The sequence below is a fragment of the Pseudomonas sp. GW821-FHT07G10 genome (assembly GCF_059418545.1).
Genome location: NZ_JBWKQB010000002.1, coordinates 1 through 56,716 on the forward strand (window position 1 = coordinate 1; position 56,716 = coordinate 56,716).

Sequence of the window (56,716 nt, forward strand, 5' to 3'; positions counted from 1 at the left end):
GGTTTTTGGCGACGCCAAGAAGGTCATCGAAGATATGGTCAAGGCAGTCGATTAAACCCTGCTTTCGCGCAACACCGCAAACCCCGGCCTGAAGCAGGCAGGGGTTTTTTATTGCCTGCTAAAAACCGACCAAAGGCTCTAAATCAAGGCCCGGCATTCGACCATGGTCGCGGGACGATTTTTTTTGAAATCACTAGACTGCGCATCTTGCTTCCGTTGCCCGAGATAACAATCCATGTACCGTGATCGTATCCGCTTGCCTTCGTTGTTGGATAAGGTAATGAGCGCTGCTGACGCTGCCGCTCTGATTCAGGACGGCATGACCGTCGGCATGAGCGGCTTCACCCGCGCCGGCGAAGCCAAGGCCGTACCCCACGCACTGGCCGAACGCGCCAGGTTCACGCCACTGAAAATCAGCCTGATGACCGGCGCCAGCCTGGGCAACGACCTCGACAAGCAGCTCACTGAAGCCGGTGTTCTGGCCCGCCGTATGCCGTTCCAAGTCGACAGCACACTGCGCAAGGCCATCAACGCAGGCGAGGTGATGTTCATCGACCAGCACCTGTCGGAAACCGTGGAGCAACTGCGCAACCAGCAACTCAAGCTGCCGGACATTGCAGTGATTGAAGCCGTGGCGATCACTGAGCAAGGCCACATCGTGCCGACCACCTCGGTAGGCAACTCGGCCAGCTTCGCGATCTTCGCCAAACACGTGATCGTCGAGATCAACCTGGCACACAATCCCAATCTGGAAGGTCTGCACGACATCTATATCCCGACCTACCGTCCGACCCGCACACCGATTCCGCTGGTCAAGGTTGATGACCGCATCGGCAGCACCGCCATCCCGATCGACCCGGCCAAGATTGTCGCCGTGGTGATTACCAATCAGTCCGACTCGCCCTCCACTGTACTGCCGCCGGATAGCGAAACCCAGGCCATTGCCGACCACCTGATCGACTTCTTCAAACAGGAGGTCGACGCCGGGCGCATGACTAACAAGCTCGGACCTCTGCAAGCCGGTATCGGCAGCATCGCCAACGCAGTGATGTGCGGGCTGATCGACTCGCCATTCGAGGACCTGACCATGTACTCCGAAGTCCTGCAGGACTCGACCTTCGACCTGATCGATGCCGGAAAACTGAGCTTCGCCTCGGGCAGCTCGATCACCCTGTCGAGCCGTCGCAATACTGATGTGTTCGGCAACCTTGAGCGCTACAAGGACAAACTGGTACTGCGTCCACAGGAAATCTCCAACCACCCCGAAGTAGTTCGTCGCCTGGGCATCATCGGCATCAACACCGCGCTGGAGTTCGACCTGTACGGCAACGTCAACTCCACGCACGTCTGTGGTACACGGATGATGAATGGCATCGGCGGCTCGGGCGACTTTGCGCGCAATGCGCACCTGGCGATCTTCGTCACCAAGTCGATTGCCAAAGGCGGCGCGATCTCCAGCGTGGTGCCAATGGTCAGCCACGTGGACCATACCGAGCATGACGTCGACATCCTCGTTACAGAGCAAGGCCTGGCCGACCTGCGAGGCCTGGCGCCGCGGGAGCGGGCGAGGGCGGTCATCGACAACTGCGTGCATCCGGCTTATCGCGAAGCATTGAACGACTACTTCAATGCGGCCTGCGCAGTGGGCGGGCACACTCCGCACATCCTGCGTGATGCACTGAGCTGGCACATCAACCTGGAGGAAACCGGGAAAATGCTCGCGGTGTAATTGATACAGTTGGCAGCTGACGCAAATGCAATTTCGTCAGCTGCTCATAGCTGCAGGAACACCCGCCTAAAACTGTACTGCTGTACCGGTCTTTTCCTACCGAAATCTCCTACCTTTCAGAGCTCAACACCCTAAAACGAACCAAAATAGTGCAGACAGGTACAGTTGCCTCAATTATGAGCAGTACAGCACCTATAAACAGTTAACTGGCCCATCACAATACAGGTGAACTGTATCTAGAGAGACTTGCGCAAGAGGAGGATCATTGGCATCAGTTAAACCACTACCTAATCCCGCCATAAGCGGAAGGATGTCAACCATGGAACGTACACTCAGTTCCGACCTGTTCTTCGAAGACAATGCTGTAAACACCCAGGCTTCCATGCCTCTTCGCGTTATCGCCAACCTGATGCTGTGGCAGCGCCGCATCTCCAGCCGCCATCAACTGGCTCGCCTGGATTCGCGTCTGCTGGCTGACGCAGGGATTAGCGAAGCTCAACGCTACGAAGAGCTGAGCAAGCCGTTCTGGCGCTAAGCTAGCGTCGCTGGCTCTGGCCCTCCCGGCCCACCGCCAGCAACCCGAATTGCACAAACAAAACCCGTCGCAGGCAACTGCGACGGGTTTTGTCGTTTCAGAACCTGTAATCGAGCCTGTACAGAAGATCTGTTTCCTGACAGATACAGTTAATAAACAAGTTAAATTGAACAAGTACAATTTAACGCTGGTGTATCTGTATCCACCAACGCCCAGAGAACAAGATGGTGCCCCAGGGCCGGTACCTCGGCCTGCTCGCAAGGACTGCACCATGAATCGCCTACTGGATACATCGACACCCAACTCTCAACAGCGTTCGTTCGCCAGTGGCCTGGGTCGGCTGTTTGCAGCACTGGCTCGGAGCATGGAAAGAACCCGCACCCGACACTTGCTGGCCCAGCTTAATGCTCAGCAACTGTCCGACCTGGGCATCAGTCACTCCGATCGGCTGGCTGAACTGGATAAACCATTCTGGCGCTAGCCGTACACAGCAGACGAAACGGGACTATTCGAACAGACACGGTGCGGCCTAATATCCGGCAAGAACGTGGCGAACACTGCAGAGCGTGCGTCTGATGCCCAAGGCACTACGCAACTCGCAGTGGCTGCCCGGTGTTTTGACTCGCCCCACTTTTATCTGTTTATTCACAGGAGTTACCCCCCCAATGTCCCGTTTTCGCCTGCTCAGCGCTGCAGCCCTGCTGGCCGTAGCCGCCAATGCGCATGCCTCCAGCCTGATCGTCACCACTGATGCCGTTGTCGGCGCGCTCAAGGGCACATCCGACGCCTCGTCCGATGCCACTTCGTCATTGCGTGACCACAAGATCGTCCTCGCGGCCCGTGACGACGCTGCCAGCTTCGTCGCCAGCGAAGGCGCCATTCGCGGTGTGAAACTGGAAAGCGCTTTTGATTACATTCGCCATCAGGCGCCGCAGTTGAATGCGACCGACGCACAGCTGGCCCAGGCCATCCTGGCGATCTGACCGCAGGTCGGGAAGCGGGGCGCAAACGCTGCGTCCCAATCCTTCGGCGCTGGCTCTGACCCAGGCATTACGCTAGCCTTGGCGCTCGTTTTCAGCTATCGAGCCTCATGCGCTTTCCCTCAGATCTGCTCATCGCCCTGGCATTTATCGCTGTCTGCTGGACAGGTTCGGTCCATGCCTTCGACCTCAGCACGCAAGGCCTTGTAGTCAGCGGCTACGCCACAAGCAAAGTGACGTCCGCGCCCTTCGACAATAAACTGATACTCGCCGCACAGGATGACGCCGCAGCCTTCATTGCCAGTGATGGCCAACTGCGAGGCGCGCAACTGGAATCCGCCCTGGTTTACCTCCATAAGACCCAACCAAAACTTCGTGCCAGTGACCTTGAACTGGCACAGGCAATTCTCGTCCAATAATTACCCATGCTTTTCGGAGTCGTTCCATGCGCAACCCGCTGATTGCTGCCACCCTTGGCCTGCTGCTGTTGGCCGACGCGGTCCAGGCGCACACCCTGGTAGCCACCAGTAACATGATTGTTCGCGCCTCCCGGCGCACAATCGATTTCACTTCCGATACCACCACGTCCATCCGTGACTCAAAAATCGTGCGTGAAGCCCACGACGATGCGGCCAGTTTCGTCGCCAGCAATGGTGATATCCGTGGCGCGCATCTGGAAGCCGCTTTCAACACCTTACGCACCCGCGTACCTGAAGCCCGCGATGCCAGCGATCAGGTACTCGCCGAAGCCATCCTCGCACTGTGAAGCCGCTCGCCGCCTGGATACTGGCCGGGGTTGTTTCGCTGCTGGCCAACACGGCCCAGGCCGACCTGCAATTACGGCTCAAGACCGATGGTCTGAGCCCTGCTGAGCAACACGCCAGCCAGGCACTGCTCGATGAAGCCGTACAGGCTCTGCCACCGCGTTTTACCGAACAACTGGACCGCCGCATCGATGTTGACTGGACCAACGACATGCCAGGCAACGCCTACGGCGAGGCGTCGCTGGTGGCCGAACTTGAGCTCAATCGCAACCTGCTGGCCGGTCTCACCGACGGCTCCGCCGCGACGAAAAAAACCAATCGCCCCCACGGCACCGTGCGCCAGGAAATGCTCGCCACGGTGTTGCACGAACTGACCCACATCTACGATCGCGCGCGTTTATGGCCGGACGCCGAACGCACGCTGATCCAGCGTTGCACACGGCAGAACAACAGCTCAGGACTGATCGGCATCCCGGACCAATGCCGTGGCCAGACGGCGCGGCGCTTTACCCTCAGTGATGACCCGCGCCTGCTGGATCTGGCCGGCTGGCCACAATACGTCGGGCGCCGTGGCGAACGCGAGCAGCACAACCGACAGATCGCCCGCAGCCCGGATATCTACGAGACAAGCAATCCGAAAGAGTTCGTTGCGGTCAACATGGAGTACTTCCTCCTTGACCCGAGCTACGCCTGTCGTCGTCCCGCGCTGTATCGCTACTACAAAGAACATTTCGGCTGGGCGCCCGCCGCCAGGGACACCTGCGCCAAGTCTTTCGCGTTCCTCAACGCCGGCAATGACTTCGCCAAACAACCGCTAGGGCAGGTCGATCCGGAGCGGGTGTATGCCGTCGACTATCTACTGGCCGAAGCCAACCAGAACTGGGTCAGCCGCTGGGGTCATAGCATGTTGCGGCTGGTGATCTGCGCGCCTGGCCGTCCTCGTGGGCCAGACTGCCGACTGGATCTGGACCAGCATCTGGTGCTGTCCTATCGCGCCTTTGTTGGCGACGTGCAATTGTCGAGTTGGGATGGTCTGGTCGGAAAGTATCCGTCTCGACTATTCGTGTTGCCGCTGGCGCAAGTCATCGACGAATACACCAAGACGGAACTCCGTAGCCTGGCCTCGGTGCCTCTCAACCTGTCGCGTAGCGAGATCGAAGACGTGGTCGAGCATGCGGCCGAGATGCACTGGAGCTACGACGGCAACTATTTCTTCCTGTCCAACAACTGCGCGGTCGAAAGCCTCAAGTTGCTTCGCAGCGGCAGCAACAACCCACAGCTGACCGGCCTGGACAGCATCATGCCCAACGGTTTGCTGGAAGTGCTCAAGGGCCGTGGGCTGGCGGACACCAGTGTGCTGGACAACCCGCGCGAGGCCTTGCGTCTGGGCTATCGCTTCGACTCGTTCCGTGACCGTTATCAGGCAATGTTCGAGGTGTTGAAGAAGCATCTGCCGATCAAGCAGAACAGCGTCGAAGACTGGTTATCGCTGAGCGCAACAGAACGCCGCCAATGGTTCGATCAGGCCGACCTGCGCACCAGTGCTGCCTTGCTGCTGCTGGAGCAGGCGAGTTTCCGTCAGCAATTACTGCTGGCTCAGAATGAAGTCAAACAGCGTTACCTCGGTGCGCGCGAGCTGAAAAATGGCGGCATGGATAAAGCCAGCGGCACTTTGCAGCAGATCCTGGCTAACAGCGGCTTCCTCAGCCGACCGGCCGAACTGCTAGGCAGTAGCGGTTATGGCTTGCCTCAGGTCAGTGAGTGGAAGCGGCTGGAATCGGAGAGCAGCCTGCGTCAGAAGCAGCTGCAAGCCTTGACCGGCGATCTTGATAAAGAAGTCCGAGCCTTGCTCGAGCCCGGCCGCGCGGCGGAGATTGCGGCGAATGAGACCAATCTCAAGCAGGTAGGCGAGCATTTGCGGGCGTTGCACAAGGCAGCTGGCGGGCTGGAGCTGCCTTAACCCTGTAACAACTGGCGAAGCCTGCGTTCGGCCGCGAAGCGGTCGTAAATCCTGCCTCCACGGTTAACCTGAAAAACCGCGGTGCCTGATTTTACGACCGCTTCGCGGCCGAACGCAGCCTGGTGGCAGCTGCTACAAGTCCTGGATACGTCCGACATACAACTCGTCAGTCATTTCATCAGCGAAAGCTGGCTGAAAGCTTCCACGATTAGGATCGCCCTCACTGCCGGCACCAGACCGGTTGGCCAAAGCGAGCGTTTCGACCTCATGCGGCCCAATTAACAACAACAATGGTGATTCTGATGTTTGCTGCGACCCGCCTGCTTGCCCCAACTCCCCCCGTACGCCTCGTGCTTTCCGTTCTGCGCTGACCCCAATCGGTTCGCCATTCCCTAGCCGCGCTACGCCTGGAGTATTCCTATGCTGACTTTCCTTGGCTTTGCCATGGTCATCACGTTCATGTTCCTGATCATGACCAAGCGCCTGTCGGCGCTGATCGCGTTGATCATCGTCCCGATCCTGTTCGCCTTATTCGGTGGTTTTGCACCGAAAATCGGCCCGATGATGCTCGAAGGCATCACCAAACTAGCCCCGACCGGGGTGATGCTGATGTTCGCCATTCTCTACTTTGCCTTGATGATCGACTCCGGACTGTTCGACCCGGCGGTGCGCAAGATCCTCAAGCTGGTCAAGGGCGATCCGCTGAAAGTCTCGGTCGGTACCGCGGTACTGGCACTGATCGTGTCCATGGACGGTGATGGCGCCACAACCTATATGATTTGCGTGGCCGCCATGCTGCCGCTCTACAGCCGCATCGGCATGAGCCCGCGGATCATGGCCGGTTTGATCATCCTCGCCGGCGGCGTGATGAATATGACGCCGTGGGGCGGCCCGACTGCTCGCGCAGCCAGCGCCCTGCATGTCGACCCGTCGGACATCTTCGTTCCAATGATCCCGGCGATGCTCGCCGGTGTCGTGGCGATCCTGGTCATTGCCTACATGTACGGCAAACGCGAACGTGCGCGTCTGGGTGAGTTGCACCTGCATGGTGACGAAATCGACCACAGCGAAATCAGCGTTTCGCAGTTCCCGGATGCCCGTCGTCCGAAACTGATCTGGTTCAACGGCGCACTGACTCTGGCGCTGATGTGCACACTGGTCGCCGGTCTGCTGCCATTGCCGGTGTTGTTCATGGTCGCCTTCAGTATCGCCATGATCGTCAACTACCCATGCCTGCAGCAACAGAAGGACCGCGTCGCGGCCCACGCCGGTAGCGTACTGGCAGTGGTCGGGCTGATTTTTGCCGCGGGTATCTTCACGGGCATACTGTCCGGCACCGGCATGGTCGACGCGATGTCGAAAAGCTTGCTGTCGGTGATCCCGGACGCACTCGGCCCGTACCTCGCCATGATCACTGCGCTGGTGAGCATGCCGTTCACCTTCTTCATGTCCAACGATGCTTTTTATTACGGCGTATTACCGGTTCTCGCCGAAGCCGCCAGCCACTACGGCATCACGGCTGTGGAGATGGCTCGTGCTTCGATCGTCGGTCAACCCGTCCACTTGCTGAGCCCGCTGGTGCCGTCGACCTATCTGCTGGTGGCGCTGGCCGGAATCGAATTCGGTGATCACCAGCGCTTCACCCTCAAGTGGGCAGTGCTGGTATGCCTATGCATAATGTTCGCTGCTTTGCTGATGGGGATTTTTCCGCTGTTCAGCACTCTATAGGCCCAAGACTCACCGCGCCGGGCCTGAACTTCGATTCTCGAAGCATGGCCCGGCGCGGTTTAACACTCGCTCAAAGGAATACACATGGAATGGCTGACCAACCCGGAAATCTGGGTTGCCTTCTTTACGCTGACCGCCCTGGAAATCGTCCTGGGCATCGACAACATCATCATGATCTCGATCCTGGTCAGCCGCATGCCCAAGCACATGCAGGCGCGCACGCGGATTTTCGGATTGGCGCTGGCCATGGTCACGCGGATTCTGTTGTTACTGTCGATCACTTGGGTCATGCGTCTCACGGCTGATCTGTTCGTGGTCTTCGGTCAGGGTATTTCCGGTCGCGACCTGATCCTGTTCTTCGGTGGCCTGTTCCTGCTCTGGAAAAGCTCCCAGGAGATGTACCACGCGCTGGAGGGCGAAGATGAAACCGACGGCGAGCCGACAGGCAAGGGCGGTAATTTCTTTTACACCATCATTCAGATCGCGATCATCGACATCGTCTTCTCCCTGGACTCAGTGATCACCGCAGTCGGCATGGTTTCCCATGTGCCGGTCATGATCGCTGCAATTATCGTCGCGGTACTGGTGATGATGATGGCTTCCGGCACCATCAGCGAATTCATCGACAAGCACCCGTCGCTGAAAATGCTCGCGCTGTCGTTCCTTCTGGTGGTCGGCACGGTCCTGATTGCCGAGGCCTTCGATGTGCATGTACCAAAAGGCTACGTCTACTTCTCCATGGCGTTCTCGCTGGCGGTGGAAGCGATCAACATCAAGATGCGTACTGCCATCGCGAAAAAGCGCAAACAACAAGATCCCGTGAAACTACGCAAGGACATTCCGGGTCAATAACCTGAGAGCGCGCAGTTAAGGAAGGGGCTTTCGAGCCCCTTTTTTGCGCCTGCACGCTGTCACAAAAGAAGCTGAATTAATGACAGTTTTGTTTCAATCGACTCTTTAGCTATGCGATGCTGGCGTCCAACACCTTAGCCAGCTACAGCTTAAGTACAGAACGTAAGACGTCGCGCGGCACCGTCGACTTGCCCCTTTGGGGCGCTATTCACCACAGGGGCCCCAGCATGCTGACCCTGCTCAATTTACTATCCGCCGTGACCTTATTGATTTGGGGCACGCACATCGTCCGAACCGGCATCCTGCGGGTCTACGGCTCGAATCTGCGCCACGTGATCAGCCAGAATATGTCCAGGCGCCCGCTGGCTTTTGTCGCCGGAATTCTGGTAACCGCCATGGTCCAGAGCAGCAACGCCACGGCCATGCTGGTCACCTCGTTCGTTAGCCAAGGCTTGATGGCGCTGACACCTGCGCTGGCGACCATGCTGGGCGCCGACGTTGGTACAGCGTTAATGGCGCGGGTACTGACCCTCGACCTGTCCTGGCTGTCGCCGCTGTTGATTTTTCTTGGGGTGATTTTCTTTCTGTCGCGTAAACAGACCCGCGTCGGACAATTGGGGCGGGTTGGCATCGGTCTGGGGTTGATCATCCTCGCCCTGCAACTGATCGTCGAAGCCGCTGTGCCCATCACCCATGCGCAAGGCGTGAAGGTAGTATTTGCCTCCCTGACCGGCGATATCCTGCTCGACGCCTTGGTCGGCGCGCTATTTGCGATGATCTCCTACTCCAGCCTTGCGGCGGTCCTGCTGACGGCGACCTTGGCCAGCGCGGGCGTGATCAGCTTGCCAGTGGCCATCGGCCTGGTGATCGGAGCGAACATTGGCAGTGGTGTGCTGGCCTTCCTCAGTACCAGCATGCAGAACGCCGCTGGCCGGCAAGTGGCACTGGGTAGTCTGCTGTACAAGCTGATCGGCCTGCTGTTGATCATCCCTGTACTCACTCCGCTGGTGAAGTGGATGGACGCTCTGCACTTCCGACCTCAAGGGCTGGTGATCGGTTTTCATCTGCTCTACAACTCCGTGCGCTGCCTGCTGTTGTTGCCCAGCGTCGGGCCGATGGCACGGATCTGTAGCTGGCTACTACCCCAGCGCTCGGAAGCAAACGGGCTGGCTCGACCCCGCCACCTGGACACGACTGCCCTGGTCACACCGAGCCTGGCGCTGGCCAACGCGGCGCGGGAAACCTTGCGTATCGGTGACCTGATCGACAACATGCTTGAAGCGATGCTCGATGTGCTGCGCGGTAAACAAACCGCTGTCACCCTGGAAGTACGCCGTTTGAGCGACGACGTTGAGGTGCTTTACAGCGCGATCAAGCTGTATCTGGCGCAGATGCCCCGCGAGGACCTCGGCGAGCAGGACAGTCGCCGCTGGGCCGAGATCATCGAGCTGGCGATCAACCTGAAGCTCGCCGGGGATTTGATCGAGCGCATGCTGCGCAAGGTTCAACAGCAGAAGACCTCGCAACGCCGCTCCTTCTCCGATGTGGGCCTGGAAGAACTGGCGGACTTGCACAGCCAACTGATCGCCAACTTGCGCCTGGGCCTGTCGGTGTTCCTCAGCGCCGACAAGGAAAGCGCACGGCAACTGCTGCGTGAAAAACGCCGCTTCCGCGCGCTGGAGCGGCGTCTGGCCCATGCTCACGTCAGCCGTCTGCAACGCAAGATCGTGCAAAGCATCGAGACCAGTTCGCTGCATCTGGAGTTGATTGCAGACATGAAGCGTCTGAATTCGCTGTTCTGCAGCAGCGCCTATGCGGTGCTGGAGACCACCGACACCGGAGCGCTGGCGGTGGACGATGTTGCTGACATCACACATTCGCCTTGAACGTCTGGCTTTGGTAGAAGTCAGTTAAAACTGAAAGCGCGACCGTTTCGTGGATCGTTCGCAGCCTTCGGCAGCTCCTACCCCGCCAGGAAGCCCGTCATGCGTTGCCTGTTGTTCGTTTTTCTGTTGCTCGGCTCAACCCATTCTATTGCCCTGGATCGTTTCCAGGTCGAGGGCTATCTGCTGCCCAACGGCCTGCAATTGCTGCTCAAACCCGGCAGCGAACGCGGCCATGTGGCGATTCGTCTGGTAGTCGGCGTTGGCCTGGATGATTTCAGCTGTGCCAACAAGGAGCTCCCGCACCTGTTCGAACACTTGCTGTTCAGCGGCATCGATGCCAGCGGTGAGGGCGGGCTGGAAGAACGCATGCAGGCACTGGGCGGCGAATGGAACGCCTACACCAGCAACGCCGACACCACTTTCGTCATCGAAGCCCCAGCGAAGAACCAACGCAAAGTCCTCGACCTGTTACTGGCACTGCTGACCCGCACCGAGATTGACGACACTGCCATCACTGCCGCCAAACAAGTCGTCGAACGTGAAGATGGCGGTCATTATTCGCACCTGCAGCGCTGGCTGGACCGCCAGGACCTGGGTCATAAGGCCAGCAATCAGTTGGCGGTGGAACTCGGTCTCAAATGCACCGAGCGGGCCGAGGTCGACCACCTGACCCGCGAACAACTGGAGCAACTGCGCAAAGCCTGGTACGCCCCCAACAACATGACCCTGATTGTCGTCGGCGAACTTGACCGCCTGCTGCCGGCGTATCTGGAACGCACCTATGGTCAACTGGATCCGGTCGACCCCAGCGAGCACTTGCCACTGCCCGAAATTCAGACCAAAGCTGCCCCGCAGCGCAGCTTGATCCAGGGCTGGGTCGGTGGTGGCGCCAAACTGCACTGGCTATTCCCCGAGCCAGTACTGGACAACCAACCCGACGAAACCTTCGACCTGCTCAAGGACTACCTGGATTGGGAGCTGTATCGCCAACTGCGCCTGGACCATGGGCTGTCCTACGGCCCCTGGAGCGAACGCGAAGTGTTCGGTGGCGTCGGTTTTTTCAGCCTGAACGCCGACCTGGAGCGCGATGATCTGCCGCAGGCTGAGCAAGTGCTCAATGACATGAAGGCCCGCCTGCTCAAGGACGGACTCGACCCCACCACCTTCGCTCGCCTGCAGCAGGCCGCCGTTGCCCGTCAGGCATGGGCAGTGCAAGGCAATAGCGCTCTGGCCGATTACTACTGGAGCGCGCTGGGCAATTACGAGGATGGGCGTTTTGCCGACCCGGCCAGACGTCTGCAAGCAGTCAGCCTGGGGCAAGCCAACCAGGCCATGCGCCAGTTGCTCAACCAGCCCGGCTACTTGCGCATCGAGAAGCCCTTGCTCAGTTATGACGCGTTGAGCGGGCTGGTTGCAGGCATATTCGCTCTGTTGATGACGTTACTGCTCGGCGGGCGGTTCTATCGCAAACAGATCCGCTCTAGACGCAGCTAAGACGTTATTCTGTCGGGGATTTTTCCCTTGAGACTGCGAACCGCCGAATGCCTGACTGGACTCTTTACATACAGCGCATGCTGGAGCTGATGAAGCGCTATCCAGGAGTGATAGCACTCGGCGGTTTTATCTCTGGGATCGGCAGCTTCATTCTGGTGGATCGCCAGCAAAGCCTGGCGACCTGGATCGCAACCATCATGCTGGTGAGCTGGGTCTGGCTGATGCTGGAAAACAGTCTCACCCAGCTGTTCACCAAGGTTTTCAAGCGCGAGATCCCGCAACCCTTGCTGCGTTATGCGACGCAGATGATCCATCAGGAAAGTCTGTTCTTCGTCCTGCCGTTCTTCTTTATCACCACCACCTGGAACAGCGGGCAACTGGTATTCACCAGTCTGCTCGGCGCAGCGGCACTGATTTCGATTACCGATCCGCTGTATTACAAATGGCTGGCACCACGCCGCTGGCTGTTTCTGGCACTGCACACCCTGACGTTGTTTGCCGCGTTGCTGACGGCGTTGCCGATCATTGTGCACCTGACCACCACTCAAAGCTTCATGCTGGCGCTGGGCATCGCCATGCTGTTGTCTTTCCCGAGCCTGGCGTCGAGTTTTCCAATCCGCAACTGGCGCGGAGGGCTGATGTTACTGGGGATAACATTGGCTATCGGCGGCGCCGGTTGGCTGCTGCGCTCCTGGGTGCCACCGGCGACCCTGTGGATGACCGAGGTGGCGATCAGCACTGAACTCCAGGGCAGAACCCCAGGCGACGACCTGGACGAAGTCAGCGCCAGCCAGGTGCGCAGCAGCGGTCTGTATGCCTACACGGCGATCAACGCGCCACGGGGGCTGGACGAGCGGATTTACCACGTCTGGCAGTTTGAGGGTAAAGAGGTCGACCGCATCGCCCTGGATATTCACGGTGGGCGAAAGGAAGGCTACCGGGCCTGGACCCACAAACAGAACTTTCCGGACAATCCGGTTGGCCGCTGGCAGGTTCGCGTGCTGACCGAAGACGGTCAGATGATCGGCGTATTGCGCTTTGACGTGACCGACAAAGGCCAAGGCGTCGAGACGCCTGGCGAGGCAAAGTAACCGTGATCGTGCTATTACGTAGCACTGTGTAATAGCCGAACAAGCACAGAGCTTATGAGCAGTAGCACGATGGCCGGCAACGCCCAACTGGATACGTCGAACACCCCTGCGAGGCTGCGGGTCACGGGCGACTGGACGCTTGCCCATTACACCGATCTCAAGCGACTGACCGATGATCTTCACGGCCAGTACGACGACACTACCCACATCGACCTTAATAACCTCGGCGCGCTCGACACCGCCGGAGCGTCGCTGCTGGTAGAACTGCTGGGCGCCGAACGGCTTGGCAAATCCACCGAACATCCCGATTGCAGCCTGTCCTCCGCCCACCGCGCGCTGCTGCAAACCGTCTACTGCTCGCTGACTGACTTCTGTGTACCGGTCAAAGAACCTGAGGTGAGTGTCGGCATCCAACTGCTGACTCGAATTGGCCGCGCCGTCGACGCGGTCTGGCAGGACACCTTGCAACTGCTGGGCTTTATTGGTCTGATCCTCCAAACGCTGGTGCGCAACCTGTTGCGGCCCAAGCACTGGCGCATCACTCCGACGGTCGCGCACATCGAGCAGACCGGCCTCGACGCGGCGCCTATCGTTGCCTTGCTGACCTTTCTGGTGGGTGCGGTAGTGGCCTTTCTCGGTGCCACAGTGCTGGCCAGTTTTGGTGCAAGCGTCTTTACCGTGGACCTGGTCGCGTTCTCCTTCCTGCGGGAGTTCGGCGTATTGCTCACCGCGATATTGATGGCCGGGCGAACAGCCAGTGCGTTCACCGCGCAAATCGGCTCAATGAAGGCCAACGAAGAGATCGACGCGATTCGTACACTCGGCCTCGATCCCGTCGAGCTGCTGGTACTGCCCCGCGTTCTGGCGCTGCTCGTGGCGCTGCCGATGCTGACCTTTCTGGCGATGCTCTCGGGCATTGTCGGCGGCGGAGTGGTCTGTGCGCTCTCGCTGGGTATTTCGCCGGCGATGTTTCTCTCACTGCTGCAATCGGATATCGGGATTCAGCACTTTCTGGTCGGGATGGTGAAAGCACCGATCTTCGCTTTCCTGATCGCAGCGATCGGCTGTCTGGAAGGTTTCAAGGTCAGTGGCAGTGCCGAATCAGTAGGCGCTCACACCACCTCCAGTGTGGTGCAGTCGATCTTTGTGGTGATTGTTCTCGACGCCGTGGCCGCGTTGTTCTTTATGGAGATGGGCTGGTGAGTCGTTTACCCCGTACGCCCGCCGAGGCGGTGATCGAGGTCCGTGGGCTGTGCAATCGCTTCGGCAGCCAGAGCGTGCATGAAAATCTCGACCTGGATTTGTACAAGGGCGAGATTCTCGCCGTGGTCGGCGGCTCCGGCAGTGGCAAGTCCGTGCTGTTGCGCAGCATCATTGGTCTACGTCGGCCCAGCGAAGGATCGGTGCGGGTGTTTGGCCAGGATTTGCCGAACCTCCCAGAACACGAGCGTTCGCGGGTGGAACGGCGCTTGGGTGTACTGTTTCAGAAGGGCGCGTTATTTTCCTCGCTGACGGTCACCGAAAACGTTGCGCTGCCGCTGATCGAGCACGCGGGTTTGAGCCGTCCCGACGCCGAACACCTGGCAGCGGTGAAACTCGCGCTGGCCGGTCTGCCGCTGTCGGCCGCGGAAAAATACCCGTCCTCGCTGTCCGGCGGCATGATCAAGCGCGCGGCGCTGGCCCGGGCCTTGGCGCTGGACCCGGACATCCTGTTTCTCGATGAGCCGACTGCCGGTCTCGACCCGATTGGCGCCGCCGCCTTCGATCAGTTGATCCTGACCCTGCGCGATGCGTTGGGCCTGAGCGTGTTTCTGGTCACCCACGACCTCGACACGCTGTACACCATCACCGACCGGGTCGCGGTGCTGGCGCAAAAAAAAGTGCTGGTGGCGGACGCCATCGACAAAGTCGCCGAGACCGACGACGCCTGGATTCACGAATACTTCCATGGCCCTCGCGGCCGCGCGGCATTCCAAGCAGCTTCACAGCTCAACGAGGTATGACATGGAAACCCGAGCCCATCATGTATTAATCGGCCTGTTCACCGTGATTGTGGTGGTAGGCGCCTTGCTGTTCGGTCTGTGGCTGGCCAAATCCAGTGTCGACACCGAATTCAAGGATTACGAGATCGTCTTCAATGAGGCGGTCAGCGGCTTGTCCAAGGGCAGCCCGGTGCAGTACAGCGGAATCAAGGTTGGTGACGTGATCTCGCTGCGACTGGACCCGAAAGACCCGCGTCGGGTGCTGGCGCGAATCCGTCTGAGCGGCGAAACCCCGATCAAGGAAGACACTCAGGCCAAACTGGCCCTGACCGGGATCACCGGCACCTCAATCATCCAGCTCAGCGGTGGTACGCCGCAAAGCCCCGAACTCAGAGGGCACGACGGTAATCTGCCGGAGATCGTCGCCTCGCCGTCGCCGATTGCCCGGCTGCTGACCAATAGCGATGACCTGATTAGCAGCGTCAACTTGCTACTTAACAACGCCAACCAAATGATGTCGCCAGATAACGTTGAGCGCATCAGCAGCACTCTCGAGCATCTGGAGCAAACTACCGGAGCCATCGCCGATCAGCGTGGAGACATTCGCCAGACCATGCAGCAGCTTGTTTCTGTAGGAAAACAGGCCAGTGCCACCCTGGAACAAACCACCACACTGATGCGCAATGCCAACGGTTTGCTCAACGATCAAGGCAAGCAGATGTTCGGCAGTGCCAAACAGGCCATGCAGTCTCTGGAGCAGAGCAGCGCGACCATCAACAAACTGCTGACAGACAATCAGGACTCGCTCAACAACGGTATGCAGGGATTGAACGGGTTGGCCCCGGCCGTGCGTGAACTGCGCGAGACCCTGAATTCGCTACGAGCTATCTCCAACCGTCTGGAAGCCAACCCCAGTGGTTACCTGCTGGGCAGCGACAAGAACAAGGAGTTCACGCCATGAAGCTCGCCTGCCGTGTAGTCGGCCACCTCACACTGATCACCAGCTTCGCGCTGACCGGCGCCTGCTCGATCCTGCCCAAGTCGGAACCGGCCGATGTCTATCGGCTACCCACGGCGCAGAGCAGCACACCGACGCCTCGCGGCAGTGCGCTGCCATGGTCATTGCGCCTGGCCAAACCGCAAGCCAGCGAAACCTTGAACAGTCCGAAAATTGCCGTCGTGCCACAGGGCGATCTGATCAGCAGCTACAAGGCTTCACGCTGGAGCGACCCGGCGCCAATCCTGTTACGCAACCGTCTGCTCGACGCCTTTCAACATGACGGACGGGTGCAGTTGCTCAGTACCGACGACAGTAATCTGCAGGCTGATTTTGAGTTAGGCGGGGAATTGCAGGCGTTTCAGACCGAGTATCAGGGTGGCGCCGTGGAAGTGGTGGTTCGCCTGGATGCACGACTGGTGCGCGGCAATGATCAACGGATCATCGCCAGCCGCCGCTTTGAAGTGCGTCAACCGCTGAGCGATCCGAAAGTCCCGGCGGTGGTCGCAGGTTTCGGTCAGGCCAGCGACAAGCTGACTGGCCAGGTAATTAGCTGGGCAGTAGAGCAGGGGCAGAGACATGCTCTGGTTATCAAGAGCGGCACAAGCCCCTTGTAGCAGCCTTCGGCAGCTGCTGCGGGGGCATGTGTGCTTTCGCTTTCCGGTTCAGCCAAAGAACCAGTAACACACCCCGATTGCCGCCACTACACCGGCAAATTCAGCCAGCAGCGCGCAGCCCACGGCGTGGCGAGCCCGCTGAATGTTGACGGCACCGAAGTACACCGCCAGCACATAGAAGGTGGTTTCCGTGCTGCCCTGAATGACGGCCGCCGCCCGTGCCGGGAAGCTGTCCACACCCTGAGTTTTCATGGTTTCGATCAGCATTGCCCGAGCGGCGCTGCCAGAGAAGGGTTTGACCATCGCCGTCGGCAACGCGTCGACGAATCGCGTGTCCCAGCCGGCCCATGCCACCAGGTGACGAATCCCGTCCAGACCAAAGTCCAGCGCCCCCGACGCCCGCAATACGCCTACCGCACAGAGCATCGCCACCAGATATGGCAGCAGGTTCTTGGCGACATCAAAGCCTTCCTTGGCGCCTTCGACGAACGCTTCGTAAACCTTGACCTTGCGCAGCGCGCCAATCACCAGGAACAGCATGATCAGCCCGAACATCGTCAGATTACCGAGAATCGACGAGAGGCTTGCCAGAGCTGTGGAGGAAAGCGTCGCCAGCAACGCCATGAAGCTGCCCAACACCAGCGCACCCGGAATCAGATAAGCCAGCACCACCGGGTCCCACAGCCGCAAGCGCTGCACGATTGCCACCGACAGCAAACCCGTCAGGGTCGAGGCGCTGGTGGCCAGCAAGATCGGCAGGAATACCAGTGTTGGATCGGCAGCACCTTGCTGCGCGCGGTACATGAAGATCGTTACGGGCAGCAGGGTCAGCGATGACGCGTTCAGCACCAGAAACAGAATCTGTGCGTTGCTCGCCGTGGTCGTGCTGGGGTTGAGCTCCTGCAAGGCGCGCATGGCCTTCAAGCCGATCGGCGTGGCCGCATTGTCCAGGCCCAGGCCATTGGCGGCGAAGTTCAGGGTGATCAAACCAATGGCCGGGTGGCCAGCGGGCACTTCCGGCATCAGGCGCAGAAACAGTGGACCCAGCACCTTGGCCAGCCAGTCGACGATCCCGGCCTTTTCGGCGATCCGCAGAAAGCCCAGCCAGAGGGTCAGGGTGCCAAACAGCAGAACCATCACATCCACCGACAACTTGGCCATGGCGAAGATACTTTCCACCATCGCCGCGAAGATCCCGGCATTACCGCCAATCAACCACTGCGCCAGTGCCGAAACGGCAGCCACGATGAAGAAGCCAAGCCATAGGCCATTGAGCATCAGTTAAATCCCCCAGAAGATGCGGCGAATAATAGCGGTCAGATACCAGAAACAACAAACCCCGGTTTCCCGGGGTTTGTTGTAGGTGCGTGGCTCGAAGGAGCTTAGCTGTTGGAGACTTCACCCTTGGGCAACGGCTCCTTGCTGCGCCAGTGCGGCAGGGAGTTCCAGTAGCGCTCGCCCTTGGCGTCGTCGTACATGCCTTCCCAACGGGAGATGACCAATACAGCGAGGGCGTTGCCGATCACGTTCAGCGCAGTACGGGCCATATCCATGATGCGGTCGACACCCGCGATGAACGCCAGACCTTCCAATGGAATGCCGACACTGCCCAGAGTCGCCAGCAGCACCACGAAGGACACACCCGGCACACCGGCGATACCTTTGGAGGTAACCATCAGGGTCAGCACCAGCAGTAATTGCTGGCTGATGGACAGATCGATGCCGTACAGCTGCGCGATGAAGATCGCCGCGATGCTTTGATACAGGGTCGAACCGTCAAGGTTGAAGGAGTAGCCGGTCGGCACTACGAAGCTGCAAATGGCTTTCGGCGCGCCGTAGGCTTCCATCTTCTCGATCACTCGCGGCAGCACGGTTTCCGAGCTGGCAGTGGAGTAGGCGAGTACCAGCTCATCTTTGAAGATGCGCATCAGCTTGATCACCGAGAAGCCGAACAGACGAGCAACCAGGCCCAGTACCACGAAGGCGAAAAAGGCGATTGCCACGTAGACCAGGATCACCAGCTTGGCCAGCGGCAGCAGGGAAGCGAAACCGAAGTTGGCAACAGTCACCGCGATCAGTGCGAAAACGCCAATCGGGGCGTAGCTCATGATCATGTGGGTGACTTTGAACATGCTTTCCGACACGCCCTGGAACATCTTCACCAGCGGTTCGCGCAGATCCGATTGCAGGCTCGACAGACCGAGACCAAACAGTACGGAGAAGAAGATGATCGGCAGCATCTCGCCACGCGCCATGGCGGCAAAAATGTTCGATGGAATCAGGTTGAGGATGGTTTCGATGAACGCGTGTTGATGCTGAACCTCGGCTGCGGTCGCCTGGTACTTGGAGATATCCACAGTACCCAGGGTGCTCATGTCGATGCCCGAGCCTGGGTGAAACAGGTTGGCCAGCACCAACCCCACCAGAATGGCGATGGTGGTGACAATTTCAAAGTAAAGGATGGTCTTGAGACCGATGCGCCCGAGCTTCTTCGCATCACCCACGCCGGCAATACCGACGACCAGCGAGGAGATCACGATCGGAATCACGATCATTTTGATCAGCCGGATAAAGATATCGCCCGCCGGTTGCAGGACGTTGCTGATCCACCAGGCTTTTTCGGCACTGAAATGGTTGAGCAGCGCCCCAATTGCAATCCCCAAAACCAGACCGATGAGGATCTGCCAGGCGAGGCTAAGCTTTGCCTTCTTCATATCATTACCCTTTCTTATAAGTGGACTCGGGAAGATGCGCGAACTGGAACGCTCAAGTGCGGAAAAGTCTGTGCATCTACCCCCGTAAAAAATCACCGCGAGCGAGCATTTACGGCTCTCTGGCTGGCGGAAAAAGGCGCAACTATTCCGATGCAAGAGAGGCGCGTCTAATGCTGTAAACGCCTACCCTATGCCGAATCGGCATGAGCTTTTTTGAACAAACCCATCGTCCCAACCGGTTCGAATACGACACTAAAGAAGTCATAAGCGCCATGAGACGGCCATTACAGGCGATATGCGGGATTTATTGGCGGCATGAATAACGACGAAATCCGGGAAATTTCCTACGCCTAGGAGCGAAAACAGAGCCCGAATAAAAGACGAGTTTCTCGATATACGGTCGCGATAAAGCACCGTAAAACGGTTGAGAAAAACGCAGAGAGGACATTTCAGGGGATAAGCGCATGAGGATCCAGCGGATCGCTCTAGAACAAGCCTTTGCGTGTTCAAGCGCGCCGCAGGTCCGCGAAATCCTCAACGACTCGTGAACTTGCGGCGCAGCTTTTTCTGACCCGGCCCTTACGGAGGCACCCCTTGTACCCCTAGGTCACTCCGATTCCACATCAATCAGAACGTCCCGACCCCTTGGTCATACGCCTGCCTTCATCGGGTGGCGCAAATAGAAAGAAGCCAGGGCCTCTTTCCAGAGCAGAACTCGGTGTCTTTAACAAAACGCTCGTATTCAACCTCGGTCTTCAACCTCGGTCGCGACGGCCAAAGAAGAAAGACGCAATAAACATCACCAGGAACACGACAAAGAGAATTTTGGCGATACCCGTGGCGGTGCCCGCGATGCCACCGAAGCCCAACACCGCAGCCACAATGGCAATGATCAAGAATGTGATTGCCCAGCTCAACATAACAATTCTCCTTACGCGTCTAATGGAGTGTTGCTTGTATCGCGATTCCTGGTGCAGCTTCCCCCACGCCGGTCTTATGCCTAAAACACCCAACGCTTCTGAGGGATGGATTCAACTACTGCCTGTGCCTGGTCAACACCCATCAGGTGCACTGGGGCAGAGTCAGCAAACTGGCTGCTGAGCGCGCTGAAATGCATTTGGTTTGTGTAATGAGGTGGCAAACGCAGCGCCATTTCCTGCTGGCTCTGACCCCAACGCTGAAACTGCTGACCACCAATGAGCATGACAAGCAGTGCCAAACTTGCAAACAACCCTTGCTGTATATGCAGTAGCGAAATATGCATTTGGGCGAGACGTTGGCGATTCATCCTCAAGCTCCTCCCATACGGGTGGTCATTCGGAAGAAGGCGCCCTTCAATAGCGCCTTTGGCTATTCAAACTGTTGCAGCCTGCATGCCAGCTTTAATTTCACAATAAGTTAAACAAAATCAGTAGGTTATAAACGTTACAAAAGTGCTTTCAAACGCATCTTGCACGATGACTCCCTATGGGTCGTGCGTAATGCACGATCCATAGGGAGGGAATTGAAAAGCCCTGGAGCCGGAAGATAGCGGTGGATGTCAGAAGGGAGGGTCAAGGAGCAATCAGGCCTCTACATAAAACCATTATTAATCAGCATGTTATAAACAAATCAATAGGTCGCTAACCTGCATCTAGTGGAATCAATCAGAATCGACCATGCAACTTGCCCGATTTTTCCGGGACTAAATAAGATGACTCACTAATGGAGCGTGGGAAATGGAATCAGCCACGGAACATCAAGGCCGTATTCTTCTGGTAGATGATGAGTCCGCCATCCTGCGCACCTTCCGTTTCTGCCTGGAAGACGAAGGCTATACCGTAGCCACTGCCAACAGCGCAGCCCAAGCCGACGCCTTATTACAACGTCAGGTGTTTGACCTGTGTTTCCTCGACCTGCGGTTGGGTGAAGACAATGGCCTCGATGTGCTCGCGCAGATGCGCATTCAAGCACCGTGGATGCGTGTGGTGATCGTCACCGCCCACTCGGCGGTGGATACCGCAGTCGATGCGATCCAGGCCGGTGCCGCGGATTACCTGGTCAAGCCCTGCAGCCCGGACCAATTGCGCCTTGCCACTGCCAAGCAACTGGAAATGCGCCAGCTCTCGGCGCGCCTGGAAGCGCTCGAAGGGGAAATACGCAAATCCAGGGACGGCCTGGACTCTCACAGCCCGGCGATGAAAGTGGTACTGGAAACCGCACGCCAGGTCGCCGGTACCGATGCCAACATTCTGATTCTTGGCGAATCCGGCACCGGTAAAGGCGAGCTGGCCCAAGCCATTCATGGCTGGAGCAAACGCGCGAAGAAATCCTGCGTCACCATCAACTGTCCGTCGCTGAGCGCCGAGCTGATAGAAAGCGAGATGTTCGGCCACAGCCGCGGGGCTTTTACCGGGGCCAGCGAAAGCACCCTCGGACGGGTCAACCAGGCCGATGGCGGGACACTGTTCCTCGACGAAATTGGCGACTTCCCGCTGACCTTGCAACCCAAACTGTTGCGATTTATTCAGGACAAGGAATACGAACGCGTCGGCGACCCGGTGACCCGTCGCGCGGACGTGCGCATCCTCGCCGCGACCAACCTCAATCTCGAAGACATGGTCCGTGACGGACGTTTTCGTGAGGACCTTCTATACCGGCTCAATGTCATCACCTTGCACCTGCCGCCGCTGCGTGAGCGCAGTGAAGACATTCTGACCCTGGCGGATCGCTTTCTGGCCCGCTTCGTCAAGGAATACGCGCGCCCGGCGCGCGGCTTCAGCGATGAAGCGCGCGAAGCACTGCTCAACTATCGCTGGCCGGGCAACATCCGCGAACTACGCAATGTGGTCGAGCGCGCGAGCATAATTTGCCCTCAGGAACGGGTAGAAATCAGCCATCTGGGCATGGCCGAACAAGCGACCAGCAACGCTCCGCGGATCGGTGCGGCGTTAAGCCTGGACGAGTTGGAGAAAGCCCATATCGGCGCAGTGCTGGCCACTAGCGACACCCTTGATCAAGCCGCCAAAACCCTCGGCATCGATGCTTCGACGCTGTACCGAAAACGCAAACAGTACAATCTATGAGCGGCGCCCCATGAAGCTCGCGATGAAACTGCATACTCGGCTGTTTCTGAGTATCTCGGCGCTGATCACCGTTGCCCTGCTTGGGCTTCTGCTCGGGCTCATGGGCATCATACAGATGGCCAGTACCCAGGATTCGCTGATCCACAACGACTTCATCACCCTTGATCTGGGACTCAAACTGCGACAGACCCTGGACGACCAGTTGATCATCATGCTCAACGAAAAACCTGACCTGGCGGCATTGGAGGCATCCAGGCAACATTACTTCGAGCTGCTCGATCAAGGCATCCAGCACGAGCAAAGCACCGGTGGCCAGCACACCGGCTTCAGCCAGGCCCGAGCTGACTACCTGAAATTTCTCGAAGCATTCGGCCACTCTCGGGATCTCTCGGGCAGCCTGACCGGCAACCATAACCTGACCGAAAAATTCAATGTGCTGCGCAACGGCCTGATCACCGAACACAAACTGACACTGGATAGCATCAATGAAGCCCAGTACCAGACTCGCGAGCGCGCACTATTGATCTCAGGATTGCTCGGGCTGGTGGGATTGGCGATCTTGATCATCGGATTCATTACTGCCCACGGCATTGCCCGACGCTTCGGTGCCCCTATCGAGGCGTTAGCCAAGGCTGCGGACAATATCGGTCAAGGGAATTTCGAGGTGACGCTGCCCATATCGGCGGTGGCGGAAATGAACCTGTTGACCCGCCGTTTCGGGATCATGGCCGAAGCCCTGCGTCAGCATCAGGCCACCAACGTCGATGAGTTACTCGCCGGCCAGCAACGCTTGCAAGCGGTACTCGACAGCATCGATGACGGCTTGCTGATGATCGACCGCCAGGGCCGTCTGGAACATCTCAACCCAGTAGCGCAACGGCAATTGGGCTGGGACAAAGATCGTCTGGGTCAGGGATTGGGCACCGCCCTTGAACGCGCGGAGCTCGATGAGCAACTGCAGCTGATCCTGCGTGGCGGCAGTCTGGAACGGGCGCCTGAGGACTTGAGTATCGAGGTTGATGGCGAATCGCGGCTGCTGACCTACAGCCTGACACCGGTCAGCCACAACACCCACGGGCACATTCTTGGCGCGGTCATGGTGCTGCATGACGTCACCGAACAGCGGGCCTTCGAACGGGTCCGAAGTGAATTCGTGTTACGTGCCTCACATGAGCTGCGCACACCGGTCACCGGTATGCACATGGCCTTTGGCTTACTTCAGGAACGCGTGCATTTTGCTGATGACTCTCGCGAAGCCGACCTGCTAAACACCGTCAACGAAGAAATGCAGCGTTTGATGCAACTGATCAACGACCTGCTGAACTTCTCACGTTATCAGAACGGCCTGCAAAAGCTCACCCTTGTGCCCTGCGCCATCGATGAACTGCTCGAACACGCTCAAGCTCGCTTCGCAGAGCAAGCCCACGAGCAAGACATCGAGTTGTTGGTGGAGGTTCAAACACAGCTACCCAGGCTACAAGTCGACCACCCACAGCTGGAACGGGTGCTGGATAACCTGATTGCCAATGCGCTACGCCATACCGCGCGGCACGGCCAGGTCCGCTTACAAGCACGCCGACATGGTGAGCGAGTGATTATCAGCGTCGAGGACAACGGCGAAGGCATCGCTTACGGCCAACAGGGGCGGATTTTCGAACCCTTCGTTCAGGTCGGTCGCAAGAAGGGTGGCGCAGGCCTGGGCCTGGCGTTGTGCAAGGAAATCGTGCAATTGCACGGCGGAAGGATGGGCGTCTACTCACGGCCGGGGCAGGGCTCGCAGTTCTACATGGCGCTTCCTTTGTAGGCGCGCGGCGCACAATCAGGCTTCATCATCCAGTCGCCGCGCAGTCATCCGGCGACCGCGGGTGATCAACTCAATGAACTGCACAGCGCTCAGGGCATGGGCAAACAGCCAACCCTGCCCGTAATTCACACCCTCACTACTCAACAGCGAGGCCTGTGCTTCATATTCGATCCCTTCGGCAATCACCTTGAGTTGCAAGGCATGCGCCATGCGAATGATATGCGGCGCCACTCCGCTGCTGGCAGCATCGTGCCCCAAGGCATCGATAAAAGCTTTATCGATTTTCAAACAGTCCACAGGCAGGGTTTGCAGATACGCAAGGCTGCAATAGCCCGTGCCGAAATCATCGATCAGCACTTGATGCCCGGCATCGCGCAAGGCCTGCAGGTTGTCCCGCGCGACGACCACGTCGATCAGGCCACGCTCGGTAACCTCAAAGGCAATCTGTCGCGCTGCGACCCGATGCATGGCCAATAAACGGGCCATAACCTGCCCGATGCGCGGAACCATCACATCGCAGGCCGCCAGATTGACCGAGATGTAGAGATGCGGATTGGCGCGTAACAGCTGGCCTAACTGCTCAAGCAAACGCTGCAGCACGAAATCGGTGATCTGTCGGATTTGCCCGGTATTTTCCGCCATGGGGATAAACAGATCCGGGCTGGTCAATGTGCCGTCTGGCCGACGCCAACGCAGCAGTGCTTCGGCGCCGACACATTGACGACTGCTGAGCTCGAAAATCGGCTGGTACAAGACCTGCAACTCGTTACGACGCAGAGCGCCCTGTAACTCGCCACCCAATGACTGACGCTGGCGAGCCAACTGTAAGACCAGCCACCCGATAAAAATCGCTAATAGAAGACTTATCGGTAACAACCAGCGCCATGCCGTAGTCATTTCCACTTGCAAACTTGTACGCGGGGTCATGAGTACAAGCTGGTACTCCGGGTTGTTGGTCGGCATTCGGTAAATCAGTTGGTCTTGCGTGACCTGAAGGGCGTCACGACTCACTGGAGGCCAGGGCTGGATCGGTGGCCAGGGTTGAGCCGCGCCCAGTACCGGGATCGCTCTGGTGCCATGGTCGAGCACCACCAGCAAGCTGCTGCCCGGGTGCAGGTCGACCATATCGGTCAAATGACCTCGGGAGGTCGCCACACGAAAGTTGCCCCGTCCGAGCATCAATGCTGCACGGTTTTCATTAGGTTCTGTCGAGGTATTCAACCAGTAACTGTAGGTCGGCCCCTTGATGTCTGGAGGCCCTGGGGAAGAAAGGGTGTCCTGGCGCGGCCGGTTTGAGCAGGACTGAGTGGCATCGATATAAGCCGCTTCATAAACGAATCGGTAACTGAAGCTGACCTTTTGCAATGTCGCGACCATTTCAGCATTGCATCCACGCAATGGTTGGGCTTCCAGCTCATCGAGACCTTCACGCAATTGGCCGAACAGTTGCTCAAGACGCTCAAGAAAACGCTCGCCCTGAGCATTCATCTGCTCGCTTTCGCGTTGTTGCACCTGATGCAGCGCCACGCCCAGACTGCCCAGCAGTAACAACGCCGCGCTGAGCACAGCCGCCAGCATCGCCAGAAACCACGGGCGATGAAACCAACTATGTAGCGTCTCGCCAGCGGCCGGCATCATTGAATATCCAAAGGATTACCAATGAGTTATAGCAACTGATTGAGAACTCGCCCGGACCGTCGGGCGGCGTCATTATTTTGTCTGGTTCAAGACCTGCAGAATTGCTGCACTTTCCGCGTCTGGCATACCGTCGAAGCGTGACGGTCGATAATGCATCTGGAACGCCGCCAGTACATGACGGGTCGCGACATCCAGTTGGCCGGTTTGCGGTGTGGTATAGCCCAGGCGAGCCAGCTCTTCCTGAAACCAGGTGATGCTCGGTAGTTCAGCCGCAAACAACGCTTGCTGGCGTGCCACGGCCTGAGCGTTCGGCCAGATCACCAGCCCCTCGTCAGCCAGACGCTTCCAGGGGAACAACGGGCCAGGGTCGAGTTTACGCAATGGAGCGATATCGCTATGCCCGATGATATGGCGCGGGTCGATGTTGTTGCGCTTGCTGATGTCCTTGAGCAGAACGATCAACGCCTGGACCTGACCCTCGGTATACGGATACCAGACGCGGCCAGTCGGTGTCTCGCGGTAGCCCGGATTGACGATTTCGATGCCGATGGAGCTGGAGTTCAACCAGGTCCGGCCTTGCCATTCACTTTCCCCGGCATGCCAGGCCCGCAGGTTTTCATCAACCAACTTATAGATAGTCGGCGGATTGTTGTCGCCAATCAGGTAATGACTGCTGACGTCGCCATGGGTCAACAGTGCCAGCGAGCGTTCCAGAGAAGCGTTGGTGTAATGCACCACCACGAACTGAACACGGTTATCGTAATTGACCGAAGGATGACGGGTGTCGAGTCGAGGCCCGCTGGCGCAGCCGGCCAACACAAGAAGCGACAGGACGAGAGAGTAAAATTTCATGGCAGTGTGCAGTACGCTGAAGACAGTAATGCAACAGTGTAACGTATTGCCCTCTGGATGGACCGGCAAAAGCCCGAGATTAAACAAAATGGAACAATCGGGATCAGCCCAGTTCCACCCTGTTACGCCCGGCATCTTTGGCGCGGTAAAGCGCCTGATCGGCCCTTTTAAGCACCATTTCGCTGCGCTCACCCGGTTTGAATGCCGTCATGCCCATGGAGACGGTTATCGTTACCCGCTCACCTTTGAAGTGAAACGGGCAAGCCTCAATGGCTGCCCGCAGCGTTTCGGCAAGTTTTGAACCCACCGGCAATGAGGTATTGGGAGCCAACAGGACAAATTCTTCACCACCAAATCGGGCGATGAAGTCCGAGCCGCGCAGACGCTTGCGCAGGACGCCGGCAATGATTTTCAAAACCTTGTCACCAGCCAGATGGCCATAGTTATCGTTGATTCGCTTGAAGTGGTCCAGATCGAGCATTGCCAACAGAAGTGTGTTGCCATTCTGCTGCCATTGAGCAACTTCGTGATCCAGTCGCTCACCCCAAGCAGCTCGGTTGGGCAGGCCGGTCAACGGATCAATCAGCGCCTTCTGCCGTTGCTCCTCAAGGTGCTCGCGATAGCCCTGAGCCTCTTGCTCCATGCTTGCCACGCGTTCGGCCAGTCCTTGCAGACGCCCGGCGACCTCTTGCTCACGCTGATCGCGTTGCTTGCGGTGCTGATCCATGGTGCCGAGCAAACCCTCAAGGTGGTTCTCCAACACATGCTTGAGGCTGTCCAGGTCTGCCGCATCTTGAACGCGGCTCTGCAAGCCATCGACCTGTTCGCGGATCTGGGTATCCATTTCTCGCGCAGCTGAACGGCTGTCCGCATGACCGTCGCTGGCCGCCTGCAGATTGCTTTGAAATGACTCGAGCCGCTCGTTGAGCTGCTTGAGGTAAACCTCAAACTCATGTTGTCCACTGTTGGTGATCGCCAGCATCAAGACGGCCAAATCGTCGAGGATTGGTAGCAATTCGTACCAGTTCAGACCGTTTTGCAGTCGATCACGCATGGCCTCGGCTTGCGGTCGGTGGCGCTCGGGCAGGGACAAGTCGTCGAGCAGACCCAGCAGCGTGTCTTCTATGTGCCTGGCCACCGAGCTGTAAGAAGGTTCTGGTGAATCAGGCAAGGCGTAGTGGACATCCTGCTCAGGCTGCTCTGGATCAAAGGCCACCGACGCCTGCGCCATAGCTGACGGCAAAGGCAGGCTGTCGAGGAGGGAAGGTGTTTCGTGTCTGGTTTCCGAGGGCGCAGGGGATATCAGTTCGTCAGGATTGATATCAACCTGAGCGAGTGAGTCTTCGGGGCTGGCAGTCAGAGTCGGTTGCGGTGCAGCGACGAGTTCTTCGACTCCTGACAGTTGAGGAGCCCTCAGCCCTTCTGACTCCAGCACTGGAGGGATAAAAGCCTGCACTTCGATGTGTGGTTTTTTATCAGCCAGCTCTGGATTCGAAACCGACTCGACCACTGAAACCACGGATTCCGGCATTTCTACGGCCGGCAACGGCACTTCCTGCGTGATCGCCACAACGCTTGGAGTGACAGGAACAGGCTGGAAATAGTCACGAACAGGCTCAAGCGTCGTCTCGACGGCCTGCATCTGAATCTGTTCAGCGGGATTCGAACCTGGTAACGCCACCAAGCAAGCATTAGCCTGCGGCACAACGTCCGCGGTTTCCCGCCCACCAAACAGACGTTGCAACAAGCCGGGGCGATTCGGCTCTTCAGGGTTCTCCAGCAAGCTCAGCGCCCGGCCTTGCAAGCCGCTCAGCTCACCAAGCAGCAAGGGGATTTCACGGGCCTGGCTGACACGCCCATCCAGTTGCCGGGCAAAGTTCTTGAGCGGCCGACTCACTTCTCGCGGCAGCGGCAAGGCTTGTAATTGAGTGACCAGAGCAGTCAGCGCTGCTCCCATTTGATCAACGCGCGTTTCCCGGCGCTGCTCGGAATCGAGCACGGCTTTTTCCAGGCGTGGCAGCAACGCTGCCAAAGCCGCGTCCATATCGTCCGTGCGAATAGCCTCACGCATTTCCTTCATACACTGGTCAACGGCCCGGTCAGTGCCCTCCGCCGCCAGCGTGCTGCGAACCAACCCTCGGCGAAGCAAATCAAGGCGGGCATCCCATCGGCGCTCGAGCTTCTCTTGCTGCTCGATGCTCTTGAGGTACTTTTCTTTCCAGCGCTGCGCTTCGTCGCTCATTCAAGGGATCCGCGAGGGACAAGACTCAATGCGGGCAATGCGCCAGCCGTAAGCGAACCCGGCAGCCGAATCTCTACCGCGACCGGCAAGTGATCGGAAATGGGTTGAGCCAGCACCTCGACCCGTTCAAGGGTCAGGCTCGGGCTGAGCAGAATGTGATCGAGGCATCGTTGCGGGCGCCAACTGGGAAACGTCGCCTCAAGCTGTGGCGCGAGCAGACCCAGATCGCGCAATGGGGAACTTTGCAGCAAGTCGCCGGCATGGGTATTCATATCACCCATCAGCACCTGGTGTTTGTACCCAGCAATCAATTCGCGAATATAGGCCAGCTGTCGGGTTCGGGTACGGGCACCCAGCGCCAGATGCATCATCACCACCACCAACGCTTCCGGTCCCTCGCCGAAGCGCACCAGAATCGCACCACGGCCCTTCGGACCCGGCAATGGATGATCTTCGATAACCCACGGACGCAAGCGGCTGAGCACACCATTGCTGTGCTGCCCCAAGCGACCGAGATTGCGATTGAGCTGTTGATACCAGTAAGGAAAGGCGCCGAGTTGGGCCAGGTGCTCGACCTGGTTGACGTAGCCCGACCGCAGGCTGCCGCCATCGGCTTCCTGCAAGGCGACCAGATCGAAATCGCCCAGCAGATTGCCGATCTTTTGCAGATTGTCTGCTCGCCCGGTGTGCGGCAACAGATGCTGCCAGCCACGGGTCAGATAATGCCGATAACGCTCGGTGCTGATACCAACCTGAATATTGAAACTGAGCAAACGCAGACGACTGTCTGCGGGCAAGCCCGTCGACTCCAGATGATGCGCGTTGACCTGCGGGTCATGCAGGCCAACGACACGCTCAGTACCCCAGCGGCGCATGGTGGGCGCCGCTTACTTAGCGGCGCGCTCCTTGGAGATCAACTGGTCAGCCACGCTCAAGGCGCCTTCAGGGCCACCGGCAGTGCCGAGGTCGAAGCGGTACTTGCCGTTGACGACCATGGTCGGTACACCGGAGATCTGATAGGCCTGAGCCTTCTTCTTGGCATCTTCAACCTTGCCTTTAACGGCGAAGGAATTGTAGGTGCTCAGGAATTTATCCTTGTCGACGCCTTCGGTCGCCAGGAACTCGGCCATTTCTTCTGGAGTCGCGAGTTTCTTGCCACCGTGGATCGCTTCGAAGACCGCTTTGTGAACCTTGTGCTCCACGCCCATGGCTTCCAGGGTAATGAACAACTGGCCGTGAACGTTCCAGATACCGCCGAACATGGCCGGGATACGTACGAAGTTCACATCGGCAGGGAGCTTTTCAACCCAGGGATTGATGGCTGGCTCGAACGCGTAGCAATGCGGGCAGCCGTACCAGAACAGCTCCACTACTTCGATCTTGCCAGGTACAGCAACCGGAACGGCGCTGCTCAATTCGACATATTGTTTACCAGCTTCAAGCGGCTCGGCAGCTTGGGCGGTTATGCCAAACAGACTGGCTGTGACGAATGCGGCGCTGAGAATCAGATTACGCATGCTTTACTCCTGACAAATAAGGTCGCCTCATGCGACCTGCACTCAGACAGGCCCAGTCGGGCTTGATTTCTAGTGTAACGGCAGCAGCCACAAAAAAGGGCGGCCAAAGCCACCCTTTTTATGCTTGCATCAATGGATTAATAGAGCGTTAACGTCGCAAAAGATGCAAGTCATGCACAACGTCAATTGATCCACCCTTAGTGCAGGCCTTGAATATAGCTGGACACTGCTTCGATGTCCTTGTTGCTCAATTTGGACGCGATGCTTTGCATGATCTTCGTATCACCGTCGTTGGTACGGTTACCTTCACGGAAATCGGTCAGTTGCTTGGCGATGTATTGAGCGTGCTGGCCACCCAGGTGCGGGAAAGCAGCAGCGACGTTGCCTGCACCGTTAGGCGAGTGGCAACCGGTGCACGAAGGCATGCCCTGGTCCAGCTTGCCGCCACGGAACAACTCTTCACCGTGAGCCACGACTTTCGGGTCTGCTGCGCCGACGCTGCCCTTCTGGCTGGCGAAGTAGGCCGAGAGATCAGCCAGATCCTGATCGCTCAGGTTGGTCAGCAGGCCGGTCATCTCCAGAACGGTGCGCTTGCCGGACTTGATGTCGTGCAATTGCTTGTTCAGGTAGCGTTCGCCCTGACCCGCCAGTTTTGGAAAGTTGGGCGCCATGCTATTGCCATCCGGGCCATGACAGGCGCCACATACTGCGGCTTTCGCCTGACCAGCAGTCGCATCGCCTGCAGCATGGGCAATGCCGGAGATCCCCAGGGTCAACAGCAGACTCACGATCAATTTGTTCATCAGCTAATCCAACTACGGCTAAGGGTTAAAGAGTTATGGACCGGGATCACTCGCTCATCCAGTGGATGATTGCCTGGTAATCCTCGGCACTGCAGTCCATGCACAAACCACGCGGCGGCATCGCCTTGAAACCCTGGGTCACGTGTTGCACCAGCGTCTCCATACCTTGCGCCAATCTTGGCTTCCAGGCTTCCAGATCACCCTTTACAGGCGCCGTTGGCAGTTGGCCGGAATGACAGGCTCCACAAACACGGTTGTACACAGCTTCCGGATCCTGTGTAGCCTGCGCACTGTAAAGCGGCATCAAGGCACCGGCAGCTAGCAGCCATTTCGTCATAAAACGACCTTTCAGGGTTGAGAGCGAGCTGCGTTCTAGTGCGCAATGTCGGTCAATCGCTCCCGTGAACTTCATCCTACGCCGGGACAAAGCGCACACAAAATCTGCGGCATTATATACTGGCGTTACTGAAACGGAAACGACACTGCTCGCCGCGTCCATTCTCGGCACCGCCCACATCGGAAATCCCATGCAACTCAAGAACCCCATTCTCGGTCTGTGCCAACAGTCCACCTTCATGCTCAGCGCGGCCAAAGTTGACCAATGTCCCGACGACGAAGGCTTTGAAGTGGCCTTCGCGGGGCGTTCCAACGCCGGCAAGTCCAGCGCTCTGAACACCCTGACTCACGCCAGCCTGGCCCGAACCTCGAAGACTCCGGGTCGCACACAGCTGCTGAACTTCTTCAAGCTAGACGATGATCGCCGTTTGGTCGACCTGCCAGGTTACGGCTACGCCAAAGTGCCAATCCCGCTGAAACTTCACTGGCAGCGCCACCTGGAAGCGTATCTGGGCGGTCGCCAGAGTTTGAAAGGTTTGATTTTGATGATGGACATCCGTCATCCAATGACTGACTTCGACCTGCTGATGCTCGATTGGGCCGTAGCCAGCGGCATGCCGATGCACATCCTGCTGACCAAGGCCGACAAACTGACCTACGGGGCAGCGAAAAACACCTTGCTCAAAGTGCAGGCGGACATCCGCAAAGGCTGGGGCGATACCATCACCATCCAGCTGTTCTCCGCACCGAAACGCCTTGGTCTGGAAGATGCCTACACTGTACTGGCGGGCTGGATGGAACTGGCCGATAAAGGCGCAGAGGCTACGTAATAAGGAATTTCAGGCAAAAAAAACCCCGGACTTCGTATGGGGAGGAGAAGTTCGGGGTTCAAATTCCGGACCGCTAGGGCGGGGTCCAGATATCTGCCAACACTTAACACAACATAGGAGCATCGAAGGGCTTCACCAGCCATTCAGTAAATCTGAGTGGCGGTTCGCGGATTTAGTTCCGGACAGGTTCAAAAACTATTGGTAATAACCGGCCCGGTTTTCCGAACCAATAGCCCTTAGCCAGCCTTTGCCGCGGCACGATGCCGCAGCAAAAGGCATCCTCAAGACAGGTTAATGAGCCTCGTCCCAGTTATTTCCGACACCTACTTCGACCAAAAGCGGCACATCGAGCGACGCAGCACCACTCATATGGACGCGAATTTCATCGCGAACCCGGTCCACCAGGTCCTCGCGAACTTCAAGCACCAGTTCGTCGTGTACCTGCAGGATGACTTTGGCGTCCAGACCTGAAGACGTCAGCCAGTTATCCACCGCGACCATGGCTTTCTTGATGATGTCAGCCGCCGTGCCCTGCATAGGCGCGTTGATTGCCGTACGCTCGGCGCCTTTGCGCAAGGCCGGGTTTTTTGCGTTGATGTCAGGCAGGTAGAGGCGACGACCGAAGATGGTTTCAACGAAACCTTGCTCTGCAGCCTGGGCGCGAGTGCGCTCCATGTACTCAAGCACGCCCGGGTAACGAGCAAAATAGCGGTCGATATAGGCTTGTGATTGCTTGCGGTCGACACCGATCTGCTTGGCCAGGCCGAACGCGCTCATGCCATAAATCAGACCGAAGTTGATGGCCTTGGCACTGCGGCGCTGATCGGTGGTGACCTCTGCCAGCTCAACGCCGAACACCTCGGCAGCGGTCGCCTTGTGCACGTCCAGATTGTGACGGAAGGCGTACAACAAACCTTCATCCTTGGCCAGGTGCGCCATGATCCGCAGTTCGATTTGCGAATAGTCGGCCGCTAGCAGTTTGTAGCCCTTAGGCGCGACAAATGCCTGACGAATCCGCCGACCTTCAGCAGTACGGATCGGAATGTTCTGCAGGTTCGGATCGCTGGAAGACAAACGCCCGGTCGCCGCCACCGCTTGATGGTAGGAGGTGTGAATCCGCCCGGTACGCGGGTTGATCTGCTCAGGCAAGCGGTCTGTGTAGGTGCTTTTCAACTTGCTCATGGAGCGGTACTGCATCAGCACCTTGGGCAGCGGGAAGTCCTGCTCGGCCAGTTCCGCCAGCACAGCTTCGGCCGTCGAGGCCTGGCCTTTGGCAGTTTTGCTGAGAATCGGTAAGCCGAGTTTCTCATACAGAATCACGCCCAATTGCTTGGGCGAACCGAGGTTGAATTCTTCACCGGCAATGGCAAAGGCTTCGCGTTCAAGAGCGACCAGCTTGTCGCCCAGTTCGACACTCTGAATACCTAGCAGATTGGCATCGACCAACGCCCCCTGACGTTCGATCCGCGCCAGGACTGGTACCAGCGGCATCTCGATTTCGCTCAGCACGTTACAAAGACTCGGGATGGCCGTGAGTTTCTCCTGCAGGGCCTGATGCAAACGCAAGGTCACGTCCGCGTCTTCGGCCGCATAGGGTCCGGCCAGCTCCAGAGAAATCTGGTCGAAGGTCAGTTGCTTGGCGCCTTTGCCAGCGATGTCCTGGAAGCTGGTGGTGGTGTAGTCCAGGTACTTGAGCGCCAGGCTGTCCATGTCGTGGCGCGTCGCCGTCGAATCCAGTACATAGGATTCAAGCATGGTATCGAAGGCAATGCCTTGCACCGAAATGCCACAGGCTTGATCACCACCGATGGCGCAGTTGGCCAGAATGTTCATGTCGAACTTGGCGTGCTGGCCGACCTTGAGTTTGCTCGGGTCTTCCAGTAACGGTTTCAAGGCTCGCAGGACGGTGTCGCGATCCAGTTGCTCGGGCACCCCCATATAAGAGTGAGTGAGCGGGATGTAGGCCGCTTCATTGGCTTGTACGGCGAAAGACAGGCCCACCAGTTGCGCTTGCTGCGCGTCGACGCCGGTGGTTTCGGTATCAAAGGCAATCAAGCTGGCGTTGTTAAGCTTTTTCAGCCAGACATCGAATCGCGCCTGGTCGAGGATGGTTTCGTACTTTACCTCAGCGTCGACTGCGACCTCCTCCACAGCTTCGACGATTTCCTGCCCCGTGCGCTTGGCCTCGCGCTGCAATTCTTCGAACCAGCTTTTGAATTCGAGCAAGGTGTAGAGCTCGGCGAGCTTTTCGCGATCAGGCTCACCGAGATGCAGGTCGTCGAGCCCGATATCCAGCGGCACGTCGACCTTGATGGTCGCCAGTTGATAGGAGAGGAAGGCCATCTCCTTGTGCTCTTCAAGCTTGGCCGGCAGGGTCTTGGCACCGCGAATCGGCAGGGTCGGCACGATATCGAGTTGCGCGTACAACTCGACCAGACCGCCATTTACGCCCACCAGCAAACCGGAAGCGGTCTTTGGCCCAATGCCCGGAACACCGGGGATGTTGTCGGACGAATCGCCCATCAGCGCCAGATAATCGATGATCTGTTCGGGAGCGACGCCAAACTTCTCTTTCACGCCAGCCACATCCATCGCGCTACCGGTCATTGTATTGACCAAGGTAATGTGCCCGTCGACCAGTTGTGCCATGTCCTTGTCGCCCGTGGAGATCACCACCGGGCGGTCGGCTGCTGCGCTGCTACGGGCCAGCGTGCCGATCACATCGTCGGCCTCTACGCCTTCTACGCACAGCAACGGAAAGCCCAATGCGATCACACTCGCATGCAACGGCTCGATCTGTACCCGCATGTCATCGGGCATGCTCGGACGGTTGGCCTTGTACTCGGCGTACATGTCATCGCGAAATGTCCCGCCCTTGGCGTCGAAAACCACCGCGAACGGGCTGTCAGGGTACTGCTTGCGCAGACTCTTGAGCATGTTCAGTACACCCTTGACCGCGCCGGTCGGCAGGCCTTTGGATGTGGTCAGCGGTGGCAGCGCATGAAAGGCGCGGTACAGGTAAGAAGAACCGTCCACCAGGACGAGGGGGGCTTGGCTCATGAGCAGGATCAACCTTTTCGGCGGGTCCGGCGCTAGAATAGCGGGACCGTTGACGACAAAGGGACAAGGTTATCATGCGCACACTAAATCGCTTGTTGCTGGCTGGCTTCTTTGCCATGACTCCCCTGGCCGTCATGGCAGCTGATGATGCACCGACTCCAGAACCGCAAGTCACCATCCACACCGAAGGTGACAAAACCATTCAGGAATACCGTCAGAACGGCTTCCTGTATGCGATCAAAGTCACACCGAAGGGCGGCAAACCGTACTTTCTGGTGCGCGCGGACGGAACAGAAGCAAACTTCATCCGATCGGATCAGCCGGATATGCTGATTCCGTCGTGGGAAATTTTTACGTGGAAGTAGTTTCTTAACTTTAATCGGCGCTGGCTCAATCGCGGCGCCCGAACTGAGCAGTTTTTAACCATGTCTGTGTTTACCCCCCTGGCTCGGCCCGAGCTGGAAACCTTTCTCGCCCCTTATGGGCTCGGCCGCCTGCTTGATTTTCAGGGGATTGCCGCAGGTAGCGAAAACACCAATTTCTTCATCAGTCTGGAGCAGGGCGAGTTTGTCCTGACCCTGGTGGAGCGCGGTCCGGTCCAGGAAATGCCGTTCTTCATCGAACTGCTGGACGTGCTGCATGACGCTGATCTGCCGGTGCCTTACGCCCTGCGTACTACCGACGGCATCGCATTGCGCGAACTCGCCGGTAAACCGGCGTTGCTGCAACCGCGACTGGCTGGCAAACACATCAAAGAGGCTAACGCGCAGCACTGCGCACAGGTCGGAGACCTGCTCGCTCATCTGCACCTGGCCACCCAAGGCAAAGTACTGGAGCGCAAGACCGATCGTGGCCTGGACTGGATGCTGGCCGAAGGTGCGCAGTTGATGCCGAACCTGAACCCCGAGCAAAGCAGCCTGCTGCAGGGTGCTCTGGACGAGATCGCTCAGCAAAAGGCGAAAATCCTGGCGCTGCCACGGGCCAACATCCACGCCGATTTGTTCCGCGATAACGCGATGTTCGAAGGCACGCACCTGACCGGGCTGATCGACTTCTACAACGCCTGTTCAGGACCGATGCTCTACGACGTGGCAATCGCCTTGAATGACTGGTGTTCGGATGAAGCCGGGGTGATCGACGGACCACGTGCGCGGGCCTTGCTGGGTGCTTATGCGACGTTGCGTCCGTTCACCGCGGCTGAAGCCGAGCTGTGGCCAACGATGTTGCGGGTGGCCTGCGTGCGCTTCTGGTTGTCACGGCTGATCGCCGCCGAGTCGTTTGCCGGACAGGACGTGTTGATTCACGATCCGATGGAGTTTCAGCAGCGCTTGGCGCAACGTCAGAAGGTCAGTACGCCATTGCCGTTCGCCATTTGAACGCATCGCGGGCAAGAGCCAGGCACCTGGCTCCTGCCTGCGAAAAGGGTTACCACAACATCCCTGCTTACAACTGCTCCAGACAGCCTGCCAAGTCATTCCCCAGCTTTTCCAGCACCTGCTCATAACCCTGGGCAGTGGCCGGTGTATAACCGCCCAATGCATCCAGTTCCGCCAGTTTCACCGGTAAACCGGCTACCAGGGTTTCCGCCAGCCGTGGACGCAGCGGAGGCTCACTGAATACGCAGGTCTTGCCAACTTCCTGCAAGCGCTTGCGCATCGCTGCCACGTGCTGTGCACCCGGTTGCACTTCGGCCGCGACGCTAAACACCCCGGTATGCTTGAGACCGTAGGCATCTTCGAAGTAATCGAACGCTTCGTGGAAGACAAAGTAAGGCTTGCCTTCAATGCCGGCCAATCGGGCTTTCAGACGTGTGTCCAAGACATCGAGGCGCTCATTGAAAGCCTTGAGGTTGCTCTGATAGCGAGTGGTATTGTCCGGGTCGGCCGCACTCAGATCCGCAGCCATTTTCGCCGCAATCACCCGGGCATTGACCGGCGACAGCCAGAGGTGCGCGTCAAGACTACCGGGTCGATGATCGTGATCATGCTCATTGGCCTCTTCCGCATGGGAGTGGCTATCCTCGGCAAAGCGGCGCAACTTCAGGCCCGGCAAGTCCTGAACGGCGATAGACGGCAGGCTGCGGCCCTTGAGTACGCGCGGAAGGAAGCCTTCCATGTCCGGGCCGATCCAGTAGAGCAAATCCACCGACTGTACCCGCCGTACGTCGGAAGGGCGCAGGGCAAAGTTATGCGGGGAGGCGCCCGGCGGCAGCAATACCTCGGGCACACCGACGCCGTCCTGCACTGCCGCGGCGATCAGCTGCAAGGGTTTGATGCTGGTCAGTACTTTCACTTCGGCGTGAGCAGGGCTGATCACGAACAAACTGGCAGCAAAAGCGACATAAATGGCAAAAAGTCGGGACACGATGACCACTCGGAGAGGCGAGAACGGGTAACATAATAACGTCTCTCACAATTATCGTCGCCGCTCATGCCTAAAACACCGCTGGCCAGCCGTCCCCATGACCATTCTCATTGCGTGCACAGCGCGCTGTCGGAAGCCGATGCCCTGTGTGCCCGTCAAGGTTTGCGCCTGACCGCACTGCGTCGGCGCGTCCTGGAACTGGTCTGGCAGAGCCACAAACCCCTTGGCGCCTACGACATCCTCGCCGTGCTCAGCGAACAGGATGGTCGCCGCGCCGCGCCGCCGACCGTTTACCGGGCGCTGGATTTCTTGCTGGAAAACGGTCTGGTGCATCGCATTTCGTCCCTCAACGCCTTCGTTGGCTGCAATCACCCGGAACACACTCACCAGGGCCAGTTCCTGATTTGCCGTGAATGCCACGCTGCCATCGAACTCGAACAAAAAACCATCAGCGACGCGATCATCACCAGCGCTCGCGATGTCGGTTTTATGGTCGAAGCGCAAACCGTTGAAGTGGTCGGCCTCTGCTCCGGTTGCCAGGGGGCTTGATGAGCACTGCATTGATCCGCCTCGAGCAGGTAGCAGTGACTTTTGCCGGGCAAACCGTGCTGGACAACATCCAGCTCAGCGTCGAGCCAGGGCAGATCGTCACCCTGATCGGCCCCAACGGCGCCGGCAAGACTACCCTGGTGCGTGCCGTACTGGGTCTGCTCAAGCCGGACAGCGGCAGTGTCTGGCGCAAGCCGAAACTGCGAATCGGTTATATGCCGCAGAAGCTGCACGTCGACCCAACTTTACCGCTGTCCGTGCTGCGTTTTTTGCGTCTGGTGCCAGGCGTGGATCGCTCGCGAGCCTTGGCCGCGCTCAAAGAAGTCGGTGCCGAACAAGTAATCGACAGCCCGGTGCAGAGCGTCTCCGGCGGAGAGATGCAGCGCGTGCTGCTGGCCCGTGCATTGTTGCGCGAACCGCAACTGCTGGTGCTTGATGAGCCAGTGCAAGGCGTCGATGTCGCCGGCCAGGCCGAGCTGTACAGTCTGATCACACGCCTGCGCGACCGCCACGGTTGCGGGGTGCTGATGGTTTCCCATGATTTGCATTTGGTCATGAGCACCACCGACCAGGTGGTCTGCCTGAATCGCCATGTCTGCTGCTCCGGGCATCCCGAGCATGTCAGTGGCGATCCAGCGTTCGTCGAGCTATTTGGCAAGAACGCGCAAAGCCTGGCGATCTATCACCACCATCACGATCACGCCCATGACCTGCATGGTGCTGTGGTCAGCGAGGCCCCCACGGCCCACGCCCATGTTCACGGAGATAGCTGCAAGCATGGCTGATTTTCTGTTTTACGCTCTGCTGGCAGGCCTGGCCCTGGCGTTGGTAGCAGGTCCGTTGGGCTCGTTCGTGGTCTGGCGGCGCATGGCCTATTTCGGCGATACCCTTTCCCATGCGGCCTTGCTCGGCGTTGCCCTCGGCTTTCTGCTGGATGTCAGCCCGACGGTGGCAGTCACCGTGGGCTGCCTGTCGCTGGCGGTGTTGCTGGTGACCTTGCAGCAGCGTCAGCCTCTGGCTTCCGACACATTGTTAGGGATTCTCGCACCGAGCACCCTGTCTCTGGGCCTGGTGGTACTAAGCTTCATGCATGAAGTGCGGATCGACCTGATGGCCTATCTGTTCGGCGACCTGCTGGCGATCAGCCCGACTGACCTGGCCTGGATTCTCGGCGGCAGCGCGGCGGTGTTGGTGTTGCTGGTGACGTTGTGGCGACCACTGCTGGCGATCACTGTGCATGAGGAGCTGGCCACGGTCGAAGGCCTGCCGGTGGCGGCGTTGCGTCTGACCTTGATGCTGTTGATTGCCGTGGTGATCGCGGTCGCGATGAAAATCGTCGGTGTATTGCTGATTACTTCGTTGCTGATCATTCCCGCTGCCGCGGCTCAACGTCATGCTCGATCACCGGAGCAGATGGCCCTTGGCGCGAGCCTGCTGGGAATGCTTGCGGTGTGTGGCGGCCTGGCCTTGTCCTGGCTCAAGGATACCCCGGCCGGCCCGTCGATTGTGGTCACAGCTGCCGCGCTGTTTCTGCTGAGTTTTGTCCTGCCCCGCAGAGGGGTGTAGACTTGCTCGTTTTTTGCGCATTTAGAGAGTCGCAGGAATGAAGCCGTTCGCATCCCGTTATCTGCTCGTTGTCGCATTTTCCCTGCTGCTGGGTGCCTGCCAAAGCACGCCGCCCGCGGCCACAGCGGCCCCGGATGCCCGGGCCGTGGCCATCGCGCAGCTGGAGCAAAACCTCGCCAGCAGCGAGTTGGCCACCGCCGAGGATCAGTTGAGCGCGTTACAGGCCGAGTCGCCCAACGACCCTCAGCTTGAGCAGTATCAACGCCAGTTGGCCGAAGCCTATTTGCAACGCAGCCAGATCGTCTTGCAAAAAGGTGATGTCAACGCCGCCGCCACCGCACTGAGTCGGGCCCGCGCACTGATGCCTAAAGCGCCGGCACTGACGGGTGGCGTCAACAGCGCTATCACCCACGCCCGCAAGGCCGAGCTTGATAAAGCCGAAGCCGCGTTGAAAGCCGCCGAAGCCAAACCTGTCGCCAAGGTGATCGACCCTACGGCCGCAAGCACCACCGTCGCCTTGAACTTCACCAACATCAAGCAACTGCGCAAGCAACTGGATGCGATCGCCATAGACGTAGTGAATTTTCAGTGTGATGTGAGCATTCAAGCGCCGCGCACCGACGACTATCCATGGTTGGCCACGCTGTTGACCAAACGGGTGAAGAAACTCGATTCAGAGTTCGATCTCAAGCTGGAACGGCAGATCATTCGCAACATCCCGGCGCAAATGGTTCTGAGCCCGCGCAAGCCTTAAAAGCATCGCGGGCAAGCCTCGCTCCAACGGAATTTTATGATCTATGGAGCAGGGAGGACGCCCAGTTCTTGCCCGCGATGGCATCCCCTCTATCAATAAAGAACTTCAAACCGGAATCGCCTTGGCCTTGGGCCCGGGCTCCCACATGCGATGCTGAGCAATCGCCGCAAAAAACGCCTTCAACGCCTTTAACCACCCGACTCAAATATCACTTCGCACACTACTGAAGGCAGCTGCGCTATCGGCGCATTTGAGCCGTTGGTTTTTTATGACCTTTGATCGCGTTATTGCCAAATGACTGGTTGAATGCGAAATAAATGCTAAGAACCTCTATATAGACAGGCTAAAATGCGCGCCCGGCTAACCGCTGATCCTTTTCTAACGCGCCCCACAAGGTTCGCTACGTGATCGAGTTTCAAAACGTCCATAAAACCTACCGGGTCGCCGGTAAGGATATTCCCGCTCTGCATCCGACCAGTCTGCGTGTCGAGGATGGTCAGGTATTCGGCCTGATCGGCCATTCCGGTGCGGGGAAAAGTACCCTGCTGCGCCTGATCAACCGCCTGGAAGCCCCAAGCGGCGGCAAGATAATCGTCGATGACGAGGAAGTCACCGCGCTCGATGCCAATGGTCTGCGGCGTTTTCGTCAGCAGGTCGGGATGATTTTCCAGCACTTCAATTTGCTGGCATCCAAGACCGTTGCCGACAACGTTGCGCTGCCACTGACCCTCGCCGGCGAATTGTCGCGCAGCGAAATCGACCTGCGTGTGGCCGAGTTGCTGGCACGGGTTGGCTTGGCCGACCACGCCAGGAAGTACCCGGCGCAACTGTCCGGCGGCCAGAAACAGCGTGTCGGCATCGCCCGTGCGCTGGCAACCAAGCCAAAAATCCTGCTCTGCGACGAAGCCACCAGCGCCCTTGACCCGCAAACTACTGCATCGGTCCTGCAATTACTGGCACAGATCAACCGCGAGCTGAACCTGACCATCGTGCTGATCACCCATGAGATGGACGTGATTCGTCGCGTCTGCGACCGGGTGGCCGTGATGGATGCCGGCGTGATCGTCGAGCAGGGTCCGGTGGCCGAGGTGTTCCTGCATCCCAAGCACCCGACCACCAAGCGCTTCGTGCAGGAAGACGAGCAGATCGACGAAAACGAACAGCGCGACGACTTCGCCCATGTCCCGGGCCGTATCGTGCGTCTGACCTTTCAGGGTGAAGCGACCTACGCGCCGCTGCTGGGCACCGTCGCCCGCGAGACCGGTGTGGACTACAGCATCCTGGCCGGGCGTATCGACCGCATCAAAGACGTCCCTTATGGGCAACTGACCCTGGCCGTCACTGGCGGTGACATGGAAGCGGCCTTTGCCCACTTCACCGCAGCTGACGTCCACATGGAGGTGCTGCGCTAATGGAAGCCCTGATGAGTTACTTCGCCAACATCGACTGGTTCGAGATCTGGCTGGCCACCGGCGATACCCTGATGATGCTCGGCGGTTCGCTGCTGTTCACCGTGTTGCTCGGCCTGCCGCTGGGTGTGCTGCTGTTTCTCTGCAGCCCGCGCCAATTGCTTGAGCAAAAGAGCATCTACGCGCTGCTGTCGCTGGTGGTGAACATCCTGCGGTCGTTGCCGTTCATCATCCTGTTGATCGTGATGATCCCGTTCACCGTACTGATCACCGGCACCTCGCTGGGTGTGGCCGGTGCTATTCCGCCGCTGGTAGTGGGCGCTACGCCATTTTTTGCGCGATTGGTGGAAACCGCATTGCGTGAAGTGGATCGCGGCATCATCGAGGCGACCCAAGCCATGGGCGCCACCACGCGGCAAATCATCACCAATGCCTTGCTGCCGGAAGCGCGGCCGGGTATTTACGCTGCGATCACCGTGACGGCGATCACGCTGGTGTCCTACACCGCAATGGCCGGTGTGGTCGGCGCAGGCGGTCTTGGTGATTTGGCGATCCGTTTCGGCTATCAGCGTTTCCAGACCGACGTCATGGTGGTCACGGTGATTTTGCTGCTGGTGCTGGTACAAGTTCTGCAAACCGTCGGCGACAAGCTGGTGGTGCACTTTTCCCGAAAATAAATGCAACTGCCGGCCACGGCTGGCAGGCGCCTGAAAAGGCGCCTAACAAGGAGTTTGCTGGATGAAAAAACTACTCGTCGCTTTCGCTGCCGTTGCCGCGTTTTCCGCTCAGGCAGCACAAACCCTGACCGTGGCCGCGACCCCGGTTCCCCACGCGGAAATTCTCGAATTCGTTAAACCGGCACTGGCTAAAGAAGGCGTCGACCTCAAGGTCAAAGTCTTCACCGACTACATCCAGCCGAACGTACAGGTCGCAGAGAAGCGTCTGGACGCCAACTTCTTCCAGCACCAGCCGTACCTGGATGAGTTCAACAAGGCCAAGGGCACCCACTTGGTGAGCGTTGCCGGCGTACACCTGGAGCCGCTGGGTGCTTACTCCAGCAAATACAAAGCGCTGGCGGATCTGCCAGGCGGCGCCAACGTGGTAATTCCTAACGACGCCACCAACGGCGGTCGCGCCTTGCTGCTGCTGAACAAGGCCGGGCTGATCAAGCTGAAAGATTCGAACAACATTCTTTCGACGATCAAAGACATCACCGAGAACACCAAAGACCTGAAGTTCCGTGAACTGGAAGCCGCCACCATCCCGCGCGTGCTGACCCAGGTCGACCTGGCCCTGATCAACACCAACTACGCTCTGGAAGCCAAGCTCGATCCGTCCAGGGATGCGCTGATCATCGAAGGCAAAGACTCGCCTTACGTGAACATCCTGGTTGCCCGTCCGGACGACAAGGACAGCGATGCGATGAAGAAACTGGTTGCTGCCCTGCACAGTCCGGAAGTGAAGCAATTCATTCTGGAAAAATACAAAGGCGCCGTACTGCCAGCGTTCTGATTGGCTGCAGATCATTCCCACGCTCCCGCGTGGGAATGCAGCCCGTGACGCTGCGCATCACAAAGCGGACGCAGAGCGTCCAATGAGGAATTCCCACGCAGAGCGTGGGAACGATCAATAAAACGGGGGCGCATTGATTGCGCCCCCGTTTTTTTTGCCTGCCCGTCGGGCCCCTATGACCCCTTCCACTATAGGAGCACAGCTTGCTGGCGATGGCGTCCGTAAGATTGCCATCGCCGGCAAGCCGTGCTCCTACAGGTTTCTGTCATTACTGACGCTTGAGCATCACCGGTAACTGAGCCACCAGTTTCGTGTTGTTCAGCGGTGCACGAATGAAGCCACGCTGCGTACCGTCCGGCCCGATCACGGCCAGGTTGCCGCTGTGGTCGACGGTGTAGTTGGGTTTGCTGATATCGGCCGGGATGAATGGGATGCTGACCGCATTGGCGAGCTTCTGCACGTCTTCCACCGAAGCGCCGGTCAGGCCTTTGAAGTCCGGGTCGAAGTAGCCCAGATACTGTTTGAGCTGCTTGGGGTTGTCACGGGCCGGGTCGACGCTGACCAGAATGATCTGCAGCTTGCCGACCACCTCCTTGGGCAACTCACTCTTGATCTGCCGCAACTGGGCGAGGGTGGTCGGGCAGATGTCCGGGCAGAAGGTGTAGCCGAAGAACAGCAGGCTCCATTTGTCTTTCAGCTCGTTGACCGTCACTGGCTGACCGTCCTGGTCGATCATCTTCACCTCTGGAAGATTACGGCTTTGCGGCAGCAGAATGATCCCGGCATCGATCAGTGCAGTCGGGTCACCCTGGCCCTTGCCGGTCAGTACTTTGTTGATGGTAAGTCCAAGGACCAAAGCCACCAGGGCGACGAGAATAAAGACAGTTTTCTGAGTTCGAGTCATAGGATCAACAATAAGTAGTGGTCTACGAGCAGCGCGATAAACAGCAGGAACAAGTAATAAATAGAGTACTTGAAGGTGTTGATCGCGGCGTGCGGCCGAGTGCCACGGTACAGCACGAAGGCCCATTGCAGAAACCTCGCGCCAAGGCCCAGGGCACAAATCAGGTAGAGCATGCCGCTCATGTGGATCACAAACGGCAGCAGGCTGACCGCGAGCAGGACGAAGGCGTAGAGCACAATGTGGACTTTGGTGTAGTGCTCGCCATGGGTCACCGGCAGCATCGGGATATCAGCCTTGGCGTATTCCTCTTTGCGGTGAATCGCCAGTGCCCAGAAGTGTGGCGGCGTCCAGGCGAAGATGATCAGCACCAGCAACAGCGGTTCGGCGCTCACATGCCCGGTGGTGGCGACCCAGCCGAGCAACGGTGGTGCTGCGCCAGCCAACCCACCGATGACAATATTCTGCGGTGTCGCACGTTTGAGAAAACCGGTGTAGATCACCGCATAACCCAGCAGCGAGGCCAGCGTCAGCCAGGCGGTCAACGGGTTGGTGAAGGTCAGCAGCAACGCCTGGCCGGCCAGCGCCAACGCAAAAGCGAAGGTCAGCGCCGCGGTCGGTGAAACCCGTCCTTCGGCCAAGGGCCTTTTATGGGTCCGGGCCATGACCGCATCGATCCGCCGGTCCACCACATGATTGACCGCCGCCGCGCCCCCCGCGCACATCGCGATCCCCAGGTTGCCGAATACCAACACCGTCCACGGCACCCCGGCGCGCGTGGCGAGGAACATCCCGACCAGTGAGGTGATGAGCATCAGCACCACCACCTTGGGTTTGGTCAGCTCCAGATAATCACGCCAGATCGCCTGACTGTGACGCTCGCCAATCAAAATCGCCATGGCTGCTCTCCTTTTATTGTTATGGGGCCGGCTGCGTGTTTACGCGGGCTGAACCGCCAACGCACAGGGACATGCTGCTTGACCCGAACCAGGCTGGTTCGCGCGTGATAATTGACCAGTACCATTGTCAGTAACAGCACCGCTGCGCCAGCGTTATGGGCGACGGCAACCGGCAGCGGTAGATGAAACAGTACATTGCTTACACCCAGAGTGATCTGTGCGGCCAACGCCACCAGCACCAGCCCGGCAATTCGGGTCATGCCGACCAACCGCAGCTGCCAGGCAAGCCCCAGCAGCACCAATGTGACCAGCAGCGCACCGATGCGGTGTGCGAGATGAATCGCGGTGCGGGCATCACTGTCCAACTGGCCACCGAGATAATTCGGACCAATGTGTTGCGTCAGGTGAAAACCATTGGCGAAGTCGGCGGCCGGTAACCACTGCCCATGACAGGTGGGAAAGTCGATACAGGCCACGGCTGCATAGTTAGAACTAACCCAGCCGCCGAGGGCAATTTGCCCGATCACCAGTAATAACCCGGCAGTCGCCCAGTACTGCAAACGTCGCGGCACCGTCAGCGCCGGCAACACGCCAGACAAGCGCAGCGTCAGCAGAAACAACAGGCTCAAGGTCGCGAGGCCGCCGAGCAAATGCACCGTGACCACTTGCGGCCAGAGCTTGAGGGTGACCGTCCACATGCCGAACGCCGCTTGGGCAAACACCACGGCCAGCAAAAACAGCGGCAGCTTCAACGGATGCCCGGGATGACGGCGATGGGTCCAGGCACGGGCGGCCAGCAATACAATCAGCAAGCCCAGCGTCCCGGCGAAGTACCGATGGACCATTTCGTTCCAGCCCTTATGGGCCACAACCGGCGCCTCGGGAAAATGCAATTCGGCATGGGCCAGTTGGGCTTCGCTTTGCGGCACGCTGATAAAGCCGTAGCAGCCGGGCCAGTCCGGGCAGCCAAGCCCTGCGTGAGTCAGCCGGGTATAAGCGCCGAGCAACACCACAATCAGTGCCAGCAAGGTGGCAAACAGCGCGAGGCGAAATCCAGGTTTGGCCATGACGATGCCCTCATCCGATATTCGACAGTTTCAGCAGTTGGCGCAGGTCGTTGAGCAGGTCCTTACCCTTTATCCGAGCGTCGTAACGCAGCACCAGGTTGCCGTGGGGATCAATGATCCACAGTTGCGCCGCGCCAATGCTTTGTGCGGCTTTTTCCCCAGGTCCTCGATTAAATGTAGACAGGTCCAGCAGGTAGCGCTGCAACTGCGGGTATTCACGTTGCAGCCTGGCGTCATAGTCGGCGTCCAGCGGTTGGGCAGTGGCCAGCGCATGACTGGCGCGAGAGGCATCACGACCCAAGCCGACCTGAATCTGCCGGGCCAGATACACAAGCTGCTGGCAGTCCACGGAACAGTCCTTCGGTGCGGTGACCAACATCTGCCAACGGGATTCATCCGCGACGACGCCAAGGTCGGCACGGCTCTGCCCGTTGCCGATTAATTCGCCGTGATAACTACGACTCTCCGGAACCCAGAACTGCAATTTGTACATCCCTGTGGCGAGGATCATCGGACCGATCACCCCGAGAAGGATAAGGATCAGCTGCCAACGTCCGTGTCGGCGACTGTGTGACGTCGACTTCTCAGAAATGTTGGGTGGATTCATGGCCGCTCCCATGGTGCGTCTCCCTTGCGTTGTGCCATCCGAGATAGAGATAAAGACCGAACAATGCCACCGCCATGGCGAACCACTGCACGGCATATCCAAGGTGTTTTTCCGGCCCCATGGCCACTACGGGCCAATCGGTCTGGTAGGACGCCGGGCCCGCTTCTTCGCGTAACTGATCGGCAAAACCACTACGCCCCAACTCCGACCAAAGCTTCGATGGGTCGACAGCGGTGACCAGCCGTGGCCAGTTCGCCCCCGCAGGGTCGGCATGCAGCTGAAAGGTCGCGCCGGGCGCCACGTAGACCCAGGCTTCCAGGCTCAGCGGTTGCGCGGGCGTAGTAAACACCGGCGGCGTACGCCGATCCGGCCACGGCAGCCAGCCGCGATTGAGCAACACCCAGAGGCCGCTGGCCTGATCGAGAAACGGCTGCAGCAACTCGACCCCGACCTTGCCATTGCGCATGCGGTTATCCAGCAAAAAGCTGTGCCCGGCATCGAACTGCCCGCGCAGACGGACCCGACGGAACGCCGGATCCTCGTAGCGTTGCAATTGATCGAAGAGTATTGGCTCCGCCACCCGGCGCTCGGCGTAGTTGGCAAGCAATACGCGCTTTTGCTCGCCGCGGCCCAGTTGCCAGAAGCCGAGAGCGACCAGCACAGGCAGCAACACAAGCACCACCAAGGTCGGTGCAATGCCGGGGTGAAAACGCTTCATGGCATCGCCGCAAAGTTAAGAGATCGACTGGCTATACTGATTCGCATCGCGTTCCCCCCGGAGTCCCACCATGCTTAAAGCGGCAATCGTCCTGATGCTGATAGCCACAATAATCAGCCTGTTCAGCGGTCTGTTCTTTCTGGTCAAGGACGAAAGCAGCTCGAACCGGCTGGTCATTGCCCTGACTGTTCGTGTCAGCCTGGCCGCCATCACCGTCGGCTTGATTGCCTGGGGTTTCTTCAGCGGCCAATTGGACTCCAGGGTTCCCTGGTAGCTATTGCCTAACGGCCCTCAGAGCACGTACACGAAGATAAACAAACCAATCCACACCACATCGACGAAGTGCCAGTACCAACAGGCGGCTTCAAAGCCGAATTGATGTTCAGCATTGAAATGCCCGCGCATCACCCGCATCAGCATCACAAACAGGATGATCGTGCCGATGGTCACGTGAGCGCCGTGGAAACCGGTGAGCATGAAGAAGGTCGCGCCGTAGACACCCGATCCCAGCGTCAGCCCCAGCTCGTGGTAGGCGTGGATGTACTCCTTGGCTTGAAAACTGAGGAAGGCCCAACCCAGCAGCAAAGTCAGCGCCAGCCAGATTTTCAACGCGCCGCGATGTCCTTTCCTCAAGGCATGGTGGGCGATGGTCACGGTGACGCTGGAACTGACCAGCAAGACGGTGTTGAGCAACGGCAAGCCCCAAGGGCTGATAGTCTCTTTGGGTGGAGGGAAAAGTTTCGGATCGGGGGTATGCAGTAATGGCCAGCTGAACTGGAAGCTCGGCCAAAGCATGTGTGCCACGCCTTTGCTGCCTTCACCACCCAGCCATGGGCCGGACAGGTTACGCACGTAAAAAAGAGCGCCGAAGAAGGCAATGAAGAACATCACTTCAGAAAAGATGAACCAGCTCATGCCCCAGCGAAATGTGCGATCCATCTGCGGGCTGTACAGCCCCGCGCGACTTTCCTTGATCACCGTGCCGAACCAGCCAAATAGCATGTAGGCCAGCAGCAGTCCGCCGACGAAGAAGATCAGCGGGCCGTGGGATTCCGGGCGGGCGGCCTTGAGGTCGTTGAACCAGGTGCCCAGACCGAACATGGTGATCAACATGCCAAACGTGGCAATGATCGGCCATTTGCTCTGGGCGGGAACGTAATAATGCTCATGATTTGCCATTTATTGTTCTCCTTATCGGGCGCGTTCGTTAGTGAGCGTCAACACGCCCTGATTCTTATCCGCCGGTATTGGTAGCCACCGGCGGATGACGAGCCGTGATATCAAACAGCGTGTAAGCCAGCGTCAGGTGCTTCACATCCCTGGGCATGTCACGGTCAACGATAAAACGCACCGGCATCTCGATCCGCTGACCGGGCTGCAGCACTTGCTGGGTAAAGCAGAAGCATTCGGTCTTGTGGAAATACACCGCCACATCGCCTGGAGAAATACTCGGAATCGCCTGGGCACTCATCGGGTGATCGGTCGGGTTATAAGCGACAAACAGCATTTCGTTCACCGCGCCGGGATGGATCACCATGTCATCGGCCTTGGGATAGAAGCCCCAGACCATGTCCACGGCATTGGTCGACAGAAACTGCACACGGATCTGCCGCGAAGTGTCGACCACCTGCTCACCCTCGTATTGCCCGGCGGTTTTGCCGTTGATACCGAAAGCCTTGCACATCACGTCGTAGATCGGCACCAGGGCAAATCCGAAAGCAAACATCGCTACCACCACCATCAGCAGTCGAGTGACCAGTCGTTTGAGCGAAATTGAGTCAGCCATGAGCGCAGACCTCACAGGTAAACGCGTTCATTTCACTTCCGGCGGAGTAACAAACGTGTGATACGGCGCCGGTGACGGGATGCTCCACTCCAGACCCTGCGCACCTTCCCAAGGCTTGGCCGGTGCCGGCTCACCGCCGCGAATGGTCTTGATCACTATGAACAGGAAGAAGATCTGGGTTGCACCGAACGTAAAAGCTCCGATCGAGGACACCATGTTGAAATCGGCGAATTGCAGGTTGTAATCCGGAATCCGCCGCGGCATCCCTGCAAGTCCCACGAAGTGCATCGGGAAGAACGCCATGTTCATGCCGATGAAGGACAGCCAGAAATGCAGCTTGCCCAGGGTTTCGTCGTACATGTGCCCGGTCCATTTCGGCAGCCAGTAATAGGCCGAGGCGAAGATCCCGAAGATAGCCCCCGGCACCAGCACGTAGTGGAAGTGCGCGACCACGAAGTAGGTGTCCTGGTACTGGAAGTCCGCCGGAGCGATGGCCAGCATCAGCCCGGAAAAACCGCCGATGGTGAACAGGATCACGAACGCCACCGCGAACAGCATTGGCGTCTCGAAGGTCAGCGACCCCTGCCACATGGTGCTGACCCAGTTGAACACCTTGACCCCGGTCGGCACCGCGATCAGCAGCGTGGCGTACATGAAGAACAGCTCGCCCACCAACGGAATGCCCACCACGAACATATGGTGTGCCCAGACGATGAACGACAGAAAAGCGATACTCGCCGTGGCGTAGACCATCGAGGTGTAGCCAAACAGCGGCTTGCGCGAAAAGGCCGGAATGATCGAGCTGACGGCACCGAAGGCCGGCAGAATCATGATGTACACCTCGGGGTGACCGAAGAACCAGAATACGTGCTGGAACAGCACCGGATCACCACCACCGGCGGCACTGAAGAAACTGGTGCCAAAGTGGATGTCCATCAACATCATGGTCACGCAACCGGCCAGCACCGGCATCACCGCGATCAACAAGAACGCGGTGATCAGCCAGGTCCAGACGAACAGCGGCATTTTCATCAACGTCATGCCCGGAGCACGCAGGTTGAGGATGGTAGCGATCACGTTGATCGCGCCCATGATCGAGCTGATGCCCATCAGGTGAATGGCGAAGATGAAGAAAGTCACGCTTTCCGGCGCGTAGGTCGTGGACAAAGGTGCGTAGAAGGTCCAGCCGAAGTTCGGCCCGCCACCGGGCATGAACAGGGTCGACACCAACAACAGGAAAGCAGCCGGCAACAGCCAGAAACTGAAGTTGTTCATCCGTGGCAGGGCCATGTCCGGCGCGCCGATCATCAATGGGATCATCCAGTTGGCGAGGCCGACGAACGCTGGCATCACCGCACCGAAGACCATGACCAGACCGTGCATGGTGGTCATCTGGTTGAAGAACTCTGGCTGGACGATTTGCAGCCCCGGCTGGAACAACTCGGCACGGATCACCATGGCGAACGAGCCGCCGAGCAGGAACATGCTGAAGCTGAACCACAGGTACAGCGTCCCGATGTCTTTGTGGTTGGTGGTCAGCACCCAGCGCATCAGGCCCTTGGCGGGACCGTGGGCGTGGGCATCAACGATTGCATGACCGTGGTCATCGCTCACAGCATTCATGTCCTGTCTCCTGCAAACGGGTGGGCTGGACGATCCGGGGCGACAAGCCCCAAGCGGTTCCTGAAGCACGCAATAGGCTGGGTCATTGGCTTTGCGCCTGTTTCAGAGCCAGAACATCCTTAGGCGTCACCATGTCGCCTTTCTTGTTGCCCCAGGCGTTGCGCTCGTAGGTCACGACAGCAGCGATATCGACTTCCGAAAGCTGTTTGCCGAACGCCGCCATAGCGGTGCCGGGCTTACCGAAGTAGACGCGGTGCAGGTGATCTTCTTTGGGGCCGGTGGCAATTGGTGAGTCCTTGAGCGCCGGAAACATTGGCGGCAGGCCCTGGCCTTCAGCCTGGTGACAGGCGACGCAAGTGGTGTGATAGACCTTGTCGCCGCGAGCCACCAGTTCGTCGAGCGTCCACTCTTTGCTGGTCAGCTCTTTAAGCCTGGAGCTCTCGGCTTTGCGGTCAGCCAGCCAGGTGTCGTAATCAGCCTTGCTCTTGACCTCGACCACAACCGGCATGAAACCGTGGTCCTTGCCGCACAACTCCGAACACTGGCCACGGTAGATACCGGGCTTGTCGACCCGGGTCCAGGCTTCGTTGACGAACCCCGGAATCGCATCGCGCTTGACCGCGAACGCCGGCACCCACCAGGAGTGGATGACGTCGGCAGCGGTCACCAGAAACCGCACCTTGGCGCCAACCGGCAACACCAGCGGCTGATCGACTTCCAGCAGATAGTGTTCGCCTTTGGTGGCCAGGTTATGAATCTGTTCGGCGGGGGTGGCCAGGTTGCTGAAGAACTCAACGTCCTGCCCGAGGTATTTGTAATGCCATTTCCACTGATAGCCGGTGACCTGGATGTCCACATCCGGCTCACTGGTGTCGTACATTTTGATCATGGTTATGGTCGCGGGAACGGCCATTGCCACCAGAATCACGAACGGAACCACAGTCCAGAGGATCTCGACCGTCGTACTTTCATGAAATTTGGCAGCTACCTGGCCGGTGGAGCGACGGTGGACGATCATCGACCAGAACATGGCACCGAAGACGATGATGCCAATCACCACACAGATCCAGAAAATGGTCATGTGCAGGTCGAATACCGCGTGACTCACCTCAGTAGCCCCTGGCGCCATATTCACGGTCCAGGCGGCTTGCGCCTGGCTGAATATCGACCACAACACAAGGCCCATCCAGACTTGTGGATGTCGCATCATCGCGGGTTCCCCTTATCGTTCTTTTTATCCCGCCGGCTTTCACCTGCGGCCAAGGGAGTGGCTGCCTAGACTACGAACTTAAACCGCCACGCCTTGGCTGCACCTGCAGCCGGGCGTTATCAGCTAACTTCATACAGACCCGAGTATAGACAGCGACTTCGACCTCGCAACGCGATGGCGTAAATCAACTGAGACACGCCGGCCTTGTGCCAGAGACCACGGATGGAGAGGGATACCTGACGAATGGTGGCAAATCGATATAGCGCTAGCGCATAACCATGAAATAATTATGACAAATGCGTCTTAGCAGTTTTTGCACGCAAGCTAACTTATGTCTTCCCTATTTCATTGCTTTGTTCCCTGGAGTTTTCATGAACACCGCCGCATTGCGCGAGCAGATCCAACGTGCCCATCAACATGAGGCCCAGACCGGCCATTTGACGCGTCAGCTGGAAACTCAATTGCCGCACCTTCATCCGGCCATCCAACTGTCCGATGCCGACGCCAAGGGCGTTTTGACCCGTTTTGTCACAGCTTATATAGAACAAGTCCCGGACCTGCTCGACGCGGCCAACGAAGTGGCGCGTGAAGCGGGTATCGAAGACCAGATCAAACCGGTTCTGAAAATCGCCGAGCAGTTCTTCATCCAGCCACCGGCAATCATGGCCGGCCATGAAGGCCTTGATAGCCTGCTGGACGAAGCCTATCTGGCTCATCGACTGGTCGAAGAGGTCAACGATCTCTACATCAAGCATTTCGGTCAGCCATTGATCCCACTGGATATGACCGTCGCCAACCTGATTGCCCACCAACTGATCGGCGAAACATTCGCCAACCAACTGGATGAGGCCGTGCACCACGCCGTAGACGAAATGCTCAATGAAGAGAGCTTCGCGCTGGAATCCGTCGAGGCTTACCGCGAAAAACTCAACAGCCCGGATACCGGAGCTGCGTGGAAACGCTGGCCGTGCCTGTCGCGCCAACTGGGCGTAGAGCTGGAGCTGGATACGCCGGCTGTTTGAGCAGGAGCTGGTCAATTAAGCAATTTCAGGCACATCCTGCTCTCGTAGCAGTTGCCGTCAGGCTACGTGCGGCTGCGAAGCAGCCGTAAATCCAGCGCTTTCATTCTTTCTGTAAGTAGGCGGTTGCTGTATTGCGACCGCTTCGCAGCCGAACGTAGCCTTCGGCAACTGCTACGGGTTTTGTGCCCGCCTCGCGGTCGGTGAGTTGCCTCGGCTGCGATCTTGCCCTGGGCAACGGTCTTGGGTTCAAACTCCGGCTGAACCCATTCCAACTGTCGTCCGCAGCCAAACCACACAGGGGTAGCAGATTAGAAGCGCGCTTTGGGCGTCGCAACGGGAATCGGATGGCTGCCATCCAGAGGCAGAAAACAGCCCTGGTCCGCGTCGTAGGCTTTGATTTCACTGGTTTCGATGCTGTAAACCCAACCATGGATAAATAGGTGACCGCTAGCCATGCGCGACGCCACCGAAGGGTGAGTGCGCAAATGCTGCAATTGGGCGATGACGTTTTCCTGGGTCAGCACCTGCATGCTTTCGTTTTCGTCTGCACAATCGCAGTTGTCCTGAACCATTGTCTTGGCCACCTCCGCATGGAGCAGCCAGGCTTTGACGGTGGGCATTTTTTCCAGGCTTTGCGGGTTGAGCACCGCGCGCATCGCGCCGCAATCCGAGTGTCCGCAAATGATGATGTGCTGCACGCCGAGCGCCAGTACCGCATATTCGATGGCCGTGGAGACACCCCCATTCATTTGGCCATAAGGCGGCACCACGTTGCCCACGTTGCGGGTCACGAACAGGTCGCCCGGAGCGCTTTGGGTAATCAATTCCGGGACGATGCGCGAATCGGCACACGCGATGAACATCGCCCTTGGCCGTTGGGCCGTGGCGAGTTTTTTGAAGAGTTCTTCCTGTTGCGGGAAGATCTCGTGATGGAAGTGCAGAAAGCCGTCAACGATATGCTGCAGCGCTGCATCGGCGCTTTCAGCCTCCGCAAGGGCTGAAGCCGACGCAGCCAACGGCTGTTTATCCTTGTCACGCATGATTCATCCTCTTTGACGGATTAAGGGAATTTTTCAGCAGCACAGGGTCAGTGCCTGGCTAAAAACCACTCAGCTACTGACCGTGACCAATCAGTCACTATATGAATACCGTAACCGCCAAAACTTGACTCGAACTGAATCAAACGCTCTAGTCCGCCACTTTCGCTCATGGAAAAACGTGACCAGAGTACCAGCTGCCTCACTATTATCGGCACTATTCAACGATAGGCCAATTCCTCTCAAAGCAATGACATCTGGCCGCCCGGCGGACAAAAAGCCTCGCAATCGAGATTGAATCCCTCCCCTCGATTGAGCCCCAGACGCTTGATGGCTTTGGCAAACCGTTGCGCCAGAAGATCGGCAAACGGTCCTTCGCCGCGCATTCGCGCTCCATAACGGCTGTCGTACAGCTCACCGCCTCGGCTCTGGCGAATCAGGCTCAGCACATGGGCTGCACGCTGCGGGTAGTGGGCGGCCAGCCACTCCTCGAACAGCGGCGCGACCTCCAGCGGCAGGCGCAGCATCATGTAGGCCGCGCTTTGTGCGCCAGCGGCGTGGGCTTCGCCAAGCAGACTTTCCAGTTCGCTGTCGTTGATCATCGGAATCATCGGTGAGCACAGCACGCCTACCGCAATTCCCGCTTCACGCATGACCTTGATTGCCCGCAACCTGGCCTTTGGCGCAGCGGCTCGCGGTTCGAGGATGCGTTTGAGCTCATCATCGAGCGTGGTCAGGCTGATCATCACCGCCACCAACCGTTGTTGCGCCAACTCGACGAGCAGGTCCAGATCACGAAGAATCAATGAGCCTTTGGTGATGATGGTCACCGGATGGCGGTATCGCAGCAGCACTTCCAAGGTTCGCCGAGTGATTTTGTGCTCGCGCTCGATCGGCTGATAAGGATCAGTATTGGACCCAAGATTGATGGGCGCGCACTTATAACCGCGCTTGGAAAGCTGCTGCTCCAGCACAGCGGCGGCGTTGGTCTTGGCAATCAGCTTGGTCTCGAAATCCAGCCCCGGCGACAAATCCCAATAGGCATGACTGGGCCGGGCATAGCAGTAAATACAACCGTGCTCACAGCCACGATAGGGATTGATCGAGCGATCGAAGGGCAAGTCTGGCGAGTTGTTGCGAGTGATGATGGTTTTCGCCGTCTCGATGCGCACCTCGGTGCCTTGCGTCATCGGCGCTTCCTGATACCAGCCGTCGTCCTCGGCGACCGAGCGGTTCGGCGCGAAGCGGTTGTGCGGATTGGTCGCGGTGCCGCGTCCGCGAGGAGGCAGGGGAGTGAACATCGAACGAGCCTCTAAGCTGTATACACATACAGTATTAGAGCGTCAGAGTTCTGGCCAGTACCATTCGGCACTTCAGCGGTGTTTCAGAGTAAACCTGTGCGGCGCGTCGCCGCACAGGTTCAAGTGACAGCCATCAAACAAACATTAATTATTTTTTGTTATTTGCCCTACATTATCCCCCAACATGGTTTTCATCTCATCTTTGCGCAAGTCGGCTACTTCACCGGGCTTAACTTCGGCCCCCTTGTTGCCCCAACTACTGCGAATAAAGTTGACCACATCGGCCACCTCCTGATCGGACAACCGCCAGGCAAACGCGGGCATGGTGAAGGTCGAAGGCGCCGTGTGGGTAGCGGGCAGGGTGCCGCCCTTCAGAACAATATGAATCAACGAGGTTGGGTCATCTGACTGCAACACCGGATTGCCCGCCAACGCCGGGAATACTCGCGTGTAACCGTGACCGTCAGTACGGTGGCAGGCAGCGCAGTTATCGATGTAGACCGACGCCCCGGGTTTGCTGTCGTCACCTTTCCACAATGCCTGGGCGACCTGCTTGTCGTAGGGGTGCGGCTGGTCGTTGGGGTCATTGGATGGCAGTGACTTGAGGTAACGAGCGATCGCGGTGAGGTCATCATTCGTCATGTACTGCATGCTGTGGAGCACCACATCGCTCATGCCACCGAACACTGCACTGCGATCACTGCGGCCGGTCTTGAGAAACTGCACCAGCTGCTCTTCGCTCCAACTGCCGAGACCGTCCTTGTGGTCACCCCTCAGGCTCTTCGCAATCCAGCCTTCAAGTGGCGCGCTGCCCGAGAGAAACTCACGGCCTTCATCGGCGCTCAAGGCTTTTTCCTGCATGGTCAGGGCTCGCGGCGTGTGGCAGGCACCGCAATGGCCGAGACCGTCCACCAG

At 58.3% G+C, this 56,716-nt stretch carries 56 protein-coding genes (1 of these 56 cut by a window edge); 31 read left to right on the forward strand and 25 right to left on the reverse strand.

Annotated elements, in window-relative coordinates; translation table 11 throughout:
- From AC07O1_RS03180 to AC07O1_RS03260, 17 genes are all read left to right on the forward strand, one after another.
- Positions 1-246: hypothetical protein (locus AC07O1_RS03180; RefSeq protein WP_495087891.1), on the forward strand; the 246-nt coding region annotated here is incomplete at its 5' end.
- On the forward strand, positions 236-1,729 hold the full coding sequence (scpC, locus tag AC07O1_RS03185; RefSeq protein WP_495010561.1) for a succinyl-CoA:acetate CoA-transferase ScpC: 1,494 nt from the start codon (positions 236-238) through the stop codon (positions 1,727-1,729). The genes AC07O1_RS03180 and scpC, both read left to right, overlap by 11 nt.
- Positions 1,730-2,048: 319 nt before the next feature.
- Positions 2,049-2,264 carry a DUF1127 domain-containing protein gene (locus AC07O1_RS03190; protein ID WP_495087892.1) on the forward strand — a complete coding sequence of 72 codons (216 nt, stop codon included), beginning with the start codon at positions 2,049-2,051 and terminating at the stop codon, positions 2,262-2,264.
- Between the two features lie 271 nt (positions 2,265-2,535).
- Positions 2,536-2,745, forward strand: a complete 210-nt coding sequence (locus AC07O1_RS03195) for a DUF1127 domain-containing protein (protein WP_495087893.1) — start codon at positions 2,536-2,538, stop codon at positions 2,743-2,745.
- 184 nt (positions 2,746-2,929) lie between these two features.
- Positions 2,930-3,247: a DUF2388 domain-containing protein gene (locus AC07O1_RS03200; protein ID WP_495087894.1), complete on the forward strand. Its 318-nt coding sequence runs from the start codon at positions 2,930-2,932 to the stop codon at positions 3,245-3,247.
- Positions 3,248-3,354: 107 nt separating this feature from the next.
- The gene (locus AC07O1_RS03205; protein WP_495087895.1) at positions 3,355-3,663 is read left to right on the forward strand and encodes a DUF2388 domain-containing protein; all 309 of its coding nucleotides are present in this window, start codon (positions 3,355-3,357) and stop codon (positions 3,661-3,663) included.
- Between the two features lie 26 nt (positions 3,664-3,689).
- Positions 3,690-4,010: a DUF2388 domain-containing protein gene (locus AC07O1_RS03210; protein ID WP_494991159.1), complete on the forward strand. Its 321-nt coding sequence runs from the start codon at positions 3,690-3,692 to the stop codon at positions 4,008-4,010.
- Positions 4,007-5,968: a DUF7844 domain-containing protein gene (locus AC07O1_RS03215; protein WP_495087896.1), complete on the forward strand. Its 1,962-nt coding sequence runs from the start codon at positions 4,007-4,009 to the stop codon at positions 5,966-5,968. The genes AC07O1_RS03210 and AC07O1_RS03215 overlap by 4 nt, the downstream gene beginning before the upstream one ends.
- Before the next feature lie 420 nt (positions 5,969-6,388).
- The gene (locus AC07O1_RS03220) at positions 6,389-7,696 is read left to right on the forward strand and encodes a CitMHS family transporter (RefSeq protein ID WP_494991157.1); all 1,308 of its coding nucleotides are present in this window, start codon (positions 6,389-6,391) and stop codon (positions 7,694-7,696) included.
- Positions 7,697-7,780: 84 nt separating this feature from the next.
- Entirely contained in the window at positions 7,781-8,548 is a 768-nt protein-coding gene (locus AC07O1_RS03225) for a TerC family protein (protein ID WP_494991156.1), read from the forward strand.
- Between the two features lie 227 nt (positions 8,549-8,775).
- Positions 8,776-10,434 carry a Na/Pi cotransporter family protein gene (locus AC07O1_RS03230; protein WP_495087897.1) on the forward strand — a complete coding sequence of 553 codons (1,659 nt, stop codon included), beginning with the start codon at positions 8,776-8,778 and terminating at the stop codon, positions 10,432-10,434.
- A 99-nt stretch (positions 10,435-10,533) separates the two neighbouring features.
- Positions 10,534-11,928 (forward strand): M16 family metallopeptidase, encoded by a 1,395-nt coding sequence (locus AC07O1_RS03235; RefSeq protein WP_495087898.1) that lies wholly within the window; start codon positions 10,534-10,536, stop codon positions 11,926-11,928.
- A 47-nt stretch (positions 11,929-11,975) separates the two neighbouring features.
- Positions 11,976-13,019 (forward strand): DUF5924 family protein, encoded by a 1,044-nt coding sequence (locus tag AC07O1_RS03240; RefSeq protein ID WP_495087899.1) that lies wholly within the window; start codon positions 11,976-11,978, stop codon positions 13,017-13,019.
- Between the two features lie 54 nt (positions 13,020-13,073).
- A complete protein-coding gene (locus AC07O1_RS03245) occupies positions 13,074-14,222 on the forward strand; it encodes an ABC transporter permease (protein WP_495087900.1) in 1,149 nt (382 codons plus the stop codon).
- Positions 14,219-15,022 (forward strand): ABC transporter ATP-binding protein, encoded by an 804-nt coding sequence (locus AC07O1_RS03250; RefSeq protein WP_495010557.1) that lies wholly within the window; start codon positions 14,219-14,221, stop codon positions 15,020-15,022. Before AC07O1_RS03245 ends, AC07O1_RS03250 begins: the two co-directional genes overlap by 4 nt.
- A 1-nt stretch (position 15,023) precedes the next feature.
- Positions 15,024-15,962, forward strand: coding sequence for an MlaD family protein (locus AC07O1_RS03255; RefSeq protein WP_494991150.1), 939 nt, complete (start codon positions 15,024-15,026; stop codon positions 15,960-15,962).
- Entirely contained in the window at positions 15,959-16,615 is a 657-nt protein-coding gene (locus AC07O1_RS03260) for an ABC-type transport auxiliary lipoprotein family protein (protein WP_495010556.1), read from the forward strand. Before AC07O1_RS03255 ends, AC07O1_RS03260 begins: the two co-directional genes overlap by 4 nt.
- Before the next feature lie 48 nt (positions 16,616-16,663).
- Here the strand turns inward: AC07O1_RS03260 and AC07O1_RS03265 are convergent, their stop codons facing one another.
- The 4 genes from AC07O1_RS03265 to AC07O1_RS03280 form a co-directional block, all read right to left on the reverse strand.
- A complete protein-coding gene (locus AC07O1_RS03265) occupies positions 16,664-17,893 on the reverse strand; it encodes a nucleoside recognition domain-containing protein (protein ID WP_494991148.1) in 1,230 nt (409 codons plus the stop codon).
- 104 nt (positions 17,894-17,997) lie between these two features.
- Complete coding sequence (gene gltP / locus AC07O1_RS03270; RefSeq protein WP_494991147.1) at positions 17,998-19,329, reverse strand: glutamate/aspartate:proton symporter GltP; 1,332 nt, start codon at positions 19,327-19,329, stop codon at positions 17,998-18,000.
- 755 nt (positions 19,330-20,084) lie between these two features.
- A complete protein-coding gene (locus AC07O1_RS03275) occupies positions 20,085-20,249 on the reverse strand; it encodes a DUF1328 domain-containing protein (protein ID WP_494991146.1) in 165 nt (54 codons plus the stop codon).
- Between the two features lie 80 nt (positions 20,250-20,329).
- Positions 20,330-20,617, reverse strand: a complete 288-nt coding sequence (locus AC07O1_RS03280; RefSeq protein WP_495087901.1) for a hypothetical protein — start codon at positions 20,615-20,617, stop codon at positions 20,330-20,332.
- Positions 20,618-21,047: 430 nt separating this feature from the next.
- Between AC07O1_RS03280 and algB the strand changes: the two genes are divergently transcribed.
- On the forward strand, positions 21,048-22,394 hold the full coding sequence (gene algB / locus AC07O1_RS03285) for a sigma-54-dependent response regulator transcription factor AlgB (protein ID WP_495087902.1): 1,347 nt from the start codon (positions 21,048-21,050) through the stop codon (positions 22,392-22,394).
- Between the two features lie 10 nt (positions 22,395-22,404).
- Positions 22,405-24,198, forward strand: a complete 1,794-nt coding sequence (locus AC07O1_RS03290; RefSeq protein ID WP_495087903.1) for an ATP-binding protein — start codon at positions 22,405-22,407, stop codon at positions 24,196-24,198.
- Between the two features lie 15 nt (positions 24,199-24,213).
- Here AC07O1_RS03290 and AC07O1_RS03295 read toward each other — a convergent pair whose 3' ends face one another.
- From AC07O1_RS03295 to AC07O1_RS03325, 7 genes are all read right to left on the reverse strand, one after another.
- On the reverse strand, positions 24,214-25,833 hold the full coding sequence (locus AC07O1_RS03295) for an EAL domain-containing protein (protein ID WP_495088184.1): 1,620 nt from the start codon (positions 25,831-25,833) through the stop codon (positions 24,214-24,216).
- A 75-nt stretch (positions 25,834-25,908) separates the two neighbouring features.
- Positions 25,909-26,688 carry an N-acetylmuramoyl-L-alanine amidase gene (locus AC07O1_RS03300; RefSeq protein WP_494991142.1) on the reverse strand — a complete coding sequence of 260 codons (780 nt, stop codon included), beginning with the start codon at positions 26,686-26,688 and terminating at the stop codon, positions 25,909-25,911.
- A gap of 103 nt (positions 26,689-26,791) precedes the next feature.
- Positions 26,792-28,930 carry a GGDEF domain-containing protein gene (locus AC07O1_RS03305; protein ID WP_495087904.1) on the reverse strand — a complete coding sequence of 713 codons (2,139 nt, stop codon included), beginning with the start codon at positions 28,928-28,930 and terminating at the stop codon, positions 26,792-26,794.
- Complete coding sequence (locus tag AC07O1_RS03310) at positions 28,927-29,805, reverse strand: endonuclease/exonuclease/phosphatase family protein (RefSeq protein ID WP_495087905.1); 879 nt, start codon at positions 29,803-29,805, stop codon at positions 28,927-28,929. The genes AC07O1_RS03305 and AC07O1_RS03310 overlap by 4 nt, the downstream gene beginning before the upstream one ends.
- A 12-nt stretch (positions 29,806-29,817) precedes the next feature.
- The gene (locus tag AC07O1_RS03315) at positions 29,818-30,447 is read right to left on the reverse strand and encodes a thiol:disulfide interchange protein DsbA/DsbL (protein ID WP_495087906.1); all 630 of its coding nucleotides are present in this window, start codon (positions 30,445-30,447) and stop codon (positions 29,818-29,820) included.
- A 197-nt stretch (positions 30,448-30,644) separates the two neighbouring features.
- The gene (locus tag AC07O1_RS03320; protein WP_495087907.1) at positions 30,645-31,250 is read right to left on the reverse strand and encodes a c-type cytochrome; all 606 of its coding nucleotides are present in this window, start codon (positions 31,248-31,250) and stop codon (positions 30,645-30,647) included.
- A 46-nt stretch (positions 31,251-31,296) separates the two neighbouring features.
- Positions 31,297-31,587: a c-type cytochrome gene (locus tag AC07O1_RS03325; RefSeq protein WP_495087908.1), complete on the reverse strand. Its 291-nt coding sequence runs from the start codon at positions 31,585-31,587 to the stop codon at positions 31,297-31,299.
- Between the two features lie 190 nt (positions 31,588-31,777).
- Here AC07O1_RS03325 and yihA point away from each other — a divergent pair, with 190 nt between their 5' ends.
- Complete coding sequence (gene yihA / locus AC07O1_RS03330; protein ID WP_495087909.1) at positions 31,778-32,416, forward strand: ribosome biogenesis GTP-binding protein YihA/YsxC; 639 nt, start codon at positions 31,778-31,780, stop codon at positions 32,414-32,416.
- Between the two features lie 291 nt (positions 32,417-32,707).
- On the opposite strand, the gene polA is transcribed toward yihA, so the two are convergent.
- Positions 32,708-35,476 carry a DNA polymerase I gene (polA, locus tag AC07O1_RS03335; RefSeq protein ID WP_495087910.1) on the reverse strand — a complete coding sequence of 923 codons (2,769 nt, stop codon included), beginning with the start codon at positions 35,474-35,476 and terminating at the stop codon, positions 32,708-32,710.
- Positions 35,477-35,550: 74 nt separating this feature from the next.
- Between polA and AC07O1_RS03340 the strand changes: the two genes are divergently transcribed.
- Together AC07O1_RS03340 and AC07O1_RS03345 are read left to right on the forward strand one after the other, a co-directional pair.
- Positions 35,551-35,841 carry a DUF2782 domain-containing protein gene (locus AC07O1_RS03340; protein ID WP_489073875.1) on the forward strand — a complete coding sequence of 97 codons (291 nt, stop codon included), beginning with the start codon at positions 35,551-35,553 and terminating at the stop codon, positions 35,839-35,841.
- Positions 35,842-35,901: 60 nt separating this feature from the next.
- Entirely contained in the window at positions 35,902-36,852 is a 951-nt protein-coding gene (locus AC07O1_RS03345) for a homoserine kinase (RefSeq protein ID WP_495087911.1), read from the forward strand.
- A 67-nt stretch (positions 36,853-36,919) separates the two neighbouring features.
- Here AC07O1_RS03345 and AC07O1_RS03350 read toward each other — a convergent pair whose 3' ends face one another.
- Positions 36,920-37,849, reverse strand: coding sequence for a zinc ABC transporter substrate-binding protein (locus tag AC07O1_RS03350; protein ID WP_495087912.1), 930 nt, complete (start codon positions 37,847-37,849; stop codon positions 36,920-36,922).
- A gap of 57 nt (positions 37,850-37,906) precedes the next feature.
- On the opposite strand from AC07O1_RS03350, the gene zur reads away from it, so the two are divergent.
- The 7 genes from zur (at position 37,907) to AC07O1_RS03385 (ending at position 43,630) form a co-directional block, all read left to right on the forward strand.
- Positions 37,907-38,389, forward strand: coding sequence for a zinc uptake transcriptional repressor Zur (gene zur, locus AC07O1_RS03355; protein ID WP_495087913.1), 483 nt, complete (start codon positions 37,907-37,909; stop codon positions 38,387-38,389).
- Positions 38,389-39,174: a zinc ABC transporter ATP-binding protein ZnuC gene (gene znuC / locus AC07O1_RS03360; protein ID WP_494991131.1), complete on the forward strand. Its 786-nt coding sequence runs from the start codon at positions 38,389-38,391 to the stop codon at positions 39,172-39,174. Before zur ends, znuC begins: the two co-directional genes overlap by 1 nt.
- Positions 39,167-39,955, forward strand: a complete 789-nt coding sequence (znuB, locus tag AC07O1_RS03365) for a zinc ABC transporter permease subunit ZnuB (protein ID WP_494991130.1) — start codon at positions 39,167-39,169, stop codon at positions 39,953-39,955. Before znuC ends, znuB begins: the two co-directional genes overlap by 8 nt.
- 37 nt (positions 39,956-39,992) lie before the next feature.
- Positions 39,993-40,709 (forward strand): PA5502 family lipoprotein, encoded by a 717-nt coding sequence (locus AC07O1_RS03370; RefSeq protein ID WP_495087914.1) that lies wholly within the window; start codon positions 39,993-39,995, stop codon positions 40,707-40,709.
- Positions 40,710-41,113: 404 nt separating this feature from the next.
- Positions 41,114-42,121, forward strand: a complete 1,008-nt coding sequence (locus AC07O1_RS03375; RefSeq protein WP_494991128.1) for a methionine ABC transporter ATP-binding protein — start codon at positions 41,114-41,116, stop codon at positions 42,119-42,121.
- Positions 42,121-42,795 (forward strand): methionine ABC transporter permease, encoded by a 675-nt coding sequence (locus AC07O1_RS03380; RefSeq protein WP_495087915.1) that lies wholly within the window; start codon positions 42,121-42,123, stop codon positions 42,793-42,795. The genes AC07O1_RS03375 and AC07O1_RS03380 overlap by 1 nt, the downstream gene beginning before the upstream one ends.
- Before the next feature lie 61 nt (positions 42,796-42,856).
- On the forward strand, positions 42,857-43,630 hold the full coding sequence (locus AC07O1_RS03385; RefSeq protein ID WP_495087916.1) for a MetQ/NlpA family ABC transporter substrate-binding protein: 774 nt from the start codon (positions 42,857-42,859) through the stop codon (positions 43,628-43,630).
- 268 nt (positions 43,631-43,898) lie between these two features.
- On the opposite strand, the gene AC07O1_RS03390 is transcribed toward AC07O1_RS03385, so the two are convergent.
- From AC07O1_RS03390 to AC07O1_RS03410, 5 genes are read right to left on the reverse strand one after another with little or no spacing between them, the layout of a single operon-like run.
- Positions 43,899-44,534 carry an SCO family protein gene (locus AC07O1_RS03390; protein ID WP_494991125.1) on the reverse strand — a complete coding sequence of 212 codons (636 nt, stop codon included), beginning with the start codon at positions 44,532-44,534 and terminating at the stop codon, positions 43,899-43,901.
- Complete coding sequence (gene cyoE, locus AC07O1_RS03395; RefSeq protein ID WP_495087917.1) at positions 44,531-45,430, reverse strand: heme o synthase; 900 nt, start codon at positions 45,428-45,430, stop codon at positions 44,531-44,533. The genes AC07O1_RS03390 and cyoE overlap by 4 nt, the downstream gene beginning before the upstream one ends.
- Complete coding sequence (locus AC07O1_RS03400; RefSeq protein ID WP_495087918.1) at positions 45,418-46,497, reverse strand: COX15/CtaA family protein; 1,080 nt, start codon at positions 46,495-46,497, stop codon at positions 45,418-45,420. Before AC07O1_RS03400 ends, cyoE begins: the two co-directional genes overlap by 13 nt.
- A 10-nt stretch (positions 46,498-46,507) precedes the next feature.
- Positions 46,508-47,116: a PA_0111/PP_0108 family redox-active disulfide protein gene (locus AC07O1_RS03405; protein ID WP_495087919.1), complete on the reverse strand. Its 609-nt coding sequence runs from the start codon at positions 47,114-47,116 to the stop codon at positions 46,508-46,510.
- The gene (locus AC07O1_RS03410) at positions 47,082-47,822 is read right to left on the reverse strand and encodes an SURF1 family protein (RefSeq protein ID WP_495087920.1); all 741 of its coding nucleotides are present in this window, start codon (positions 47,820-47,822) and stop codon (positions 47,082-47,084) included. Before AC07O1_RS03410 ends, AC07O1_RS03405 begins: the two co-directional genes overlap by 35 nt.
- Positions 47,823-47,892: 70 nt before the next feature.
- On the opposite strand from AC07O1_RS03410, the gene AC07O1_RS03415 reads away from it, so the two are divergent.
- Entirely contained in the window at positions 47,893-48,096 is a 204-nt protein-coding gene (locus AC07O1_RS03415) for a twin transmembrane helix small protein (protein ID WP_494991120.1), read from the forward strand.
- Positions 48,097-48,113: 17 nt separating this feature from the next.
- On the opposite strand, the gene AC07O1_RS03420 is transcribed toward AC07O1_RS03415, so the two are convergent.
- The 4 genes from AC07O1_RS03420 to coxB form a co-directional block, all read right to left on the reverse strand.
- A complete protein-coding gene (locus AC07O1_RS03420) occupies positions 48,114-49,001 on the reverse strand; it encodes a cytochrome c oxidase subunit 3 (protein WP_494991119.1) in 888 nt (295 codons plus the stop codon).
- 55 nt (positions 49,002-49,056) lie between these two features.
- Complete coding sequence (locus AC07O1_RS03425) at positions 49,057-49,608, reverse strand: cytochrome c oxidase assembly protein (protein ID WP_494991118.1); 552 nt, start codon at positions 49,606-49,608, stop codon at positions 49,057-49,059.
- A gap of 27 nt (positions 49,609-49,635) precedes the next feature.
- A complete protein-coding gene (gene ctaD, locus AC07O1_RS03430; protein ID WP_494991117.1) occupies positions 49,636-51,231 on the reverse strand; it encodes a cytochrome c oxidase subunit I in 1,596 nt (531 codons plus the stop codon).
- Positions 51,232-51,313: 82 nt separating this feature from the next.
- The gene (gene coxB / locus AC07O1_RS03435) at positions 51,314-52,441 is read right to left on the reverse strand and encodes a cytochrome c oxidase subunit II (protein WP_494991116.1); all 1,128 of its coding nucleotides are present in this window, start codon (positions 52,439-52,441) and stop codon (positions 51,314-51,316) included.
- A gap of 371 nt (positions 52,442-52,812) precedes the next feature.
- Between coxB and AC07O1_RS03440 the strand changes: the two genes are divergently transcribed.
- Positions 52,813-53,463 (forward strand): hypothetical protein, encoded by a 651-nt coding sequence (locus AC07O1_RS03440; RefSeq protein ID WP_494991115.1) that lies wholly within the window; start codon positions 52,813-52,815, stop codon positions 53,461-53,463.
- 308 nt (positions 53,464-53,771) lie between these two features.
- Here AC07O1_RS03440 and AC07O1_RS03445 read toward each other — a convergent pair whose 3' ends face one another.
- From AC07O1_RS03445 to AC07O1_RS03455, 3 genes are all read right to left on the reverse strand, one after another.
- Positions 53,772-54,503, reverse strand: coding sequence for a carbonic anhydrase (locus AC07O1_RS03445; protein WP_494991114.1), 732 nt, complete (start codon positions 54,501-54,503; stop codon positions 53,772-53,774).
- 239 nt (positions 54,504-54,742) lie between these two features.
- Complete coding sequence (locus AC07O1_RS03450; protein WP_495087921.1) at positions 54,743-55,801, reverse strand: PA0069 family radical SAM protein; 1,059 nt, start codon at positions 55,799-55,801, stop codon at positions 54,743-54,745.
- 144 nt (positions 55,802-55,945) lie between these two features.
- A protein-coding gene (locus AC07O1_RS03455; protein ID WP_495087922.1) for a c-type cytochrome crosses the window boundary here: on the reverse strand, positions 55,946-56,716 show its 3' portion. Its footprint extends 537 nt past the window's final position; only the last 771 of its 1,308 coding nucleotides appear in the window; the start codon falls outside the window, past its right edge; it ends in the stop codon at positions 55,946-55,948.

What these genes read in the sequence shown, in the direction of transcription:
- scpC (WP_495010561.1), top strand. Translation starts at nt 236, where the DNA reads ATGTACCGTGATCGTATCCGCTTGCCTTCGTTGTTGGATAAGGTAATG.
- AC07O1_RS03190 (WP_495087892.1), top strand. Translation starts at nt 2,049, where the DNA reads ATGGAACGTACACTCAGTTCCGACCTGTTCTTCGAAGACAATGCTGTA.
- AC07O1_RS03195 (WP_495087893.1), top strand. Translation starts at nt 2,536, where the DNA reads ATGAATCGCCTACTGGATACATCGACACCCAACTCTCAACAGCGTTCG.
- AC07O1_RS03200 (WP_495087894.1), top strand. Translation starts at nt 2,930, where the DNA reads ATGTCCCGTTTTCGCCTGCTCAGCGCTGCAGCCCTGCTGGCCGTAGCC.
- AC07O1_RS03205 (WP_495087895.1), top strand. Translation starts at nt 3,355, where the DNA reads ATGCGCTTTCCCTCAGATCTGCTCATCGCCCTGGCATTTATCGCTGTC.
- AC07O1_RS03210 (WP_494991159.1), top strand. Translation starts at nt 3,690, where the DNA reads ATGCGCAACCCGCTGATTGCTGCCACCCTTGGCCTGCTGCTGTTGGCC.
- AC07O1_RS03220 (WP_494991157.1), top strand. Translation starts at nt 6,389, where the DNA reads ATGCTGACTTTCCTTGGCTTTGCCATGGTCATCACGTTCATGTTCCTG.
- AC07O1_RS03225 (WP_494991156.1), top strand. Translation starts at nt 7,781, where the DNA reads ATGGAATGGCTGACCAACCCGGAAATCTGGGTTGCCTTCTTTACGCTG.
- AC07O1_RS03230 (WP_495087897.1), top strand. Translation starts at nt 8,776, where the DNA reads ATGCTGACCCTGCTCAATTTACTATCCGCCGTGACCTTATTGATTTGG.
- AC07O1_RS03235 (WP_495087898.1), top strand. Translation starts at nt 10,534, where the DNA reads ATGCGTTGCCTGTTGTTCGTTTTTCTGTTGCTCGGCTCAACCCATTCT.
- AC07O1_RS03240 (WP_495087899.1), top strand. Translation starts at nt 11,976, where the DNA reads ATGCCTGACTGGACTCTTTACATACAGCGCATGCTGGAGCTGATGAAG.
- AC07O1_RS03245 (WP_495087900.1), top strand. Translation starts at nt 13,074, where the DNA reads ATGAGCAGTAGCACGATGGCCGGCAACGCCCAACTGGATACGTCGAAC.
- AC07O1_RS03255 (WP_494991150.1), top strand. Translation starts at nt 15,024, where the DNA reads ATGGAAACCCGAGCCCATCATGTATTAATCGGCCTGTTCACCGTGATT.
- AC07O1_RS03260 (WP_495010556.1), top strand. Translation starts at nt 15,959, where the DNA reads ATGAAGCTCGCCTGCCGTGTAGTCGGCCACCTCACACTGATCACCAGC.
- AC07O1_RS03265 (WP_494991148.1), bottom strand. Translation starts at nt 17,893, where the DNA reads ATGCTCAATGGCCTATGGCTTGGCTTCTTCATCGTGGCTGCCGTTTCG.
- gltP (WP_494991147.1), bottom strand. Translation starts at nt 19,329, where the DNA reads ATGAAGAAGGCAAAGCTTAGCCTCGCCTGGCAGATCCTCATCGGTCTG.
- AC07O1_RS03275 (WP_494991146.1), bottom strand. Translation starts at nt 20,249, where the DNA reads ATGTTGAGCTGGGCAATCACATTCTTGATCATTGCCATTGTGGCTGCG.
- AC07O1_RS03280 (WP_495087901.1), bottom strand. Translation starts at nt 20,617, where the DNA reads ATGAATCGCCAACGTCTCGCCCAAATGCATATTTCGCTACTGCATATA.
- algB (WP_495087902.1), top strand. Translation starts at nt 21,048, where the DNA reads ATGGAATCAGCCACGGAACATCAAGGCCGTATTCTTCTGGTAGATGAT.
- AC07O1_RS03290 (WP_495087903.1), top strand. Translation starts at nt 22,405, where the DNA reads ATGAAGCTCGCGATGAAACTGCATACTCGGCTGTTTCTGAGTATCTCG.
- AC07O1_RS03295 (WP_495088184.1), bottom strand. Translation starts at nt 25,833, where the DNA reads ATGCCGGCCGCTGGCGAGACGCTACATAGTTGGTTTCATCGCCCGTGG.
- AC07O1_RS03300 (WP_494991142.1), bottom strand. Translation starts at nt 26,688, where the DNA reads ATGAAATTTTACTCTCTCGTCCTGTCGCTTCTTGTGTTGGCCGGCTGC.
- AC07O1_RS03305 (WP_495087904.1), bottom strand. Translation starts at nt 28,930, where the DNA reads ATGAGCGACGAAGCGCAGCGCTGGAAAGAAAAGTACCTCAAGAGCATC.
- AC07O1_RS03310 (WP_495087905.1), bottom strand. Translation starts at nt 29,805, where the DNA reads ATGCGCCGCTGGGGTACTGAGCGTGTCGTTGGCCTGCATGACCCGCAG.
- AC07O1_RS03315 (WP_495087906.1), bottom strand. Translation starts at nt 30,447, where the DNA reads ATGCGTAATCTGATTCTCAGCGCCGCATTCGTCACAGCCAGTCTGTTT.
- AC07O1_RS03320 (WP_495087907.1), bottom strand. Translation starts at nt 31,250, where the DNA reads ATGAACAAATTGATCGTGAGTCTGCTGTTGACCCTGGGGATCTCCGGC.
- AC07O1_RS03325 (WP_495087908.1), bottom strand. Translation starts at nt 31,587, where the DNA reads ATGACGAAATGGCTGCTAGCTGCCGGTGCCTTGATGCCGCTTTACAGT.
- yihA (WP_495087909.1), top strand. Translation starts at nt 31,778, where the DNA reads ATGCAACTCAAGAACCCCATTCTCGGTCTGTGCCAACAGTCCACCTTC.
- polA (WP_495087910.1), bottom strand. Translation starts at nt 35,476, where the DNA reads ATGAGCCAAGCCCCCCTCGTCCTGGTGGACGGTTCTTCTTACCTGTAC.
- AC07O1_RS03340 (WP_489073875.1), top strand. Translation starts at nt 35,551, where the DNA reads ATGCGCACACTAAATCGCTTGTTGCTGGCTGGCTTCTTTGCCATGACT.
- AC07O1_RS03345 (WP_495087911.1), top strand. Translation starts at nt 35,902, where the DNA reads ATGTCTGTGTTTACCCCCCTGGCTCGGCCCGAGCTGGAAACCTTTCTC.
- zur (WP_495087913.1), top strand. Translation starts at nt 37,907, where the DNA reads ATGCCTAAAACACCGCTGGCCAGCCGTCCCCATGACCATTCTCATTGC.
- znuC (WP_494991131.1), top strand. Translation starts at nt 38,389, where the DNA reads ATGAGCACTGCATTGATCCGCCTCGAGCAGGTAGCAGTGACTTTTGCC.
- znuB (WP_494991130.1), top strand. Translation starts at nt 39,167, where the DNA reads ATGGCTGATTTTCTGTTTTACGCTCTGCTGGCAGGCCTGGCCCTGGCG.
- AC07O1_RS03370 (WP_495087914.1), top strand. Translation starts at nt 39,993, where the DNA reads ATGAAGCCGTTCGCATCCCGTTATCTGCTCGTTGTCGCATTTTCCCTG.
- AC07O1_RS03380 (WP_495087915.1), top strand. Translation starts at nt 42,121, where the DNA reads ATGGAAGCCCTGATGAGTTACTTCGCCAACATCGACTGGTTCGAGATC.
- AC07O1_RS03385 (WP_495087916.1), top strand. Translation starts at nt 42,857, where the DNA reads ATGAAAAAACTACTCGTCGCTTTCGCTGCCGTTGCCGCGTTTTCCGCT.
- AC07O1_RS03390 (WP_494991125.1), bottom strand. Translation starts at nt 44,534, where the DNA reads ATGACTCGAACTCAGAAAACTGTCTTTATTCTCGTCGCCCTGGTGGCT.
- cyoE (WP_495087917.1), bottom strand. Translation starts at nt 45,430, where the DNA reads ATGGCGATTTTGATTGGCGAGCGTCACAGTCAGGCGATCTGGCGTGAT.
- AC07O1_RS03400 (WP_495087918.1), bottom strand. Translation starts at nt 46,497, where the DNA reads ATGGCCAAACCTGGATTTCGCCTCGCGCTGTTTGCCACCTTGCTGGCA.
- AC07O1_RS03405 (WP_495087919.1), bottom strand. Translation starts at nt 47,116, where the DNA reads ATGGGAGCGGCCATGAATCCACCCAACATTTCTGAGAAGTCGACGTCA.
- AC07O1_RS03410 (WP_495087920.1), bottom strand. Translation starts at nt 47,822, where the DNA reads ATGAAGCGTTTTCACCCCGGCATTGCACCGACCTTGGTGGTGCTTGTG.
- AC07O1_RS03415 (WP_494991120.1), top strand. Translation starts at nt 47,893, where the DNA reads ATGCTTAAAGCGGCAATCGTCCTGATGCTGATAGCCACAATAATCAGC.
- AC07O1_RS03420 (WP_494991119.1), bottom strand. Translation starts at nt 49,001, where the DNA reads ATGGCAAATCATGAGCATTATTACGTTCCCGCCCAGAGCAAATGGCCG.
- AC07O1_RS03425 (WP_494991118.1), bottom strand. Translation starts at nt 49,608, where the DNA reads ATGGCTGACTCAATTTCGCTCAAACGACTGGTCACTCGACTGCTGATG.
- ctaD (WP_494991117.1), bottom strand. Translation starts at nt 51,231, where the DNA reads ATGAATGCTGTGAGCGATGACCACGGTCATGCAATCGTTGATGCCCAC.
- coxB (WP_494991116.1), bottom strand. Translation starts at nt 52,441, where the DNA reads ATGATGCGACATCCACAAGTCTGGATGGGCCTTGTGTTGTGGTCGATA.
- AC07O1_RS03440 (WP_494991115.1), top strand. Translation starts at nt 52,813, where the DNA reads ATGAACACCGCCGCATTGCGCGAGCAGATCCAACGTGCCCATCAACAT.
- AC07O1_RS03445 (WP_494991114.1), bottom strand. Translation starts at nt 54,503, where the DNA reads ATGCGTGACAAGGATAAACAGCCGTTGGCTGCGTCGGCTTCAGCCCTT.
- AC07O1_RS03450 (WP_495087921.1), bottom strand. Translation starts at nt 55,801, where the DNA reads ATGTTCACTCCCCTGCCTCCTCGCGGACGCGGCACCGCGACCAATCCG.